Source organism: Nostoc sp. DedVER02, from assembly GCF_034530675.2.
Lineage (GTDB): Bacteria > Cyanobacteriota > Cyanobacteriia > Cyanobacteriales > Nostocaceae > Nostoc.
On the sequence record NZ_JAVRCP020000007.1, the window covers coordinates 161660 to 212913 of the forward strand.

Below are 51254 nucleotides of genomic sequence, written 5' to 3' on the forward strand. Positions count from 1 at the left end.
TGCGATCGCCTAGCAGTATTTCGCTTTAGTTCCGACTGGAGTGTGGAGTTTATTGCCGAATCCGTAAAAAATCAATGGCCGTCTTTAGCTGGTTCCGATATCAAAACGATTTGGATGGACGACCATTTACAAGAAACTCAGGGCGGACGCTATCGCCATCATGAAACCTTTGTTGTCAATGATATTTACACTGTCGGTCATGTTCAGTGCTACCTAGAGATATTAGAAAAAATCCAGGCCAAGGCTTACGCGATCGCTCCGATCTTTATTGGCAGCAAACTCTGGGGCTTTTTAGGAGCATACCAAAATACTGGCCCTCGACACTGGCAATCCAAGGATGTGCAAATTTTGCGAAAACTAGCCGTGCAAATGGGTATAGGCTTGCAGCAGATTGAGTATGTCGAACAGCTTAAGAAGAAGAATGCAGAATTAGCGCGAACCGCAGAAGGGGAACGAGCGTTAACACGGCTGTCAGAAAAAATCCGCCAAGTTCAAGAGCTAGATACAATTTTCCGCAATGCCTTACCAGAATTGCGATCGCACTTGGAATGCGATCGGCTAGCAGTGTATCGTTTCAATCCAAATTGGGGTGGGGAGTTTATTGCCGAATCCGTAAGTCGGGAATGGGTGGCTTTGGTTGGCCCCGATATCAGGACTGTATGGGAAGACGAACACCTACAACAAACCCAAGGTGGACGCTATCGCCACAACGAGACGTTTGTTATAAATGACATTTACACTTCTGGTCATGCCCAGTGCCACATAAAAATTTTAGAGCAATTCCAGATGAGAGCTTATATCATCACCCCGATTATTGCCGGCAACAAGCTCTGGGGTTTGTTAGGAGCATATCAGAATGACGGGCCGCGGCACTGGCAAGATAATGAAATCAACTTGGTAACAAAAATCGGTACACAGTTTGGGGTTGCAGTCCAGCAATCGCAATACTTACAACAAACCCTAAGCAAGAACGAGGAACTGATCAAACTGGCAGAACGGGAAGTAGCAAACGCCCGATTTTCCTATCGCTTGCCAAGTCGGTTAACAGAGATGGCCCAAAGTCATGGTAATGTTCTGGAATTTGTCCAGTTTGCAACCCTTGAACTTCGTCAGCTACTCAAAGCAGATCGAGTTGGAGTTTACCGTTTTGAGCCTGATTGGTCTGGAGAATTTGTAGTTGAGTCAGTGAGTGGTGATTGGCCTAAGCTTGTAGGAACAAGTCTTGCCAAAGTTAGAGATACCTATCTCCAGTACAACAAAGGAGGGCGTTATGTCCGCAAAGAAAGTTTACGGGTTGACGATATATATAATGTTGGTCATGACGAATGCCACATCCAATTGTTAGAAATGTGGGGAACTAAAGCCTACATGATTGCTCCGATTTTTCAAGAAGATCGGCTCTGGGGACTGATGGGAGTTTATCAAAATAGCGCACCGCGCCAGTGGGAGCAATCCGAGGAAGATGTTCTCAACCAAGCCAGCGTCCAGATTGGTATTGCCCTGAATCTTGCAGAGTACCTGAAACAGGTGCGTACTCAAGAGCAGCAACTAGCAGAAGCAGCAGAGCGCGAACGCACCGCCCGGGAAAAACTGCAACAAGGAGCAATACGTGTTCTCATGGCTTTGGAACCATCCTTCAGAGGCGATCTCACCGTTCGCGCTCCCCTATCTGAAGATGAAATTGGGACGATCGCTGATGGTTACAACACTACCATCCAAAGCTTGCGAGATTTAGTGCGACAAGTCCAGATTGCTGCCAGCAGGGTGAGTGAGACTTCCAGCAATAACACTACCTCAGTAGTAAAACTATCTGACCAAGCTCAACAGCAAGCAGAACGCCTCGAACGCGCTCTGGAACAATTACAAATGATGGTAACTTCCACCCAGGTAGTCGCTGCTGATGCCCAAAGAGTAGGACAGGCGGTTCAAGAAGCTAATAGAACTGTCCAAGCTGGCGATTCCCTGATGGAAAAAACCGTAGATGGGATTTTGGAGATTCGAGAAACGGTATCTGAAACAGCGAAGAAGATTAAGCGCCTCGGTGAAGCTTCTCAAAAAATCTCCAAAGTAGTGAGTTTGATTGAAAACTTTGCCACTCAAACTAACTTGCTGGCACTCAATGCTGCGATTGAGGCTACTCGTGCCGGAGAGTATGGCAAAGGCTTTGCAGTGGTTGCAGATGAAGTTCGTTCCCTGGCTTATCAGTCGGCTAGTGCTACCACAGAAATTGAGCGACTTGTGCAAGAAATTCAAAGTGGAACCAACGAAGTTACCGAAGCAATGGAAATAGGGATTACCCAAGTTGTCCAAGGCTCGAACTTGATCGATGAGACTCGTCATTCCCTGAGTGCGATCGTGGCAGCTACCAACGAAATTGGTGGACTGGTGCAAGGAATTACTCAAGCAGTTTCCACTCAAAGTCAGCAATCTCAGATATTGACAGAAGCGATGATGGATGTTTCTGCGATCGCCCACAAGACTTCAGAAAGTGCAATGCACATTTCCGAGTCCTTTGAGGAACTACGGATGACTTCACAACAACTAGAAACCAGCGTTAGCCAGTTCAAAGTTGACTAATCTCCTAAAACTGCTATGAACCCCGATCCCAGTAATCATCAGCATCTAGAGCAGGCTTTTCTGGCTGAAGCAGCAGATTTGTTGCAAACCATTGAGCAGAATCTTATCGGTTTACTCGATGAAAAAACAATAGACAAAGTTCACGCCTTGATGCGAAGCGCCCATACTCTCAAAGGAAGTGCTGCCAGTATTGGACAGGAAACCATCGGGACAATTGCCCATCATTTGGAAGATGTATTCCAGGCGTTATATGCTCCAGAACTGGAAATCGATCCCGAATTGGGTGGTTTGCTTCTAGATGCTTATGAGTGCCTGCGAACTCCATTGAGTGCAACCTTGATGGGCTTAACTTGCAATGAGGCAGAAATACTCGATCGAACTGCCTCAATCTTCGCCCAACTCCAACATAAACTAGGCGACTTTTTTGGTCGTGAGGCTCCGCTTCCCAGTTCGGAAGAACTTGGCTTTGATGTGGTAGAGTCAATCTTTTCTGGGAGTGTACTCCAGGATTTGCAACAGTTAGAAGCTGACATTCAAAGCCAAGATCCGCAACAAATTCAAACAACACTCAATTCCCAAGCAGAATTTTTCGTCGAACTCGCAGCATCTTATGGCTTATCTGGATTGGGAGAAATTGCCCAGGCAACCCTAAACGCGCTCAAAGCGCATCCAGACAAAGTACTACAAATCGCTCAGGTGGCTTTAGAAAATTTTAAAGCGGCTCAAGCAGCAGTACTTGCTGGCGATCGCACTCAAGGCGGAGAGATATCTCCACAATTGCAAGAATGGGCAGAATTAACTACTCCTGTCCCAGAACCGCAACAGCAATTGAAACTAGCTATCCAACCTACAGAAACGGCTACAACTGAAAACAAGGAACCTGGCCACCCCAGTGCTATGGAATCGGAATCGGTTTGGTCATTTTTCCCAAATCGAACTGATAACTCCGTACCGAAAGCACCGGAGGTACTGGAACCAATTTCTAAAGATTCGGTAGTAGCCCCCTCTGCCATAGATCGGATTTTACAGTCAATCTGGATCGGAGATCCAGAGATATCCCGCCAATATTCATACTCAAATCCGCCAGCCTCTCCACCACCAGCACCAAGCCTCCAAGCTCAGTCATCGGCATCACTTCCCAGTATCCGAGTAGCGATCGAACAACTCGATCGCCTCAGCCACACGATTGGGGAATTGCTAATCAACGAAAACCAACAAAATCTGCAATCTAACCACATCCACAAAGCTGCTCAAGAAACTCTAGTACAGTTTTTGTACTGTCAACAACAACTTAGTAAAGTTTCTACTTGGTCAGATCGACATTTGTTGCTTCCCCAGCGCAAACAGCGACACATCCATATATCTCCACGCTCAGTTATCCCTGCCGAGGCACAATCTAAATTTGATGCCTTAGAAATGGATACCTATAGCGAGTTGCACATTTTCCTGCAAAATCTTACAGAAGACATGGTGCAATTAGGAGAAAAGATTGAGGCTTTTAATGCCTTAGTTCAGCAATCTCGCTTCAGTCTCGGAAAGCGTAAGCAACTGCTTTCAGGAGCGCAGGAAGATTTGTTGCAAGCGAGAATGGTTCCACTGGGAACAGTGTTAAATCGATTTCCCCGGCTGCTGCAACAGATGGTAGCAACTTATCATAAGCCCGTTGAACTCAAGCTTGGCGGTACGAAGGTACTGGTGGATAAAGCCATTTCTGAGCAGTTGTACGATCCCTTGCTGCACATGATTCGCAATGCCTTCGATCACGGCATCGAACCGATAGAAACCCGCCGCCAGCAGGGTAAACCAGAAACCGGAACAATTACAATTCAAGCCTATCATCAAGGCAACCGCACGACTATTGAGGTGCGGGATGATGGTCGAGGCTTTAGCTGGGAATGCATTCGTCAGCGAGCTATAGAAAAACACCTGCTGACTCCCGAACAAGCTGCCTATGCCTCGGAAACCCAACTGTCAGAGTTATTATTTGAACCAGGCTTTTCTACCGCCAGCCAGGTTGGTGAGTTATCTGGCCGTGGTATCGGCTTAGATGTCGTTCGCACTCAATTACAAGCTTTACAAGGTTCGATTGTGGTGCGATCGCTTTCAGGGCAGGGAACAACCTTCATCCTGCAATTACCCCTGAGCTTGACAACAGCACGCTTGCTCGTTTGTCAATCTCAAGGTATTACTTATGCCTTGCTGTCTGAAGGAATTAGCCAGGTTCTATTACCGCAGCCAGAGCAGATTCAAACCCAACAATCTTTACACGGGCAAGGTATCCAAAAATTCTGGCAGTGGGGAGAAGGGCAAAGTCAGCAACTAGTTCCTATCCGCCCACTTGCCAATTTGCTGGATTACAAATATCCTTTATTCACCCAAGACCACAATTTAACCCTTAGTCCTTTTCCAGTCAAACAACGAAACACCGTCGAACCTCTGCTGTTGTTGGAAACAGAGCATCAATACCTGTGTTTGCAAGTCGATCAGATTTTAGTGGAGCAGGAATTAGTAATTAAATCCCTCGGTAGCGTCGTGACTTTACCTAGTTACATCCAAGGCTACAGTGTGTTGGGAAATGGTAGCCTCACCTTAACCATTGACCCATTGGAGTTAGTTCGGCAAACCTGGGAGACAGATATGATGCCGGCTTCCCCGACATCAATTGCAACTAAACTATTGCCCGCGTCCGAGCCTGTTCTTGCTCACCAAGTACAATCCCAGCTAACACCACAGCAACAGCCAATGGAAGTTAATACAGCCGTTGCTCAACCTAACCGACTGACGGTGTTAGTGGTAGAAGATTCGGTTGTACAAAGGCAAAGTTTGGTGCAGACGCTCCAGAAAGCCGATTATCAAGTGTTACAAGCAGGCGATGGTCGAGAGGCGATCGCGCAAATGGTTCAACACAGGGATGTTGATTTAGTGATTTGTGACATTGAAATGCCCAGTATGAATGGATTTGAGTTTTTAGAACACCATCGCCAAGACGAGCGTTTGTCAGGCATTCCAGTGGTGATGCTGACTACTCGTAGCGGACAGAAGCACCGCCAATTAGCTTTAGCTCTAGGAGCCAAAGCTTACCTGACCAAACCCTATTCAGAACAGAACTTCCTAGCCGCGATCGCCGAACTAGTTCATAGCCCTTAACTAAGATAGGGGTAAAGGGGAAAGGGGAAGGGGGAAAGGGAAGGAATGGAAAGGAAAAAAATTGAAACTTTTGAGGATTTAAAAGTATGGCAAAAAGGTATTGACTTAGTTAAGCAAATATACTTAAGGACTAAGGAAGGTGAACTGAGTAAAGACTTTGGTTTAAGAGATCAGTTAAGACGTGCATCCGTATCAATACCTACAAATATTGCAGAAGGATTTGAACGATATTCTCGCAAAGAATACTTAAACTTTCTAACATATTGCTAAAGGGTCTGCCGGTGAAGTTCGCAGTCTTTTAAGAGTAGCGTTAGAAGTGGGCTATCTAGACCAACCAACTTATACACAACTTTCTAGTCAAGCTATGGAGTTGAGCCGTATGCTATCTAATCAAATTCAATCTATAAATCAGTCAATGCCCTTCGGACAGGGAAAAGGTTAAAGGGGAAAGGGGAAAGGGAACCCCATAACTAAAGTTAGGGGTTTGAAGTAAGGATGGCTCAATTCTCGCGCAAGAGTCTGGAATTGAATCTTTTTCCCCTCCATAAATAAAGTTTAGGGGCTTGCACCCTTCCCCCTTTACCCCTTCCCCTTTACCCTTTACCCTTTACCCCTTCCCCTTTCCCCTTTACCCTTTACCCTTGCTATGCTCAACACTCCCTTTCCGTTTAAGCGATTATCTGGTGCTGTGAGCGATCGCGACTCCCTACGAGTCGTTGTTTTTGCGATCGCAGATTATTTATTTGCTCTGCCAGTTGGTGCAGTTCTCAAGGTGATTGCTTGTCCTCCTATTAGCAGTACGGTTGAAAGTGGTATCGGGATGGTTGATTTGGGAGGGCAAACGATCGCGATTGTGGACTTGCGCCAGAAGTTTATTCCACAAGTACAACCTCAACAGGCGCACCAAGTTCTCTCTGCGGTTGACACTTCAGGGCGCTTTTTACTTCTGACTCAAACGCGGACTGGGGAAATTTGTGGCATTCCTGTGGACAAGCCCCCTGCTTTAATCGATATTCCTTTGGAAGCTGTGCGTTTGGTGCCGTGGTCTTACCGGCAAGTGGCGGAGTTAAACTTTATTAGCCACATGGCTGTCTTGTCTGTAGCACCAAACGAGGAACCACTCAAAGTACTTCTTCTAGGCATGAGCCAGATATTGGCTGATAGGTTGGGGTTGCCCGGAACAACTCAGTCATTGGCTCCTGGGCTGACATCAGGCGAACAACGGCAAAGATTTCTGCGTTTTTCCTTGGGGAATCAAGGAAGTGGATTACTACCATTCCACTCAGTACTGGACATTATTCATGTCGCTAGTCAAGAAATTTCCTTAGCCCCGGCCTTACCAAGTTGGATTTTAGGTTTCTATAATTGGCAAGGACAGATGCTGCGGCTGGTTGACTTAGAACATTTGCTTGGTTATGCGCCGCTTTTGAAGCAGCAGCCACGACCAGAAAAGCCGATGGTTCTGGTTCTTGAACTGCAAAATCAGGTAGTCGGGTTTTTGGTGGCTCGTGTCTACGATGTAGAGTGGCAGAATTTACAGCAAACACAATCAGCACCAACTGACTTTTCGCCAAACAAACTGCTAAATTTTGTTCGAGGTATTCTGCCAGGCGATCGCTGGATTTTAGACACCAGAGCGATCGCCCAGACATTGCAATGGCAAACCCACTGATTTAACTTGATGCTGCCAAGGAGTTTTCTGTGACGATCGCAACCTTAGACCCTAATTCTGAAACCCAGCCTGTTGACAATCAAATCCAAATAGAAGAAATTTTGGCTAACGTGGCTGTCCTCAAAGCAGTCTTTCTATCTGCTAAGGGGCCAAAGGTCGCTCAATTACAGCAGAAAGTGAGTCAAATTGAAGCTTTTATCCAAGCTTTGGCTAAAAATTCGCCCATTGACAATGACGACAATGTGCAAAGGGCTTTTCAACTCCAGCGAGAACAACTTGCGGCGATCGATCGCCAAATGCAGCAAGCAAAAGGTCAAACTGCACTTTTGGAGGTTACAGTCAGTGCCCTTCGAGATATTCTCAACGCCGATCGCGTCCTGATTTATCGTTTTGAGGAAGATTATCGCAGTAGGGCGATCGCTGAAGCTACACAAGCAGGTTGGACATCCCTACTAAACCAATCCCTACCGATAAATTTGTTTGTTACTACCGATATTGGTAACGGACAACATTTGCAGAGCAACCTAACTGAAGTCTTAGAACTAACTCCGCGCCAACAACAATTTTGGCAACGCTTTCAGGTGCAAGCTAGTCTGTGTTTGCCCTTAATTGTCAAACAACAGCCTTGGGGTTTTTTAGTTATTCATCATTGCCTTGAATCCCGACAATGGCAGGAAACAGAGCGCAGTTTGCTGCAACAAGTAGGAATGATGTTGACAATTAACTTGCAGTGGGCTGAAATAGTAGCTCCACCGGTTCAACATCTGTCATCGCCTCCCGAAAAATCTGAATCCTTTGATCGGTCAGAGTTACTAGTGCCATTGGAGCAGGTGAGCCAAGCTGTACAAGAAGGAGCAAGAATCGCCGAGCTTGCCAGCGAACATTTAATGTGTATTCAAGATACTGTTGCTGTTACTAATAAACAGCTGCAATACCTTGGTGAATTTTGTCAGCAAGCTTCTGGCTTTGTTCGCCTTGTGGAAAGCTTGAGTGCCAAAATTCAAGTTTTGTCCTTGAATACAGCCATCGAAGCAACAAAAGCTAACGAGCAGGAACAAGGTTTGCTAGCTGCTGCCGAACAGGTGGAAATTCTCGCCCGTCAAGCCCGCGAAAACACGCTAAATATAGAGGAATGGTTTCAAGAACTCCAGGTGGCAGCAACAGACGTTGTTTCTGCTGTCGAACCGTGCGATCGCCAAATCAGCGCGGGGCTAGAGTCAATCGCGCAAATTCAGGAGCAATTTAGAGCGATCGCCCAGATCGCTGCTTGTGCCTTCCAACCAATGTCAAAGCCATAAGACCTCTTGCAAAAGTGCTTTTTGCAAGAGGTGGGAAAAGGGTAAAGGTTAAAGGGGAAAGTCAAAATACAGAACCTTTCCCCCCGCCCCTTATCCCCAGAGGGGGCCCCACCTTCCCCTTTCACCTTTTCCCGACTTCTGCAAGAAGTTTATAGAATTGTCACAAACCCCATAGAAACTGAGAGTTGTTTTCATGAGTACCGATTTTGTCCCCCAACCGCAGAGCGACGATCGCTTTCTAGAAGAAGCGATCGATTTGTTACTGTTCTTGGAGCAGGAGTTGCCTAACTATACAAAAGACAGTAACCCTGGTACAGCTTTGGCTCTCATGGAAGCTGCTCGCTCTCTGCATTCGATTGCCATAGCAGCCGAGCTAGATGCCATTGCCATAGTTGCGGCTGCATTAGGGGAGATTTTTCAGCTTTTGTATCAGTATCGGGCAACTATTAACGCCCCAATCGCCTCCCTATTGTCGGAAGGATTGGATTGCTTACAGATGCTGTTGATGGCATTTTTAACAGCCTCAAAAATAGAGGAAGTAGAAATTCTGGAGCGGATGTCTGCCATTGTTGCTCGTCTGCAAGGAGAGTTTGGCGATCGCCAACAAAGCACCATCCCCCAGGAAATAAACCTTGATATATCGGTACAACCGCAGCAACATCAACCAGTTATCCAGTTTAGCGATCGCTTAATCAAGGTAGAATCTTCTGCGATTCTACCAGAGCAAGTTATCAAGGAAAACCTGAACGAGGAACTAATAGGTGAAACTAGCCCCCAGTCTGATAGCCTTTGTCACGTAGATGTCGAGCAGTTTCCCGCCAAGGTAGGGGAACTAGCAAACCTTAAGGAGTATGAGGAAGGAGATTCTCATGCTTGGTTAGGGGATTTTTCCCAGCCTACTGAAGCACCTCTAGTTAAATCTTTTCCTCATCACCATACACTCTCTTTGCAAGAATCCATTCATACCATTCTTGCAACAAGTATTCCAGCCGCCACACCCATCAATATTAAGCATCTCGAACAACTAAACACGCTGATTGCAACATTATTAACTAACTATAATCAACAAGCTTGTCAGGAAGAACAACAGCAACATACCATCGGGCAATTGCTCCGACAAGTTAAAAGATTACAACATCTGCTGGATAATCTACAGGAATGGTCAGGACGTTTAGCAGCAATTTCAGATACCCTTTCTCCTTTAGCTGCTTCTCGCTCTCAGCAATTGTACAGTACTCTTCAATCTGTTTTGGCTGAAGCGTCTCAAGTGTCATCAACTGTTCATTCACTTAATAACAATCATCGCCAAATCAAACAAGAACTTATACAGCAAGAAAAGTTACTTAACCGTTCTGCCAATTTAGTCAAAACAGTTACAACTATTCCTTTAAAAGTAGCCTTAGAACCGTTGCATCGGCTTTGGTCTCAGTTACAAGCTCTACAAGATAAGTCTGCTACACTACATTTACAAATTAGCGATATCCAAGTCGATCGGGGATTTAGCGATCGCCTCCGTGCCCTTCTGTTGCATATAAGTTGCTATTTACTAGAGCAAAGTATAGAGTCTAGCCAAACACGCCAACAGTTAGGTAAAAATAGCAACGGTATTATCGAAATTCAAGTTTACCAGCAGGGAAATCAACTGATTATTGATGGCTGTGATGATGGCGCAGGACTTAACTTATCTCAAATCTATCAACAGGCTTTAGCCCAAGGACTCGCCCTGACAAAACCAGGGGATATCTTACAAGAACTGGTCATTGAACCAGAGGTTTCATCTGTTTTATGCGATCGCGCTGCCTTAGAGTTAGGAGCAGAATTAACTGAAGTTTGCAAGCAATTAACAGCTATTCAAGGAAGAATAGTATTGAAGTCTAAAGCTGGACATGGTACAGCCTTCTCGCTCCAAATTCCCCTCGATCAAAAAATTGCTCAACTGATCGTCTGTCAAGCTAACTCTAGAGTCTATGCATTTGTTGCCGATTCTGTAGAGCAGATTTGTCTATCCCAGTCCGAACAAATTATCCAAACTCAAGCGGGGCGGATGTTATTTTTGCAGTCTTCTGGCACCAGTGGCTTCCTTGGTTGCGCTGGTGAGGATTTAACAACAGAAATGCTTGTCCCTATCCATTTATTGACTGATGTGCTGATTTGTCCTAACGACCTTCCCACCCCAGTTAACACTTACAGTACAGATACACTAAATGCTTTCAAGCAGGATAAGCCGTTATTAATATTTCGTTACTTAGATAAACGATGTGCTTTAGAAGTAGATTGCATCATCACTAAGCAATCCTCTGCGATCCGTCCTCTGGGGGAAACAATCCTAGTTGCTGCCTACATCCAAGGAACTAGCGTTCTTGCCAATGGGCAACTTAGCCTGGTTTTGGATGGTTGCCTTCTCACAAAATCTCTAACTTGTGAAAATTAAATGCATCTTAGCTTAGTTGCTTGTCCTGAATAGCACGATTCTTCTAACCGAATAATTTATCGATATTTACAAGGATCTTGATTTGTTACAGTAAGTAACTAAAAATTTGTAATTTTGTAGCGCTTGCATAAAATAATATCCTGTAAAAAAAAAGATGCAATCAGTGCATGTATATATCCTGACTTCAATTTTGGCAACTACAATCAGGATTATATTTTTTTTGTTAACATTCACTGAAAATTAAGGTTAAGTAACTTTAAAGACAAAAATATGTAGCTAAAAGTAATCAAATGTAGTTAAGGATACAAATCATTGGTGCTTAGGAAGAAAAAGAAGTGGTGAAGAAAGTTGTAATGATTGGGGTTATGACCCTACTGTTTTTAGCAGGGCCGCTATTGGGCAGTGCTTTTGCCCAAACACCAGCTGCTGTACCTGCTGCTGATACTGGAGATACGGCATTTATGCTGATTTCAGCAGCCCTAGTGCTGTTAATGACACCAGGATTAGCGTTCTTTTACGGTGGATTTGTGCGATCGCGCAATATTTTAAACACATTGATGATGAGCTTTGTGTTAATGGCGATCGTGGGAGTTACCTGGATTCTCTGGGGTTATAGTCTTTCTTTTGCGCCAGGATTGCCATTCATCGGTGGATTGCAATGGTTTGGGTTAAACGGTGTCGGTTTAGAGACTCAAGGCTACTTACCGCATCTGCCTTATGAAGATGCGCTCAAAGCCGCAGACCCCAAATACGCTGATGTCGTCTCTTATGCCGGAACGATTCCCCACCAGGCATTCACGATTTATCAAGCTATGTTTGCCATTATTACCCCAGCCTTAATTTCTGGGGCGCTGGTTGAGCGAATGAGTTTCCGCGCCTATTCGCTGTTTGTACTGCTGTGGTCAACCTTTGTTTACGCCCCCCTAGCCCACATGGTATGGGCGAAAGGTGGATTTTTAGGTTTGGCTGGTGGATTAGGTGCCCTTGACTTTGCAGGTGGCACAGTAGTTCATATTAGCTCTGGGGTTTCTGCTCTGGTAGCAGCGATCGTCCTTGGGCCTCGGAAAACCCATCCCGATCGCCTTAGCCCACCACACAATGTTCCTTTCATTTTGCTGGGTGCTGGCTTGCTCTGGTTTGGCTGGTTCGGCTTCAACGCTGGGAGTGCCTTATCTGTTGCGAGTGGAACTTCTGGTAACTTAACAACAAATTTAGCAACAACAGCCTTTGTTGCCACCAATACGGCGGCGGCGGCGGCGGCTTTAATGTGGCTAATTTTGGAAGCAGTTTTACGGGGTAAACCCACAGCCGTGGGAGCAGCTACAGGAGCCGTTGCTGGTTTAGTAGGCATCACCCCCGCTGCCGGATTTGTGACACCACTATCAGCAATTTTAGTTGGTTTCATCACTGCCTTTGTTTGCTTCTATGCCGTGAGTTTCAAGCATAAGCTGCAAATTGACGATGCTTTAGATACTTATCCCGTGCATGGCGTTGGTGGTACGGTGGGGGCAATTTTAACAGCTATCTTTGCCACAACTCAAGTCAACGGCGGAGGTAAAGACGGAGTGCTGCGTGGTAATTTTGGTGAATTGGGAGTTGAACTAGTAGCAATCGCCATTGCCTATGCGATCGCAGGTGCTGGAACATGGATTATTCTCAAGGTTATCGATGCTACAGTCGGGTTGCGTGTCAAAGAAGAAGCCGAATTACAAGGTTTGGATATCAATGAACATGGTGAAGAAGGTTACAACTCAGAGTTTGGCGATCGTCCCACTTAGTAAAGAGCGCTGAGTTGGGAGTAGAGATGCGAAAAATCTGTGTCTGTACAAGAGTTAGGAGTTGGGATTGAAAGAAAAATCTAAAATGGGGCTGATTTGCGATCGCTAGCGTTAAAATTTGATTCAAATAATTGGTAAATTTCGCTAGTCGTGACTACTTCTGCAAAAACCTTCCCTATCTGGGCATTTTTCTCGCTGTTAACCAACGGCATCCTAATGTTGGCGGTCATTCTGCTAATCTGGCAACAGCAGAAATTGGCCGCTTTTTTTGGGATAGTAACATCCCCAGAACCAATCAACCTGAACAACTCATCCCAAATTGCTACACCTAATTTGGGTCGCCGTCACCAACTCACTTACCAGGAGTGGGTAGACATCCTCAAGCAAGAAGCCAAGGTCGCTGCTGACCAACGTCCTCCCCATTTAACCATCCTGGCGGGAGATTCTCTGAGTTTATGGTTTCCCCCTGAATTGCTACCCGAAGGTAAAAATTGGCTCAATCAAGGAATTTCTGGCGAAACCAGCAATGGACTCTTGAAAAGATTGAAAATATTTGACCGCACCCAGCCAGAGGTAATTTTTGTGATGATTGGTATTAATGACCTCATTCGCGGGGTGAACGACGAGGAAATTTTAGATAATCAGCGACAAATTATCAATTACCTCCGAAAGAGGCATCCCACCGCGCAAATTGTTGTCCAATCGATTTTGCCACATGGGGCACAGGAAGCAACCTGGAAAGGACGAGATAAACTTCTAGCTGTTACCAATACCCGCATTCGGGAGTTAAATCAGCAACTGCAAAGTATTTCTACCAAAAAAGGTGTCAAATATCTCGATTTATATCCCCTGTTTACCAACAAGGAAGGAAATCTCCGCCGCGAATTTAGTACTGATGGCTTACATTTAAGTCCTGAAGGCTATATAGTTTGGCGTTCTGCATTGCAGATTTATAGCGAAATCGAATTAAAATCACAGCGCCCTTCGGGAGAAAAAAGTTAAAGGACAAAAAGAAGTAATATCTTTGAATACAACTCTGTATAAATCGCGGCTTGGCGCGAGAAAATAAAAATAGTGGTTGAAGTAGACAAATCTAATGGATACAAAAGCTTTTAAGCGCAGCCTGCAACATTCAGAAAATTACAATCGTAAGGGCTTTGGTCATCAAGCAGAAGTTGCCACCCAGTTGCAATCTGAGTATCAGAGTAACTTGATTCAAGAAATCCGCGATCGCAATTACACCCTGCAACGGGGTGATGTGACAATCCGGCTAGCACAAGCCTTTGGTTTTTGCTGGGGTGTAGAACGGGCTGTGGCCATGGCCTACGAAACTCGTCAGCACTTCCCCACAGAACACATCTGGATTACTAACGAGATTATCCACAACCCTTCTGTAAATCAGCGAATGCAGGAGATGGAAGTAGAATTCATCCCCATTGAAGGAAAGAATAAAGACTTTTCTGTTGTTGGTATTGGTGATGTAGTCATATTGCCAGCTTTTGGGGCTAGCGTTCAAGAAATGCAGATTCTTCACGATAAAGGCTGCAAAATTGTTGATACAACTTGTCCTTGGGTTTCTAAAGTTTGGAATACAGTAGAAAAGCACAAAAAAATTGACTATACATCAATAATTCACGGTAAATATAAGCACGAAGAAACAGTCGCTACTAGTTCCTTTGCTGGCAAATATTTAATTGTGTTGAATTTGCAAGAAGCAAATTATGTTGCTGACTATATTCTCAATGGTGGAAACCGTGAAGAATTTCTGACAAAATTTGCTAAAGCTTGTTCAGCAGGATTTGACCCCGATCGCGATTTAGAAAGAGTTGGCATTGCTAATCAAACTACAATGCTTAAAGGCGAAACTGAGCAAATCGGCAAACTTTTTGAGCGGACTATGTTGCAGAAGTATGGCCCCACCGAGTTAACTCAGCATTTCCAAAGTTTCAATACCATCTGTGATGCTACTCAAGAACGTCAAGATGCAATGTTGGAATTGGTGGAACACAATTTAGATTTAATGGTAGTAATTGGTGGGTTTAATTCATCTAATACTACTCAATTGCAACAAATTGCTTTTGAGCGGGGAATTCCTTCTTATCACATTGATACTGTTGAACGGATTAAATCAGGAGATTCTATAGAACATCGACAATTAAATGGGCAATTAATAACTACAGAAAACTGGTTGCCAGATGGTGAAATTGTCGTGGGAATTACTTCTGGTGCTTCTACGCCAGATAAGGTTGTAGAAGATGTGATTGAGAAGATTTTTGCTGTGAAAGCGACAACAGCACTGGTTTAGGGATTTCCAACTAAAAAAATATCCCATTACTGTGTAGGCAGGGGGAGAAAGAGAAATATTATCTGAGTAAATTGGATAATTGATTTTCTGGAAGTCCCCTACCATTTAAGTACTTCCGTGGCTAGTTGTCCATACTATATTCTTTTGGCTCAGTGAGCAGCGATCGCGATTTAACTGTCTCATCAAATCTGCGAAATTTACTATTTGCCCTATTCTCAAATCTTGCAATCCCATACCGAGATTATCTTTTTTTAAACCAAACAGAGTCTCAGCCTGATTGTTAGCCATGAGCAGGTTTCCCCGACGATCTACTGCAAGTTGGGCAAATGAACTGGTTTGGAAGGCAGCTTCCCAGAAGTGGATAATTTGAGAAATTGCAGATTTGGGTACTTTCTCACAAGAAGTCCCGGAGCGAATCAGTAAATGTTCTTCTAAAGTGAGATTCCCTGCTTTGACAAAAATATAGTGCTTATTACTAATAGTTCTAAAAATTTGTGTATCGTTACTCAAGCTTGTCGGTTTTCCTAGCCAGAGAAAACCGTTATCATTTAAGGCAAAATGATAACGAAGCAGAATATTTGCTTGGATTTCAAAGTCAAATTTATCTAGATTACGGAACACAAGCAGATCAATTTTAGATATGGGCGGATTTTTAACCAGATCATGGCGACCAAAGATGATTGAACCACGCAATTTAACGTTAAAAGTATAACTTTGCTCAGTTTGTTCGCAGTAGTTATACAAAAGTTCGCCTGGAATATCTGCCAATTCTAAGTGACTATAAATACCTCGTCGCGCCTGTTGCAGTAAATCTTCATTTTTATCTGTGGCAAAAATTTGCACTCGTCGCAAATATTGCTCCATCCCCAGAGCTTCTGCTAACAACATACTTATTCTATAAACTTCCACTCCAGAAGCAGAGTCAACACTCCAAACTCGTATTCTTTCGTCTGATTGCTTACTTGAAATGATCTGAGGAATGATTTTGTTAGCTAAATAATTCCAGGAATTATCCTCACAAAATAACTCCAAAGATTTGCTCAAGAGCTTATTAACTATAACAGTCAATTCTTGGGAATAATTCTGTAAATATTGCAAGTATTCTTTAGAATTATCAATCTGTAATTGTTGCATTTGCTCTTGCAACCGATACATTAAATTCACTAGCTTAAAATCTTTAAAATTGTAACGTTGATTTTGGTAGAGATAATCCAATAAAGCTTCTAAATCTTGCTCACAATCTAATATGTTCATATTAGCCTCTTTCAGCTTTTTAATCATTACTCCAGCAAACAAGTCTAGCCAAAGCTCTATAACATTAACGGTAGCTTGACAGTAAAAGTAGCACCCTGACCAACACCAGGGCTATAAGCAACGATTGTACCTGACGGCAATTTCACCTGCTAAGGTAAACTTAAAGGCGTTGGAGAGCAAGTTGAGAACAATTTTCTCCCACATTTGGCGGTCTACGTACACAGGCTCACTCATCGGTGGGCAATCGACCACTAGCCGCAGCCCAGCCCGTTCAATGGCGGAACGAAATACACTGGCCAACTCTGTGGTGAACATTACTAAGTCGGTCGGTTCATAAACTGCTTCCATACGTCCGGCTTCAATGCGGGAGAAGTCGAGCAGGGTATTAACTAGTTTCAGCAAACGCAAGCTGTTGCGATGTGCGATTTCTAAGCGATCGCGTTGTTCTTGAGTTAGGGGATTTACCGAATCGCTCAAGGCATCTTGTAGGGGAGCCAGCAAGAGCGTTAGCGGTGTGCGGAATTCATGGCTGACGTTGCTAAAGAAGTTCGTTTTGGCGCGATCGAGTTCTGCCAGTGCCTCTGCGCGTTGCCGTTCTTGTTCTCGGGCAGATTGTTCTCGCACCCGCTGAATTTCTGATTCGCGCAAAGATTCTTCGGCGCGGGCGCGTTCGACTGCCGCCCAGGTGCGCTCTGCTACTTCCTCTAGCAGCCGCAAGTCGGCATCGATCCAGTGACGCGGTTCGCTGTGCGTGATTCCGAGCATAGCGGTCAGCCGTCCGCGTTTGATCAAGGCGACACCCACGCCCGTGCGGATTCTCGCCGCGCGATAGGACTCGCGGCTGTCTTGCAATCGTGGATCGGTTTCCGTGTCGTCGTAATAGATCGTCCGTCCGGCAATCAAATCATCATAAAATCCGAAGTCTTGCAGTCGCCACAGGGATGGCATGGAGATGCGTGAGTTCGTGCGTCCCTCCCGCGTCACAACGCGTTCACTGTCTGCATCGAACTCGTGATAGACCGCGCTATCAACCTCGAAATGATCCGCCACATGATCCATCGCGGTTCGCAGCACCTCGACCGGATCGGCAATCGGGCGGAATGCGTCGCTGAGGCTGAGTAGAAACGCCTGCTCTTGTTCTTGGCGTTTGCGCTCAGTAATATCGTCGTAGAACACCGTGAAACCGTCTGCTTTGCCAAAAGGAGTGACGTGAAACGCAAACCACTTCTGATTGTCTGGAACGAACTCTTCAAAGCGTTCCGGCTGTCCAGTTCTGAGGACGCGCTCAACATTCTCCAACCAGGTGCGGTAGTAGGTTGGAAAAACTTCGCTCGCTAACCGATCGAGGGCGCTGCTCCGGTCAAATCCTGTCTGTCTCTCATAGGCTGGGTTGAGTTCAAGATAACGGGCATCCACAGCGCGACCACTTTCGTCACGGACAAGCTCACCGATCGCCAGCCCCTCGTTCATCAACTCAAACAGCGATCGATATTTGGCTTCTGATTCACGCAATTTTGCTTCAGCGCGGGCGCGTTCGACGGCAGCCCAAATCCGTTCGGCGGTTTCTTGCGCTAGTTCCGTTTCCAATTCTGTCCAGTTCCTTGGCGTGGTTTGGGTAATACAGAAAGCTCCAGCAGGCTTGCCCTCTTTAATCACAGGTACATTGATAAAGGAAATCACCTGCATCTGACAACAGAGTTGCCTCAACGCCTCATCCAGTAAGTCCGTCGCATGGGCATCCTCAACCACCAAAGGACGACCCGCATCGATCGCTACTTTGAAGATGGGGAAGTCGCTGAGGGGATATACCCCCGCAACGGAGGGCAAACCTTCGCGGTAGGTATCTCGCCGAATGATGGCGTTGCCGTCAATGATTTCGCAGTAGTAACATCGGTCTGCCTCAAAGAAGTTCATGGTGATGCGCGTCACTGCTGCATGAATTTCAACGGCATCAAAGAGCGATCGCAACGCATCCGACAGCTTCACCCGGAAGGCATCGAGTTCGGCAGCGCGGCGCAACTGTGCTTCTGTGCGCTTGCGATCGGTGATGTCATTGAATACAACCGCAACTCGTCGAGTATCATCACGACCAACTTTAAATACATAAAAGTCGTACCAAATTTGGTCAGGTTCGGCGTATCCCTCTAGCCGTTCAGCTTGACCCGTTCGGGCAACGCGACCAAATATCTCGTACCAATATTCTTCAGAGTTTGGACTAATTTCTCTAAGTCGCTGCCCACAAAAACTTTGCCCCGTCATGCGGATGGCGGTTGGATTCTCATCGATATAGAAGAGGTCAATGGGCCAATCGTTTTTGTCAAAAATCACGTCACAAAGGAAATACCCTTCGTCCATTGAGTTGAACAGCGATCGATATTTTTCTTCCGACTCACGTAAGGCATCTTCTGTCCGTTTGCGATCGGTAATGTCATAGGAGACAACCAGCACCGCATAAACTTCCCCGTTGGTAGACCGCAACGGCGTACCCCGTGAGATGTAGAAGCGATCTTGGTCTGTATGTTCCACTTCAAACGGCTCACCCGCTAGTGCTTTACGGTAACGCACTTCATAACTCGCGGCTAAATCGGGCGGTAATGCCTCAAAAATCGTTTTCCCAATGAAATCTTCGGGCTTGAAACCCGCAGCAGTCAGTGCCTCCCCTTCGGCCAGCCGATAGCGCAAATCGGAGTCAACTACAAACGCGGCTCCCCCCGGTAGATTTTCAATCATCGCCCACAGGAGTGCATCTGCATTCTGCAATGGATCATTGATAGGGTGCTGATTATCTCTGTTGACTTGCATAATTTACGCTTTCTACACAGAGGCGTTTGAATCCAGTTTAGTTGCGTTTATTAAGGCAGCCGGATAGTAAAGGTTACGCCTTGTCCTTCCCCTTCGCTTGCTACTTCAATTGTACCGTGGTGTAATTCGATCAGGTGGTGGGCGATCGCCAACCCAATTTCTACTCCTCCCGGTGTATGGCGGTTGGGTACTTCTGCTTGAGTGAAGCGATCGAAGACTAACGGCAGAAAATCAGGACGGATGCCAATGCCTGTATCGCTGACGGTAATTTGCACACCAGCATCAAAGCATTCTAGCCCAATCGTGACTATTCCTCCGTCGGGTGTAAATTTAACGACTAGGAAATGCTAGAGGAAGGGCAGCACTAGTAGTCTGCCAACCCAAAAATGCGCTTGTGAGGGCTGGGGAAAGGGAAAAGGGTAAGGGATTTAAACCCTTTCCCCCTTCGCCCTTACCCTTTACCCCGCCAAGTTCCCTTGGCGTACTACTAGCTTGACTCTGAGGACTCTGAGGCGATCGCAAGAATGAAGCGGTGTTTAATGATCGGCTTGTTGTAAGCTCTGGTTTGGGCAACATAGCGTACCAATAGAGCCAAGCCTACGGTGTTTACGCCAATCTATATCCAATAATCTTGCATCTTGGCGATGATCTAATACACGGTTAAAGAAAATCGTTCTTCCATGTAATACACGTTAAAAATGGTTCTTTATCCCGTGTAATACATGGTTTAGTATTATCTTTCACAATTTGCTCTAAAAACCCAAGTTTCATCGGTTACTGACGGGAAGCGAACTAAATGATAGTCAAACAAAGCCCTTTTACCAAGTAATACAAGGTTGTCCCTAGCCCAAAGGTCTGGGGTTTATCTATTACCTTTTCTGATCAATTTATTTTTTCCAAACAACAAAATAACTGTATTAAATAATACAGCTAATTAAACAAAAATTTGATTTTTAGTCTGTTCCTCAGAACGATCGCCAAACTTTTCGGTCTACTGAATTTAGCTTATACACCACCAGAGTATCGTCGTAAAGGATATGCCACTGCCTGTGTCGCTGCATTAAGCCAAAAACAGCTAGACCAGGGATGCCGCCATTGTTTCCTCATAGCAGATTTAGCCAATCTCACAGCCAATCATATTTATCAAGCGATTGGCACGAATACTCATTCACCTCCAAGCAGTAAGCATAATAAAGCAATTGCTTCCAGGCTTGGGAAATAAATCAAATCAGAAATATTAATTTTTTCATCAGATATTAACCTTGTTTGCCATTGAGAGTACTTTAGATGCGTTCGCCCTGGGGTAGAAATCACCTGTTTAATAGTGCGTAGGCTTGCAAGAACCGCAGGCATCACAGTGAAATAACTGTTTTTATTGAGATTTTAGCTATATAACTGAGAATTAAACCCCAATCTCACTTTTTCGCGTTGCTCCCGTTAGACAGCTAGCCCTCAGTGTGAGTACAGTAACGACGGGAGCAGCGGTTTGCCAGCTATGAGTTCTATTTGATTTGTGGGGATTGTAATCGTGAAGGTTGTACCCATATTTACTTGACTATGTACCTGTATTTCACCACCATGCAGGTCAATACATCTCTTGACGATTGAAAGCCCTAACCCTGTTCCGGGAATATTCCCTACATTCTTAGCCCGATGAAAGGTCTTAAACAAGTGGTCTCGATCGTCATCGGGAATCCCAATACCTTTATCTTGAATTTTAAAGATCGTCTTTTCATTTTGACAAATCAGGTTGAAGTCAATTGTGCTTCCTGCAAACGAATACTTGACAGCATTCGACAACAAGTTAGTCAAAATAGATTGGAGTAACTTCTTGTCGAGTTGAGCATGACTTTTGCTAGCTGCGTCCCGTTCATCGGTAATAAACAGCGTAATCTGATGGTAAGGGGCACTGAGTTGTATTTCTTCCACTAGACTGTGGCAAAACTGCATAACATTGATTGGAGTTGGCATGAATTCGAGTTTCCCAGCTTCTACTCGGTTAATCATCAACACATCGTCTAGTAATTGGGTGATATGATTGATCGACTTTTGGACATGCTGAAACTGCTTCTGGCTTTGGGCTGCATTGAGGCGATCTCCATAATCTTCCAGGATACCAATAGAAGAAGATACGACCGCCAGAGGGGTGCGAAACTCGTGAGATGCCATTGAGATAAAGCGCGACTTTAATTCATTTAGTTCTCGTTCTTTCTCTAATGCTTTACGGACATCAGCTTCTGCTTGTTTTCGCTCGGTGACATCTCGACAAGTGATCACAATGCCCGCTACATTTGGCTCATCTAGGAGGTTTTTAGCGATCGCCTCAAAGTCATGCCAGGAACCATCCGCATGATGCAAACGAAATTCTACTATTGTTTTTTGAGATGGATTATCAAAGGCTCGACAAAGCAGAGTTTCTGCATAAAGGCCATCGTCTGGATGGACTAACTCAGGAAGATTTTTCGCAATCCAACTTTCTGGCTGATATCCCAGAATATGCGTCAAAGAAGGGCTAACATAAACGACTCGTCCACCCGCTCCTAAGGTGGCGATGATATTCGATGCATTTTGTAGCAACGAGCGAAATCGCTCTTCGCTTTGCTGTAATATCTCGGTTTTAGCCAGTTTAATCTCAGTTTGAATCAGTTGAGATTGTGTCTGCTGCAACTGTTTGAGAGCTTGTGCCAGATCTCGATTTGCTGCTTCTAACTGAGCCGGACTAGATAACGCTAGCGCCTTAGGAATCAGAGGAATGAGTTCCAAAGCTGTATACATTGAAACAAGCGCTGTCAAGGCTTTGACTAAACCTGACAACCAGTAAGTTGGATACCATAATGTCCAGATATCCATCAGGTGTCCGGTGCCACAAGCAATAATGAAAGCACCAAACATCAGAAATATCCAGTTAAATGGAATGTCGCGTCGTTTAGAGACAAAGTAGACAAGCAAGCAAGGAATAGAGAAGTAGGACAATGCAATTACACTATCAGAAAGTATATGCAGCCAGACCAATGCTGGTTTCCAAAGATAGCAATGTCCATGTGGAATAAAGCCGTTTGAATTCAAAAGGGGATGAAGTAAATTTAGCATCTTGAAGCCTCTTCTCAACTTCTTGAATGTGATTCAATTTTTGCCTAGCTCATCATCTTGAGAAGTGACTGGCATTGGCAATGCAATCCGAACAATAGTCTGTTTGCCAGGTATACTCTCGATGGTGAACTCTCCTCCATACAATTCAATTAAGCGCTTAGAAGTAATTAGCCCTAATCCAGCACCATTCTGTTCATACAACTTATGATTAAACTGTATATAAGCACCTACATTCGCAATTTGCTCAGAGGTCATACCACGACCGTAATCGATGACATAGAGCGAATAAAGGTTATTGCTAGGAACGCCAATGACACTGACTTTAGAACCAGACTGAGAAAATTTGAAAGCATTGTTAATCAATTCTTGGATAACTTTCTTGAGACTCGCAGATGAAATCTGTACAGCTTCATCTTGTAGATCGATCTCTAAATCTAGTGTTCGCTGTGCATTCTCGGCTTCCTGATATGCAGTCTCTTCAACCATCACTTTAAGAAAGGTATGAGGCGCATATTCTCGGATACCAGCAACTTTTTCTGCATCGGATATGGTTACTTCCAGTTTGGCATAGAGCAAAAAGTTTTGGGTCAAGCCATAAAGCCGTTTGCCAGATGTATAAACTGTCTCAATCATTTCTAATTTCTCAGTATCCGGTGTAAAGTCCCATTCTTCCATTAATAACTGTGGTAATGCAATAATACTTTGCAAAGGCGTATGCAGTTCATGGGGTAATGACACTGTAATCGTGTTACAAAGCTGCTGAAATTTCACCTGATTCTTTTGAGCAATGATCGTTTGCTTTTTGAACTGAACCTCAATTGCTCGTCGGAGTTCAGAGGGAGTGAAGGGTTTGGTTAGATAGTCATCTGCACCCAATTCCATTCCCTGCCGAAAGTCAATTCTATCGGCTTTGGCGGTGAGAAAAATAACGGGAATGCTTGCCATTTGAGGGTCTTGACGGAGCGATTCGATAAACTCATAGCCATTCAATTCAGGCATCATGACATCGCAAATAATCAAATCTGGCATTTCTTCTTTTGCTCTTTGTAAGCCAATCAAGCCATTTTCAGCCGCAGTTCGATAAAACCCTTCAAACCCCAAAATTGAGACAATATTCTCCCGAACTTGAGGTTCATCTTCCACAACTAGAATCTTTTTTATAGTAGATTGCACGATTATTTCTCCTTATGCTGCTAAAACAAGGTGTTTGATCGATTCGTTCTCAGTGTCATAACTCTTTCTGGTTTGCTTCAGGGGAAGCGTAACCGTGAAGGTTGTGCCGATTCCTACATGACTATCTACCTTGATTTCACCACCATGTATATCGACACATTTGCGGACGATCGCCAGCCCTAAACCAGTACCGGGAATGCGTCCTACATTCTTAGCGCGGTGAAACGACTCAAATAAAAGGGCTTGATCTTCAACGGGAATGCCAATGCCTCGATCTTGAATATGAAAGGCAATACTTTCTGATTGCAAAACCAATTTGAAGTAGATTGTGCTTCCTGGCTCGGAATACTTGACTGCATTCGTTAGCAAATTAGACAGAATTCTTTGGAGTAATTTCTCATCCAGTTGAGGGTTATTACGATTCTGATGCTGACGGATTTTATGTCGAAGCAGCGGATCTTTAGAGAGCGGAGCATAGGGATTAAAGATTAGCCTAGTAGCGCAGAGAGCTTGACTCGAATGCTTCGCCATTTTCAGAGCCAAAGACAAAGTTAGATAGAACCAGCTACGACTAACTGATTTACGCTCATCGATAATAGACAGATTAATTATGTGTTGAGGAGCGCTGATCTGGATTTCCTCCACTAAATTGTGACAAAATTGCAAGATATTAACGGGTGCTGGCTTAAACTCCAGCCCGTTAAGGTCTGCTTGGTTAATCATCAACACATCGTCTAGTAGTTGGGTGATACGATTGATCGACTTTTGGACATGCTGAAATTGCTTTTTGCTTTGGGCTGGATTGAGGCGGTATCCATAATCTTCTAGGATACCAATGGAAGACGACACAACTGCTAGGGGGGTACGAAACTCGTGAGAAGCCATTGAGATAAAGCGCGACTTCAATTCATTTAGTTCTCGCTCTTTCTCCAGTGCTTTACGCATATCGGCTTCTGCTTGTTTTCGCTCGGTGATATCTCGACAGGTAAGCACAATGCCCGCTACATTGGGGTCATCTAAAAGGTTTTTGACAATTACCTCAAAGTCTCGCCAGCAGCCATCTGCATGACGCAAACGGAATTCTGCCGTCACATCAAGGGCTGGATTGTCAAAGGTAGAGCCGAAGAGATTTTCAGCTATTAATTGGTCGTCAGGATGCACCAGTTTCGCAAGATTTTCTGCCATCCAATCCTCTGGACTGCATCCAAGGATGTTGGTGATAGAGGAACTGACATAGGTAATTTGTCCATTGCCTTCAAGTGTGGCAATGATATTAGAAACATTTTGGAACAGAGAGCGAAATCGTTCTTCGCTTTTTTCTATTTTCTCTAGTGCTTTAGCTTTCATTGCCAGTTTGATGCTGATTTGTTGGGTGACAAATGACGCAATTAAAGCCAGGATTAAAATGACTATTGTTGCAGCACCTATTGCAATAGCCAGACTAGATACATCTATTAGGTTGCGAGAACTCTCGATCGATGTCTCAGCCGTTGGATGAAAGCAGACAGCTTCCATTGCCGTATAGTGCATTCCGCAGATTGCAACCCCCATAATGACGCTACTACTGATTTTTCGCAATTTGTCAATTGGATTTGCTTCCCCTTTAATTCGGAATGTTAGCCAGAGAGCGATGATAGAAGCACATAGGGCAAAGAGGATCGAGGCAATAATAAACAGCAAATTATAGTGAGCCGTTCCCTCAAGTCTCATGGCTGCCATACCGGTGTAGTGCATTGCGCCAACTCCACTTCCCAGCACAATTCCACCTATGACTAGATTGAAGGTTGTCTCTCGGTAACTGGTAATAAACAATGCCCCTCCTGATGCAACGATCGCTAACATCAGGGACAAAAGCACAATGGGTAGATCGTAAAAAACTGGTGTAGGAAGCTGGTAAGCCAGCATGGCAATAAAGTGCATTGACCAAATTCCAATGCCCATTGCAGCCGCACCTCCAGCAAGCCAAAAAAGACGTGCTAGATTACGAACTGCCATGATTCGTCCTGCTAGGTTAAGTGCTGTATAAGCAGCAAAGACAGAAATGCAGAATGAAAGGATTACGAGGCGAATATCGTAGGTTGCCGTCATAGTTAAACCCTGAACAATGAGAGTGGAGTTGAATTTAAAACTCTACTCTTTAAAATTAGGCCCAGAGGATTGCTTGTAAAAGAGAGTAATCCCTTAATGTCTGATGGATTTTGCTTTTGCTGCCTTGTTTACCTAAGTGCATCAAGAGGAAGTTTTTACTAGCAATGGGGAAATTACTAGATGTTAAATACTGTTTTCGTAAAAGTACTGAGAAACTCAGCCAAAAGCAACCTGATAAATAAATTATTCTATACTGAAAACAGCTTGTAGCTTGACTTTTAAACCCAGTAAAAAATTAACAAGCAAAGTTTTCTTTGCCTAAGCAAACGTCAAGCAATTAGGTGTTTTCAGTATAAGTCAAGTCGCTTCGCTCCAATTAAAAATTAAAAATTATTAATTAAAAATTGTAATCAGTGGGGGCTTGAACACAAAATAGCGGTTTTTTTGCACTTTTCTACTTAGGCTAGACTGAATTGTTAGAGCAATCTCTGGGTGGTGTTCTGGTTTTACCCTGAATAACCCGATGTTTCTGATCCCACTATTGCGGCTGGAAAGGTTATGTTCTTGCCCCACTCATTTCTGCTAAAGCTTCCCCTAGAAAACACGATCGCACCGCCGCCCATCACAGTTACGCCAGATGTGCTGGTGACAGAGGCGATCGCACTTTTGAATTCCAATTGCAACTTTGATCCCGGTATGGGCGCTAACGACTGCATAGGCTGTTTAGCTGTAGTCAGTGAAAACCAACTGGTGGGACTGTTCAGCGAACGAGTGGTGACACGTTTGGTTGCCAGTGGGCGATCGCTTGCTGGAGTCACTTTAGCAGAGGTGATTGAACCACCAGCGATCGCCTTACGGCAATCTGAGTTAACGAATCCTGATGTTGCCCTGAGCCTTTTACAAAAACACCAGATTCAGCACTTGCCGATATTAGACGACAATGGGCAGTTACTAGGGCTGCTGACCTACGAAAGTTTATGCCGTTTGCTGCAACCTGTAGAACCCGATCGGCCAGATGAGGCATCAATCGCCGCTTTGAAACTTCAGACAGAGCGATCGCAGCTTTTAATGGCAGTCTCAACGCGGATTCGGGCTTCGCTGAGTTTGGCGGAAATACTCAATGCCACGGTGTCTGAAGTGCGGCAGTTTTTGGGCTGCGATCGCGTGTCGATCTATCACTTTTTAGAAAATGGGCAGTTCCAGGTAGTAGCAGAGTCCCTCGCCGCCGGTCAACGCTCCTTTGTCAGTGAAGAGATTTACGATCCTTGCTTTGCTCCAGATTGGGCAGATCGATATGGCCAAGGACGAGTGCGAGTAGTTGCTGATATCTATACGGCAGGGATGACCCCCTGCCATGTTGAGTTATTAGAGCGCTTGCAGATTAGAGCCAAAGTTCTCGTGCCGGCGATCGTTAACAACCAATTTTGGGGACTGGTTAGCGCTAGTGAATCGGCTGTGCCGCGTGATTGGCAACCGGCTGAGGTCACATTTTTAGAACAACTTGCCATTCAGGTGGCGATCGCCATTCAACACAGCGAAACGGCGACCCGATTCCAGCAACAAGGGCAAGAGCTTATCGCATTGCTAGATCGTTCCCCTGACGTGATTTTTCGGCTCGATCGAGACTTACACTACCTCTATCTCAACGCAGCAGTAGAGGTCGAGTTGGGCTACACGCCGGAAGCGCTGATTGGTCAACCACTGCTCGCTGCCACCCTTGCCCCAGAACATCTTGCTGAGTGGCAAACTCTCACTCAACAAGTAGCAGCAACCAGGCAAGAACAAACGATTGAATATCAACTTCGCCTTCAGTCGCGCTCCATCTGGTTTCAAACCCGTGTCGTTCCAGAATATAACATGGATGGAACCGTCACGTCCTTTTTGTGCGTGGCACGCAATATCACCCAAAAGAAGCAAGCTGAAGCTAGACAAGCCGCCTATATCAACGTCTTGCTAGAGTGGCAAAACCGCCATCATGCTGCCCAGCTAGCCACTAAACAAGTGCTGTATGAATGGGATACATCCTCCAATCGCATGATGTGGGGCATCAATGCCGATCAGGTGTTTGGCTATAGCGCCTCTGAAATGCCCCAGACATCAGCCGATTGGTTTGCTAACATTCATCCAGAGGATGAGAAACGGGTGCAAACGGCCGCCGCAGAGTATTTTGAACGTCAGGGACATCTCTACTTGCAATATCGGTGGCAACATCAGTCTGGGCATTACATCTGGATTGAAACTCAGGCACAGTTTTTTGCAGATGCTAACGGCAACTTAACTCAGATTATCGGGTATGTCACTGATATTAACGAGAGGAAAAGGTTAGAAGCCGAACGCACGCAGCTAGAAACTGCCCTCAGAGAAAGCGAAGCCCAACTCCGACAAATTTTTGACAACAGTCAAGATGTGTTTTTTCTCAAATCCCTCGATAGTAAGCAGATGATTTATACCAGCCCAGCCTGGGAATATCTTTACCAAACGCCGTTGCAGCAAACCTATGACAATCCTCAAGCTTGGCTCGATTTTATTCATCCAGACGATCGCGATGCCGTAGTCACGTTTAACCAGCAAGCTTGTCAAGGGAAAGAGGTTTGCTCCTTTGCCTATCGGATTATCCGTCCCGATAACTCCATTCGCTGGCTCTGGAACCGCAGCTTTCCGATTCGCAACGAAGCCGGAGAGATTTACCGTCTTGCTGGGGCCAACATCGATATTACTGAGCAAAAAAAACTGGAACTGGAATTAAGCGTAGTCAAAGAACGCTATCAACTCGCCATTCGGGGTATCGGCGAAGGAGTTTGGGATTGGGATATTGTCAGCGATCGCGTCATTGCCAGCGATCGTTATTGGGAAATTTTAGGCTACTCACCCCCAGCCAAAAACGCCTGCAAGTTTGCCTATGAGATGCTTAGAGAAGAGATCCATCCCGACGATTGCGATCTGATGCAATTAGCCTTAAAAGGCCACCTAGAAGACCATTTGCCCTATGAAGTAGAATTTCGCAGACGTAAGCAATCAGGTGAGTATATTTGGTGTCGTTCTCGTGGAGAGGCAATCCGGGATCAAACTGGCAAGCCGATTCGCATGGTGGGAGCGATCGCAGATATCACAGAACGCAAAGTAATGGCAACTGCTCTACAAGCTAGTGAAGAAACCTTGCGCCTGGTTGTCAATACAGTTCCGGGAGTGGTTTATACCTATTGCCGTTCTGTGGATGGAACGAAAAGTTTTCGATTTATTAGCCAAGGCATTATCAAGCTTTGCGATCGCACCCCAGAGGAAATCCTCAACGACTCCCAAGTGCTTTGGCATCTGATCGTTCCAGAGGATGCAGAGAGGGTGCGGGATTTGATTGACCAATCTGCTGCAATGCTCACTCCTTGGACGGCGGAGTTTCGCCTGATAACTGCTAGCGGGGTTTTAAAATGGGTTTCCGGTGATTCCATCCCCTCCCGACAAGTAGATGGTAGCATTGTTTGGCACGGCATTCTAATTGATATTAGCGATCGCAAGCACGCCGAAGCCAAACTGCGTCAACAGGAAGAATTTCTCCGTAGCATCTACACAGGAGCAGAACTGGCGATTTTTGTGATTGAGGTGAGCATAGATCAAGAATTTCGCTTCCTGGAATTCAACCCTGTGGCTGAACGATACGGCTCAGTTACCTGCGAAGAAATTCAGGGTAAAACGCCAGAGGAAGTATTTGGTGAGGCGGTCGGTTCAGCAATCCGGCAAAAGTATGACCTATGTCTAAAATCGGGTCAGAAGATCAGCTATGAAGAATATCTTCCTTTTCCAGAGGGTTCAATTTGGGCGCTCACCAACCTATTTCCAATCCGGAGCGAAGCGGGAAATATCCATCGCATCATTGGTACAGCTATTAATATCAACGATCGCAAACAGGCTGAAGCCGCTCTGCGAGCGAGTGAACAAACCTTAAGTCAGGTCATGAATAGCGTGCCTGGAGCGGTTTTTAAATATCGGCGGTCGGCGGATGCGGCAGATGGTTTTGTATTTATCAGCCAAGGCATTGTCGATCTGTATGAGCATACACCGGAGGAAATCCTCAACAATGGATCACTCGCCTGGGATATCGCCCTACCCGAAGATATGGAGCAGATGAGTGCTTCGAGCGACCGATCGGCAGCAACCCTCGAGCCGTGGGAAATGGAGTTTCGCATCCGAACTGCCAGCGGTGTCTTGAAGTGGATTTTAGGACATTCTATCCCCTCCCAAGAAGAGGATGGCAGTATTGTCTGGTGTGGCATTCTCACCGATATTAGCGATCGCAAACAAGCCGAGCTAGAACGCGAGCGCAGCGAAGCTCTGCTTCAGGCATTGATCGCCGCATCTCCAATTGGGCTAGCCCTGTTCGATCGGGAACTGCGCTACCTCTATGGCAACGAGGCATTAGCCAAAATCAATGGCCTGCCGTTAAGTGAGCATTTGGGACGCACCTTATGGGAAGTTTTGCCGGAAATGGCATCTCAGTTTGCTCCCATGCTGCTCCAGATTATAGAAACCCAAGTACCAATTATAAATATGGAGTTTAGCGGTGAGGTCAGTCCCGGTGTATTTCGCAGCGCCATCTCCAATCAGTATCCCGTTTGTTTACCCAATGGGGAAGTAATCGGCGTTGGCGTATCCGTGATGGACATCACCGAACTTGTCCAGGCACAACAACAACTGAGGGAAAGTGAAGCCCGGTTCCATACCCTGGCAGACAACATTTCTCAGTTTGCCTGGATAACTGACGAACATGGCTCGATTGAATGGTATAATCAGCGCTGGTTTGACTACACAGGCACCACACTGGCAGAAATGCAGGGCTGGGGATGGCAGCACGTACATCACCCCGATCATATCGAGCGGGTAGCGAAGAAAATTAGCCACTGCTTTGAAACAGGCGAAATCTGGGAAGATACCTTTCCCTTGCGTGGCCGAGACGGGCAGTACCGCTGGTTTCTCTCTCGTGCTATTCCCATCCGAGATGAACAGGGTAGGGTATTGCGGTGGTTTGGCACCAATACAGACATCAGTGAACAAAAACAAACCGAAGTTGCTCTGCAAACAAGCGAGCAAATACTGCGTCAACTTACTAATATGGTGCCTGGAGCCGTCTATAAATATCAGCGCTTGCCGGATGGGTCAAAGAGCTTGATCTTTATGAGCGAAGGTATTGTCGATTTGTATGAATATACGCCAGAGGAACTCCTCAAGGATATACAAATCGTGTGGGATATTATTTCGCCAGAAGATATAGAACAAATCGACGCTTCCATTGAGCGATCGGCTGCAACGCTCGAAGCATGGGAGATGGAGTTTCGCATCAGAACTCCTAGCGGCATCTTGAAGTGGATTTCAGGACATTCTATTCCCTCTCAGGAAGAAGATGGCAGTATTATTTGGTTTGGCATCCTCACAGATATTAGCGATCGCAAACAAGCCCAGCTAGCGCTTCAAGCAAGTGAACAGCGTTATCTAAACTTGGCTGAACTATCACCAGTTGGCATTTTCCACACCGATCCGAGCGGAGACTATAAATACGTTAATTCCCACTGGTGTCAACTAGCAGGGCTGTCCTTCAAAGAGGCAATGGACATAGGGTGGAAACGAGCATTGCACCCCGAAGACCGCGATTGGGTCTTGCTCAATTGGCAGAGAGCCACCCAATCGCAGACTCCCTTTTTAATGGAGTATCGCTTTCAGAGACCAGATGGAAAGGTGCATTGGCTGATCTGTCTGGCGATCGTTGAAACTGATACCTCTGGCAATGTAATTGGCTATATAGGAACTATCACTGACATCACTGAGCGCAAATACTCTGAACAAGCTCTGCAAGAAAGCGAACAACGCTACCGCAGCCTGGCAGAAGCAATGCCCCAGATGGTCTGGTTAGCAGATGAAACAGGTGCCGTTAACTACTTTAACCAACGCTGGTATGACTACACGGGGCAAAGTCAAGCTGAGGCAATGGGATTGGGCAAAGCAGCAGCGATTCATCCCGATGAGCGCGATCGCACCCTCCAGGAATGGGGAGAAGCGATCGCAACGGGCAAGTTATTTGAGATCGAATATCGTGTCCGTCATTATCAGGGACTATACAGCTGGTTTCTGGCGCGGGGGGTGCCAATCCAAAACCTAGCAGGAGAAATTACAGGTTGGGTCGGCACAATTACCGATATCGATGACTTTAAACGCGCAGAACTGGCACGGAAACAAAGCGAAGCCCGTTTCCGTGCTGTGTTTGAGCAGGCAGCAGTGGGAATTGTGGAAATGGATGTGGACGGTCGATTTTTGCAGGTTAATCGCCGTATTTGTGACCAATTCGGCTATACGGTAGCAGAATTGCTGGAGCTAAACTTCCAGAGCCTCATACCCAGATCAGATGTTTTAAAGTTCTATTTAAACTACTGGGAACAGCTTTTCGCCAAAAAGATTAATTCCTTTTCGCTGGAAAAATGTCTGCTTCACAAAAACGGAGAGTTACGCTGGTACAACATTACAGTGGCTTCAGTTTGTGATGCAGATAGAACTGTAAATTATTGCATTGGTGTAATTCAAGATATTCAGGATCGCAAACACGCACAGCTGGAACTACAAAAGCTTAACCAGGAGCTAGAAGCCAGAATTGCTCGACGCACAGCAGCATTGAGTGAGAGTGAGGTGCGCTATCGGTCTTTGTTTGAACAGGCAGCTGTCGGCATTAGCCAATGTCACCCATCAGGACGTTATATCCAAGTCAATCAACGCTTTTGTGAACTGACTGGCTATACTCAATCTGAGCTACTGGATATGTCTTGGCAAGACTTGATCCATCTAGAAGATTTAGAATTAATCCAAGGTGAGTTGGCTCATTTACATTACGGTGAGTTGGGATCAATAACCCTTGAAATCCGCTATATCCGCAAAGATCGTCGGCTACAATGGGTTAGTCTTACAGTATCGATGCTGTATAATGCTGCGGGTACATTCATTGGTGACTTAGCGGTGGTGGAAGACATTAGCGATCGCAAGCATATTGAGCAACAACTCCAAAACAGCGAAAAGCGCCTTAAAGAAATCATTTCTAAGACAGTTGATGGCATCCTGATTCTAAATTCCCAAGGACAGATTCTTTTCAGCAATCCGGCTGCCGATCGAATTTTCAATTGCCAAAAGGCAGACTACCAGGGTGCAGATTTAGGAATTTTCATCACGCTCCAAAAGACGTTTGAAATGGAGATTCCACATCCCACTGGCAGAGTGACTACAGTTGAAGTGCGCGTTGAGGAAATTACCTGGCAGGCTCATAAAGCTTTTCTAGCTGCGATCCGAGATATTAGCCACCGCAAGCAAACTGAGATCGATCTGCAAGCAAGCGAGCTTTCCTATCGCACCCTGGCTGAAAACCTACCGGGAATTGTCTACAAGCTGTATCCCGATCGACATAATACATTTGTCTTTTTTAACGATCGCTTAACGACGTTATTTCAGCTTGACCCGATAGATATCGTCAATCTAGGCACTCTCTGCCCAGTCAACTCGCTGATTGTGCCAGAAGACCGCGATCGCGTTATCGAAGTAATTCAAGCCGCGATCGTCAATCAACAGCCCTTTCAGGTCGAATATTGCATTCAGATCCCTGCAACCCAAGAAAAACGATATTTGCTTGAGCAAGGTAGCACCGTAACCGACAACATTGGGCAAGCGTTGCATATTGTTGGGATTATTTTTGATGTTACAGAAATCAAACAGACTGAGGAAAAACTTCGGAAGATTAATGAACGACTGACTATTGCCAATGCAGAACTCGCACGAGCGACCCGCCTTAAAGACGAATTTCTAGCAAACATGAGCCACGAACTTCGTACCCCTCTGAACTCCATCCTGGGACTGTCTGAAGTCTTGCAAGAAAGAACCTATGGCAATTTAACCGAGCAACAACACCACGCCTTAACCACAATTCAAACCAATGGTCAGCATTTATTAGAGCTAATTAATGACATTCTCGATCTGGCCAAAATAGAATCCGGCAAGTTAGATTTACAAATGAAACCCGTTTCCGTTCAGCAACTTTGTCGAAGCACAATTCTTTTTATCCAACAGCAAGCCTTCAAAAAGCAAATTAGTTTTACCCTTGAACTGTCTCCCGATCTGGCTTACATCGAGTTAGACGAACGACTCATCCGGCAGGTATTGATCAACCTACTCACCAATGCCGTCAAGTTTACACCCAACGGTGGTGCTGTCATATTAAAAGTGGAAGGCAATACAGCAGAACAAACATTGAGCTTCAGCGCGATCGATACTGGCATTGGGATTGCTCCAGAAAACATTGACAAGCTGTTTCAGCCTTTTGTTCAAATCGATAGCAATTTGTCTCGGCGTTATGCTGGTACGGGGTTAGGTTTAGCCTTAGTCCGACGCATTATCGAGCTACACAAAGGCTCCGTGACGGTTCGTAGCACTGTCGGTCAGGGCAGCGAATTTACAGTGGTGCTTCCCTGGAAACACGTCAACCCGCCCAACTCAGACAAGCCTCTCGATCGCACCACTGCTGTTGCCCAAATTGCTTCAGAATTCTTACCTGTAGAAACAATGAATATAGCAGAGAAACCTGTCGTTCTACTGGTAGACGATAACCTGGATAACATTGAGACGCTAAAAGCCTATTTAGAATTGAAAGGGTTTAATATTGTAGTTGCCCACAATGGTTTGCAAGCGATTAATCTCACCCAGACGCAGTCCTTCAACTTGATTTTGATGGATATTCAAATGCCAGAGATGAATGGGCTAGAAGCGATTCGCCAAATTCGATTGCAGGAGCAAGACAAGCACATTCCCATCCTGGCAGTAACGGCTTTAGCTATGTCGAGGGATAAAGAACAGTGTTTAGCTGCTGGAGCGAATGATTATTTGACCAAACCCATCAGTCCCATCCATCTCGTCAATGTGATGAAGAAATATCTCCAGTTGTCATAACTGAATATGGGTGTGTTTGACGGTTGTTCGGAGATAAGTGGATACTGTTGGAAAAAGTGTTACAAATGGATAAACAAAAGTGTTACAACTAGAAGCCGCAACTATAGATAAAGGTGTAAACTTACGTAATACTTAGAAATACAAGTATGTATTACATTCGCCAACAGTATCATGAGTGAATTTGAAATAGTCAATCAAGAACTGACGATTCTGTTAGTGGATGACGAACCCGATAACTTTGAAGTCATCAGCGGCATTCTGTACAATTCTGGCTATCGTTTGGGATATGCATCCAGTGGTGTTAGTGCCTTAGAACGACTACAAAAGAGTCAGCCTGATGTGATTTTGCTTGATGTGATGATGCCAGAGTTAGATGGCATTGAGGTGTGCTGTCGCATTAAGGCTAATCCAAATTGGAAGCATATTCCGATCGTTATGGTCACTGCATTGAATGCGAAAGAAGATTTAGCTCGTTGCCTTGAAGCTGGAGCCGATGATTTTCTGAGTAAGCCTGTAAGTGCAGTAGAGTTACGCGCCAGAATTGGCTCGATGCTCCGCATTAAGCAACAGTATGATGCCCTCAAAGCCTCTCTGCAACTGCGATCGGACATGGCAAATATGATTGTGCATGATTTGCGTAATCCTCTGACCACCATTCTTCTGTCCTGTGAAATGCTGGATCGAGCAAAGTTGCCCGATCAATATCAAACTCGGATCAATCGCATAAAAATAGCGGAACAACAGTTGCGATCGCTAACCGAAAGCCTACTACTAATGGCAAAACTAGAGTCAGGAAAAATGATCCTGAATCTTGAGGAAATTGACCTGAGTCGCCTTGTTAATACTTGTATCAGCGATATGCAGGCGATCGCAGGGCAGAAAATGATTCAGATGATTCCCGACCTCCCAGAACTCGAAAGACCCATTTGGGCCGATAAGCTTGTGATGCGTCGAGTTTTAGACAATTTATTGTTAAATGCGATTAAATTTTCTCCGTCAAAAAGTCAAGTCACGGTGCAAATCAATTATTTAGACGACCTGATAACCCAGATTCGAGTGATTGATATGGGTGTTGGAATCGCTGACGAGCTGAAGCAACGAGTCTTTGAAAAGTATGAAACTGGTACTCTGATGGAAGACATTCAGCAAGTTGGCTTAGGGTTAGCATTTTGTCAGATGGCGATCGAAGTTCATGGCGGCAGGATCTCAGTGGAAGATAATCAGCCCCAAGGGTCAGTCATCTTAATAGAAATCAGCAGCCTCCCTCCGGGAGCAAAACACCCTTACTTCAAGGGGCGACAAGCTCCCTAAAGTTCTTATTGTCAGATCCGCAGGGATTCAAAAGTTATGAAGAAATCCGAACATGGTTGAAAGCGGTAGAGGGAGTAGAAGCGTCATATAAAGTAGTACATGATACAGTGCTTTATCAAATGAAAGCGAAGTTAAAAGTACCACGAGCAGTAGGGGTAAAACATAGCCAAGAAGCAGAATCAGAACTATCTCTTTGAGTGGCTGCTCGAATTAAAATTTCAAAGATATTGTGTTGTTCACACTTACCTTGAGTCGGAATTGGAATATGTTCTGTTAAACAGTTAACTACTTCATTTAAGGTTTTACTATCAGTTAAAACTGGCTCTTTTAAACTCATAGCCAAACTAAATAATCCTCAATTTTGCTTCTTTATCTCCATACTTTACAAAAATTGCGTAACACAACACCAGAACTGTGTTTTGATGGGCACGTTATCCTTAACTTTTTCGGTGATTAATTAGTTTTACTTATTTAAAGTTTGTCAAGAAGTATTCAAAAAATTGTATCTTAAAATACGGTTTTTTGAGCAACAGTCGGTTTTATAGGTCTTGCTCTGTCCGCGATCGCAGAACTTTTAGGTCTACTGACATAATTCTGCATTATTTTGTAACCAAAACTTACTGTTTCCTTTCATACGCAAATAAGGTTTCCTGAAAAAGAGGAGTTATGAAAAGCACCTCATCCCGCAAGTAAGATGAGGTGCTTCGATTTTAATAAGTGACTATTTTGGTTTAATATTACACAGCATTGATGCTCAAATTAACTTTCACAATCATATCGTTGAAATCTCTGTCACCACCCTTTGCTAAATCTTCAAAGCCAAAAGTATTGTTTTCTAACAGACGAATATGATCTGTTTTGTCTGAGTTAGCACCCATAAATGCGAAGTAAACTGCTGGATTGTTATCAGCATTGCCATCAAGAATGGCATCGGGTCTACCATTAACAATAAGAAACGGTGCATACAGAGAATCAGGCGCGATATTCCCAGAGTAACTTGCTGTACCTTGGTTATTCCCTGTCAAATCTATACCTGCAATACGTCCACGAATAGCAGCTTCAGCATAACCAGCTTGCCCTGTGAGAATATCTGCTATACCATCGCCGTTAGTGTCGATACCACCATTTTCATCAGCCACTTGATAGAAACCGATAACATTGTCGTATGCAGCGTCTTTATTGACAACAAAATCAGCTTTTACCTGTTGTGTCACACCACGTAAATCAAGGAGTTCTCCTTGTTCCTTTCCTTGTAAACCTGCACCCATTGGCAAATCTTTATCTGTCGCCTGAATTGTTACCATCAAATCCTGGAATCCAGCATTGTTGCTAGCTTTCCAACACAAGGAGAAGTTATTATTATCCAAGCTTGTGATTTTGACATTTGTCGGATCGGAAATCAGTACATCTGTAACAGCAGCTTGTCCAGCCAAGATACTATCAGTAGTACTATTGCGTACCAAATAAAATTTTAGCTGTTCACCAGAGGTAAATTCCGCAAAACTAGCTAAATTAGGATTAAATCCAGTCGGATAATTTGTCAGTGAGGAGAGAATCACCTTGGATCGTTTCAAAGCTGCTTCAGTGTAACCAGCATCGCTAGGGGCAATACCTTGAATCTTCCCTTGTTCATCATCTACAGCAAATACTCCCAGTTCATAAATTTCATTAGAACTCTGTCCTGTGAGCTTGACTGATAGTGTTGCTTTTTCACTGTTACCTTTACCTTGGATAGTAAAGATATCGTTATTAGCATTCTTCGTCAGAGTTGGTATATCGTTGACACCACGATCGTTCAGATTATTAACTGCGATCGCCAACTCTTTCTCATAGATTGCTCCACTTGCATCAGTTGTCTGAACCCGGATGTTGTAACTAGATTTGGTTTCAAAATCGGGAGAACTGTTGATTTTTAACTTATCGCCAACAATTGTAAATGCAGAATTGTCGGTATCACCAGTTCCAGCGACTAAACTGTAGGTAAATGTATCGGTTGCATCTGGGTCTGTGGTGATAAATGTGCCAACTTCTGTTCCCGCAGGTACATTCTCGTCAACAGCTAGTTTACTGACTGTCAAACCTGTGGGAACTTCGTCAACCAAATAACGCACTACAGCAAAATCAGTACCATCAGTTCCGGCGATAATAATTTTGCCATCGGGCTGTTGAACAAGTCCATAGGCAATATCGAGAGTGAGTAAGCCTAAATCAGTACTGACCTTACCATCATTGTCGAAAGTAGTGTCGATTGAACCATCACTGTTGTAACGCACTAGAGCAAAGTCACTATTGCTCACTCCTGCAACAAGAATCTTGCCATCTGCTTGTACAGCTAGGCTGTAGGCAATTTCGTTGGGGAGGAGGCCGAAATCAGTAGTAACTTTACCATCGCTGCTGAAGGTGGTATCGAGTGAGCCATCACTGTTGTAACGTGCAAGAGCAAAGTCACCATTACTCTGTCCCGCCACGAGAATCTTGCCATCTGCTTGTACAGCAAGGCTATAGATACTATCGATAGTAAGTAAGCCAAAATCAGTACTGACCTTACCATCACTGCTGAAGGTGGTATCGAGTGAGCCATTGCTGTTGTAGCGCACTAAGGCAAAGTCACCATTACTCACTCCGGCAACGACAATCTTGCCATCTGCTTGTACGGCAGTGCTGTAGGCAACATCAACGGCAAGTAAGCCTAAATCAGTAGTAACCTTGCCATCACCGCTGAAGGTAGTATCAAGTGAGCCATCGCTGTTGTAACGTGCTAGGGCAAAGTCAGTGCCATCAGTTCCGGCGACGAGAATTTTGCCATCGGGTTGCACAGCAAGGCTATAACCGATGTCAGTGGTAAGTAAGCCGAAACCAGTAGTGACTTTGCCATCACTGCTGAAGGTAGTGTCGAGCGAGCCATCAGTGTTGTAACGCACCAAGGCAAAATCGGCGTTGCTGTCTCCTGCAACGATGATTTTTCCGTCACTTTGTAAGGCAACACTGCGGCCGATATCAATAGCGATGAAGCCTAAATCAGTAAAGACTTTGCCATCACCACTAAAGGTGGGGTCAGGAAGTACTATAGATAGTACGGAAGTATAAGCTGCCATCACTTCAGGCTGGAACGCTAGAAAAGGAACAATTACCCCCGTATTGACTTCTAGTTTCCAGTCACCACCTAATGCATCACTCCCCGTTAAATTATTGGACGCTACTACCACTGCACCTGTCAGCTTGCTCAGATGGCGGACAAATGCCATGCCTTGCTGTGTTTGAGCTACTTCACAACCGTAGAGTAGGATTTGTGCATCTGCACTCAACGCACTTGCCCAACCCATCAGTTGCGCTGTATAGCGGTTGAGTGTTTCATTGCTGAGTTGACTGTTGCCTAAATAGACTCGTCCTGGTGCGCCGTGAGAAACAATATGTAAACTATTAATTCCCCGATGGGATGCTAGCACTTGATCAATTTGCTCAATGCCATCGCGATCATTATCTATAACTACAACGGAAGTATTTGGTAAAATACCTGCTATTAAGGTTTGATAATTCTCTACCTGTGAGTCGATGAAGACTAGGCGATTAGCTGAAATTTTCTCATCAAGGTTTTTAGTAGCGATCATGGTAGGTATTTTGTCCAACATAAATTTATGACTTATAAAAGTTGATTTTTATTCTCAAAAAGTTTTTTAGCTTTACTTTTGAATAACTTAAAAGCCTTATTTATCAAAGCTTAAAGCCTCTTTTTTCAGTCCAGTTTAACCGTTTTGAGTATAATTTAATGCGTGTTTAATGGTTTTCCAGAAATGGCTGATGCACGAGATGAATTGAGTGTGAGTGCAATGCTTTCAACCTTTTTGTTTTTCAGTCACGCTCGTTTCTCTAATTTAATGACACCAAGTAACTTTGTAATTCGTAGCTCTACGCGTTTAATGAACTCGCTCATCCTGAATTCAGTAATCCTTTTAGCAATCAATGACCTTAAAAAAGGTGTCATCTGTAGCTCTACGCTTTTACTGAACTTACCCGTCTCGATCTCAGTAATTTTTCTAGGGTGCTATTAGTAGTCTCAGTAGAAATCGCAAGAGTGGGTGAAAAGATGAGCAATTACAGACGTTTTCTGATGGTTAAGCCACAGTAATTGATACTGAGTGTCTGGTATGCTTCAAGGGGTGACAGTCACCTCTAAACCCTGCCAGCTAAAGGTTTGGGAGGCGCAGACCCCTTGAATTTGGTTGCTTATTGAGAATGAACTGTATGGGGTAGCAGACCCATCTGTGGAGAGCGATTTCGTGGTAAAAAAGAACGGTTTCGTAATTTCAGTAGACCGAAAACTTTAGCGATCGCTGTAGGAAGAGTAGCTAACTAAATGTTTTTTGATGAAAATTAGTGATTTTAAATCTCAGTGTCAAAGGGCTGAGTTAACCTTATAACATAAGTAAAGCTAATAAATTAGCCAAGTGTAGGAGCAAATGCCGCATCAGAATATAGTTATGCGATTCTTATAGAGAATTTTGTCAAAGAGTTACGTGAGAATCAAGCTAGAGAAGTAAGGGACTTCCAAAGAATAAATTATTCCAATAAAAACAAAAAAGACTAAGAAAATTAGGCAAGCCAAAATAGGAAATATGACTCGCTTTGCCATACGTAGCATCCAGACAAGGCTAATTATCATTATTCTCTAAAGGATAGTTTTTTCAGTAAGTTGCTAAGGTTGCATATCGCGCTCTACTAAGTCGCACCAACGCCGCAATAACTGCCGTTTACCAAATGACAAATCACGGGTAATAGACATATACATAGTGCTTTCCCACATAGTATTGTGAATTACCCCGTTTTCCTTGTTATCGTCACCAAGTGTTGCCCTGATTTGCATAGTTGCACCTTCAATTCTCTGACGATTGTTCATAGGAATTACCTGTGACATGACAGGGTAGATCAAGTTATAAACCTTGAAAATATGGTTATACATAAAATCCCATGTCAGTTGGCGATCGGGTGTTTTAGCTAACTCATCATCAAAGGGCATAACTCTAACTGTGACGTAGTTGGAGAATGTAGTATCCAGTGTTTCAGGAATACATGGTGGCGATTCATCTTTACCAAACGGAATGAGAGCAATATTGCAACAACCCTCTTGGATTGGGTTTACTGGTAATGTAACTATTCCTTGTGCATCGGCTGTAACTACAGTTCCCGTATTGATGTTGACAAATGGAGATTGTGTGGAAGCACTTAACCGCTCTTGGGTACTGATGGGCGTTATTCCAGATCGGGAAGCCATTAACTTATTTACACTAGCCGCATTTTCCTGTTTTTCCTCTGAGCAGATAATGTATTTAAGAGAACTAGGAATTAAAAGTGGAGTGCTACCATTAGCATTACCATTATCGTACTGAGCCAACAGTAATTTTGTCCCAGCAGGGGCAAATTTACCTTTATACATAACTTGGATGACGCATTGTTTATTGGTGTCGCTCTGTTCAAGGTAAAATGCCCGATTATCGCTAAGTGCTGTGTAAACAGATTCTTCAAGTGCTGTCACGGGTTTACCAGTTGTATTCACGCGAAAGGCTAACTGGCCTTGTTCTACCAATTGTACTTGGCTGTCATTCAGTGGAATATCAATAATGCCTGCTTGAGATTCATAAGCTTGTTGATTGTATTGCGAGTAATTAAGGCTAGTAATTTCGGTAAACTCGCCTTTGTTATCTTCCACACCCACACTGACTGAACCAAAATCAGCTTTTTGGCCAGAACTATTCCATTCCGGGAAGGTGCTAATTAGATCAATGCTCAAGGTTTTTCTTGACTGATTGATTTCTGCAACTACAGGCCCTAATGGTATGGCTTTACTGCCGCTTACACAAATCACTGGATTTTTGGACTTTAAATAACGACCAGCAGGAGCAGTTGCAAGTTCGCCCTTTTTCCACACACCAATTGAACCGACTATCAAACTGTAAGCTGGATTATAAAATACCTCTCCTTTTAGATATAATTCACTCAATTCATCACGGGTGCGAGGCTGTTGTGGAATTTTATTGCGAATTCCATTTTGATAGTATAGGGTTCGATAAGCACAGAGTCGAATCATCAATCCTTGAGCATCATTTTGCTGCATTGCTTGCTGTAACGCTTGCAAAATTTGCGAATCTTTTTGACCGTTAAATTGAAGTTGATCGTAGGGAATAGAAGTTTGAAAAACTGCGCTGGCAATACCAGCAATGATCAAATCTCCAGATGTGTTGTAATTGCGATGAAAATCAATCCAATAGGAACACATTTGGCGCTCTCGTTGACCAGTAATGCCTATGTCATTATTCCCAATAACTAGTTGATTAAAAAATATTTGCGATGTCCAGCTAGCGTAGGGGTCAACATCAACTAAGCGTCCGTCTGTGGGATGGTTGTTAAAGATATTTCCGATAATTTGAACTGGTCTACCGACCAAATTATCTTCATAATTTGCAGCACTGCCATCGGGTAAAGTACCACCAACTATTTTGGTCTTACCAGCAACAAATTTTGAGCTATGATCGCCATAAAAATTCCAACTGTTGCCAATGGTGATGACCTTTTTGGTGAATTCATTTTCATTAGCACCATCTGTATTTGCCGTATTGTTACCTTGGTTATATAGATCAGAGAAGTTGTTAGGGGTGCTAGGATTCCAAGATATTTCTCCTGTGAAATACAAGCGGGGAAGAGAAAGTACACTCATAATTCAATTCCTTTTATTTGAGTGAGTTTGAAATGTTACTTAACAAGATTGATAATTAACAGAGAGACTTGAAGATTTTTGTTAATACTTCATGGTTGAGGTGCGATGATCTTATGGTGAAGTGGCGGTGCGATCGCGTTTTGCCAGACGTAATGACCAAACATAATCTAGTGGAACGAAATTAGTTTGTATTTGCGTTTCTAGCTCTGGGGTAAGTTTTCCGGTGTAGTAAGTTAAATTCCCATCTCTGTTGTCTACAAAGGATAAGTAAAACGGCCCTGTTGGTAGCTTAGAAACTGCTGCGATCGCATGACAAGTTATACAAGAAGATTTCTTCTGGAAATGGGTTTCAATTTGGGAGTTCGCTAAGAGTTCTGGATCGGTAAAGTTTATTTGAGTACCAACTAATTCGTAATTGGCATATTTTGTTCCTTGAAGTAACTTTTGATACTTCATATTCGTTTGTTGTGCCTGATTTGGAATGAGGTTTTCAATTGTTGCTGGTGTATATTCAGCGTTGTAGATATTCTCAAAGGTAGCCCATACCCAATCAGGTAAAACTTTGCTAGTTATGTGCATTCCAGTCATTGCAGCTTGCCCAACTTCGTAACCTAATGGTTTGCCGCTATTGTCTGTTTTTTGATAATAGGCATTGGCTGTGACGTAACGATTAGCTATCTCTGCACTTTTAGGATTAGCATTCAGCCACAACCAGGAAGTTTTTATTTCCATTGCATCCCAATTAAATTGAATACAATTTCGGGATGCTGGATTGCAATTTTTCGCAGATAGTTCTTGACCATTTTTATTGTAAAGACTTCGATTAAAAATGTAGTTGAACGTACTTTGATTCATCCCTAATTCATAGCGAATTGGTTCACCCTGATTATCTTCACTACTTTTGAAGACTAAACCAGAAACTTGCTGAATTAAACCTAGATTATGGAAGGGCTGATCGAGACGTAATCCCATGTCTTGAGCTTTTGCTAGTACCTCTGCTGGCACTTGGCGAACAGTTCCCCAAGGTTGGGGTTTTTTACCATTATCTAAATATACTTCTGAGCTTTCTTTCCAAGCCTCCCAAACTACAGGAGTACCATTTCCAATACATTCTGAGGTGTTAGGTGTAGAGGAATTTTTACCTTGGGAAGGCCAATTCAATAATGTGAATGCGTCCCAAGCAAAGGTTTCAGGAGAGTATTGAGCCATATATTTACTATGGTCGTAGTCTTGAAACCTTGTAATGTAGTCTTTAATAGGTATAGAACATTTAATATTTTGCCTTTGTAAAATGTTATTTGGTGACAACTCTGTGCTTTTATCCTGCACTAAACCATAAGCAGGGTCAGCCAAGAAAAGAGGGAAACACATGAGAATCACTGATAGACATTGCCAAATTAACTTTTGCAGTCGGGCTTGATTCATAATACAAATTCTCCAAATTATCATCGAATAAGTTCGTGACTTTAGAGGTTGTTTTAAAAGTGGTTCTAATTTTCGGCACTTTATTAATTTCCCCTTTTAAGCAGGATAATTTAGGCGGATATAGAACGTTTTGTTACCCACAACGGGACTTTTAAAACATCCTCTAAATAACTATTCTTCCTAATCTTTAGCTAGAGCGCAAATGAGCAAAAATTTTATCTATTTAGCGTCAAATGTATAAAGCCAAAATCAAGACCTTTTACTTATTGGTTTTGTTGTCTGAATGTTATTAGCATTTTATTGAAATGTTAGTTGCAGAATACTACATGCTATAGATAGAAGTATTTAAAGTTACACAATTATTTACAACATTAAGGCTATTAACTACTTCTTAACCTAAGTTTTGAGTAAGAAACCCACCCTGCAAAAGTGTCACTTTGGCGGGGTGGAGATTAAGAGGAGCTATTGCACTAGGTGGATTTCACGACTTGAAGTAGCTGGCGTGCGGGGTGTCAGGGACTTTTGCAAGAGGTTTAAGAAGAAGTAATTTTATTGGCTTGTTAGTGGTAATTAGCACTACGCACTGAGTAATAATTAATGTAAAGAAATAATGCTTTCTTACTTTAATCGCTCCGTTTGGCTCTCTTGATTACGTTGTAATACCATTTCACGAAATACCTGATACAAATAATTTATCTCTAATTCTTTCCCCCCTGCTTCCTATTTGTATCAACCTTAAAGGGAAATGGTATAAGAAGTTGGAGTGGAGGTAATATGGTTTGGTTAATGTTTTTTGATGGAAATTCTAGATTGTAAAGAGGCGATAAATCATCACAAAGAAGCGATAAATCGCCGTCTATACAAACAGACGCTTTAACCGAACACTTGCTCGAAGCAAAGCCATGCCGTTGGCGCAGCCCTTCTAAAGAACTTTAAGCATTGCTAAATTCTGAATTCTGACTTCTCTTTTAACTTCTAAGTTGCACAGGCATAGCTAGATAAGTCATTTTCAAACCACCCAATGGTGTAAAAATAACTGGAGTTAGGCTTTGATTTAAATGCATTTGAATTTCGGAAGATGGTAACTCTTTCAAGCCTTCCATCAAATATTTAATATTAAAAGCAATTTCTATATTTTCACCAGAAATCTGTGCCGGCATTGACTCTCTACCACTGCCTACATCTTGAGCTTCACAAGATAAGGTAATTTCTTGAGCTTCGCTATCAATACTAAGTTTTACAATATTATTCTTCTGATCCGCTAGCACCGCAATTCGTTCTAAAGTACTTACGAATTGTCGCCGTTCAATTGTCACTTGTCGTTCAAATTGCCGGGGAATTAATTGTCGATAAGCAGGATATTGCCCTTCTAATGTGCGACTAGTCAGGCGTTGATTTTGCCATGCAAATACAACTTGACCTTGATCAAAATATAAAGCTACAGGTTCATCTGATGTGGCGCTATGAGCTAGCATTCGTTGGAGTTCGCGTAATGCTCTCGCTGGTACTGTCACTTCTAGTTGACTAGTTCCCTCCAGAGGACGCTCGTTGCTAGTTTCTACAACTGCTAGGCGATGTCCATCGGTAGCTGCAAATTCTAGAGTATCTTGTTTAACTGTTAAATGGACTCCTGTCAGTACTTGCTTGGTTTCATCACCACTAGTAGCAAATAATGAACCCCGTAATCCTTCAATTAATGCGGCGGTGGTGAGATGGATTACTTCGGTATTTTCAATTACAGGTAGTTCGGGAAATTCTTCCGGCCCCATTGCTCGGACTTGATAATGTCCACTTTTGGGTGTAAGTGTGACTATTATACCTTCACCACTGGATGTTGCACCTGTAAGGGCTGATTCATCATCAAGAGTGATTTCGCCTTCTGGAAGACGAGAGGTGATATCTACAAGTAACTTAGCAGGAAGTGCGATCGCACCACTTTGCCATACCTCTGCGTTAAAGCTGGTGCGGATTCCCAAGCTGAGATCGAAGGCTGTTAAACTGACTTGGTTAGTTTCAGCATCCGCTTGTAACAGCACATTGGCAAGTACTGGATGAGTTGGTCGTGAAGGTACTGCACGACTAACGAGTGAGAGGTTGGTACTGAGGTCGCTTTGGGAGCAAACTAATTTCATAAGTCAGATTCAGCTGGTGAAAGATATGGTAACATCCTTCCTTATTGTTTATAGGCGATCGCTGACGAAGTTGCTTAAGGACAGCTTCAAAGGGCGATTTTATCTGAAAGAATAGACAAAGGCGATGTCTACGACAGGCTACGCCTACGCTCTTACGCTTCAAACTTGTAAAAACTCAAACCATTGCAGCTAATGTTGCGCGATCTATAAGAAACGCTTAAGTCTTTCTTGCAAACATATAAGCATTTGCTGCAAAGCATTCATACTTTGCAACAATTAATCCATCATGTATAAGAAACGCTTAAATCATTGCAACAATTGTCGCAATAAACTTATGAGCTTATTTATTACTTAAATTAAAAAATAAATCAACTATAGGTTTACAAGTGCAATTTCTACGATGGGCTATGCCTAAGCAACTGATTTTGTTATATTTTCTGATGACAATTAAAGATTTTTTTGTATAAAACAGTACTATGTTTTACTGAGAAAGATGAATTATGGCACGTCCTAAAAGAAACTCTAGCGTTTTAGAAAAAGCCGATCGCCGCATTGAAAGTTTACAATCTATCAGCGTAGAACTAGACTTTGGCGAAGGACTAAGTATACAAACTTACAATGCCACAATTAACGATCTACGGTCTAAGCTTGCTGCCTACAACACTGCTTTATCTTCCATTGATAAACTCACAGATGATGTGAAGAAGGCAGAACAAATTGTAATAACAATGTCAGAAAAAATGTTACTGGGAGTTGGCAGCCGTTACGGTAAAACCAGCCAAGAATACGAGATGGCGGGTGGTGCGCGAAGAGGTAATACTAAGAAAAAGCGAGGCACAGCAGACCAGGGCAAACTCACCAATCCTTTAGTAGTCGATTCTGTTAAGCTTTCTTCTGTAAATGGATCTATGAATGGGGCATCGGCTGCCAATATAAGTTAGCTAAAATCCAATAGGAAAACAATACCTACCAAACGGGAGATTCACAACATCGTCACTCTCCCGTTCAAGGAGTTATCGTGTTTCTGTTTGATATTAGGCAAGACTATCTGTGGAAAACTTGTGGAAAAACTTAATTACTTTTCCACAAGGTAATTATACTTAATTAAGTTTTGCTAGTAAAATATCAAGTTTTCCACAGTTTTTTCCACAATATAAGTTAAATTTAATCAATTTTTATTTGTTACTTAATATTTTTGTCTAATTATTCAGCTTTCAAAGCTAGCGATCGCACTGCTGGTTGTGGAAAACTTAAAATGCATCTTCAGGATGGTTTTTGAGAACGGCTAGTCATATTGATGCGATCGCTCAGTTGGCGGATTGTTTGTGCTAAAGTGCGATCGCTCTGGTGGAGTTGAGTAATTTTATCGCAACTATAGATTACCGTTGTATGGTCTTTACCACCAAACTCCTCCCCAATTCTCGGCAAACTCAGAGATGTGTGTTGCCGCATGAGATACATCCCTATTTGACGCGCCCAGCTAATCTCTCTCCGCCGGGAGTTACCTTTGAGGTCGTCTATTGAAACATCAAAATTATCCCCTACAACCTTTAAAATAGCTTCTGGGGTAGCTGCCATTTTTTCGTTAGGCGGTTCTAAAACTGGTGTGATGTTTTCCACCGTCATCGGTAAACCCCAAATAGAAATATAAGCCACCGCCCGAATTAAAGCTCCTTCTAATTCTCGAATATTAGAAGTATAGTTAGAAGCAATATATTCAATCACATCGCGGGGAAGACGAATATTTTCATCCTCGGCTTTTTTCTGCAAAATCGCCATCCTTGTTTCTAAATCTGGCTTTTGAATATCTGCGATTAACCCCATAGAAAAGCGAGAACAAAGACGTTCTTGTAAACTCGGAATCTGGTTAGGAGGGCGATCGGAAGCAATGACAACTTGTTTACCAGCTTCGTGTAAAGTATTAAAAGTGTAAAAAAATTCTTCTTGAGTATATTCTTTACCTTCAAGAAACTGAATATCATCAACTAATAGAACATCAGCCGCTCGGTAACGATCTCGAAAACTTTGCATACTATCCTTACGAATCGCTGTAATTAAATCATTAGTAAACTGCTCAGTAGAAACATAAAATATTTTACAATCAGGTGAAATTTTCCAGCGATAATGACCAATAGCTTGCATCAGATGAGTTTTACCTAAACCTACGCCACCGCATAAGAATAAAGGATTAAACTCCTTACCTGGAGATTCTGCAACTGCCAAAGAAGCAGCGTGAGCCATCCGATTGTTAGCACCAACTACAAATCGGGAAAAGACATATTTAGAGTTTAATTCAGTAGTTTTATGATTGTGATCGGAAGCAGCTTCAGAAATATTGCTAGGATTTGGTGATTCCCAAGAAACCTCTTGTTCACTAAAATGAGAAATTTCATCACCTTGAGCAACAGTAATGTAAATTCCTACAGGATGACCGAGAATATCTTGTACTACATGAGCAATAGTATTGATGTAATACTTCTGTAACCAATTACGAGCAAATGGGTTAGGAGTGCGGATAACCAAACAATTATTTTCTAATCGCTCCGCACTAGCAGTTTTAATCCAAGTTTCAAAGGTAGGCCGGGATAGCTCAAGCTGTAGGCGCTCTAGTACCTGACTCCACAGACTTTCTATGGGAATTTCCATTATCCACCACCCTTGCTGCTAATCGTCACAATAGAAGAGAAAGCATCAATTTAGCATCCAGACACGCTAGACCTAGAATAAGCTTTTAAGTTGTAATCATTTCGGGACATACCCGGTAGGCAAGATTCTAACATTCACTGACTGACAAGGGAGAAGCAACGACACATGAAGACAACAAACCATGATTTAGCGCCCAACAATCTTGATAGCAGGGGTTTTCCTAAGAGATTGTGGATACTCTTATATGGGGTGACAGTGGTGTTCCTGGGAAGCTGCTCTCTTGTACCTGCTAAGACTTTTGAGACTCGACAAGGTGAGACTCAAACTCAAACTCAACAGACAACAGAATCCAATCCAGTAAATGTCCCCCCACCAATTATTTCATCGTCTGGAGATCCTAATTTTGTGGTAAAAGTAGTACAAAATGTGGGGCCTGCGGTAGTTCGCATTGATTCTTCCCGAACCATCACTTCTCGCGTACCAGACGAATTTAACGATCCATTTTTCCGGCGGTTTTTTGGAGAGGGTGCGCCACAGGCTACACAAAGGGTAGAGCGGGGTAGCGGCTCTGGATTTATTATTAATTCTTCAGGGCAGATTTTGACCAATTCTCATGTGGTAGATGGTGCTGATAGAGTGACTGTCATACTCAAAGATGGCCGGACTTTTGACGGTAAAGTACTAGGTGAAGATCCAGTAACGGATGTTGCTGTGATCAAAATTGATGCTAATAATCTGCCAACCTTATCTGTAGGTAACTCTGATGCTTTACAACCAGGAGAAGCAGTAATAGCTATTGGCAACCCTTTAGGCTTGAATAACACCGTCACTTCTGGGATTATTAGTGCCACAGGTCGTTCTGGTAGAGATATCGGTGCTAGTGACAAGCGGGTTGATTACATCCAAACCGATGCTGCGATTAACCCTGGTAATTCTGGTGGGCCATTGCTTAATGCTCGTGGACAGGTAATAGCGATGAACACGGCTATTATCCGAGGCGCTCAAGGCTTGGGATTTGCTATCCCGATTAATACTGCACAAAAAATTGCCCAGGAATTAATTGCTACGGGTAAAGTCGATCATCCTTATTTGGGTGTGCAGATGGTAACACTGACACCAGAAATTAAAGAAAAAATAAAAAATGGAGCAGGCGATCGCTTAAATCTTACAACAGATGACGGCGTTTTGCTAGTTGAGATTGTGCCGCGATCGCCTGCTTCTGTGGCTGGGCTACGAGTCGGTGATGTGATTAAAAGCATTAATAACCAGCCTGTTACTAAAATTGATCAAGTACAAAAGCTAGTAGAAAATAGCAAAATCGGTACTACCTTACCAATAGAAGTGGAACGCAATGGGCAAATCGTTCAAGTAGGAGTCCGACCGGCTCCTTTACCTGCCAGACGTGAAGGATAATTTTTGTCATTTGTCATTTGCCATTTGAAAAATAATTGGCATACTTACTTTCTATTCCCAATGCCCAATCCCCAATTTCCAATTCCCAATTCCCAATTCCCAAAAGGAGTTTTATCATGACTGAATTAGCGCCAATCATTCAATTAGGCAATCCAACATTGCGCCAAAAAGCTGCTTGGGTTGAGAATATTCAAGATGAGGATATTCAAAAATTAATTAAAGACTTAATCGCCACCGTTGCTAAGGCTAGCGGTGTGGGAATTGCTGCACCTCAAGTAGCACAATCCTATCGTTTATTTATTGTGGCTTCTCGTCCCAATGCCAGGTATCCCAACGCGCCAGAAATGGAACCTACTGCTATGATTAATCCCCAAATCATTGCTCATTCAACTGAAGTTGTCAAAGATTGGGAAGGTTGTTTAAGTGTTCCAGGAATTAGGGGGTTAGTTCCTCGATATAAATCTATTGAAGTGGAATACACTGACTGTCAAGGCAATTTACAAAAGCAAGAATTAACCGATTTTATCGCTAGGATTTTTCAACACGAATACGATCATCTCGACGGCATCGTATTTGTTGATCGCCTAGAAAACACTCTCGATATGATTACTGAGCATGAATACCAACAACGAGTAGTTAACAAATAGACCTCTTGCATAAATCAAAAATAAAGAACCCCACCCCGCATTTGCTTACGCAAACGCTCCCCTCCCCGCAGGTCTACGGTGTACACACAAGTAGTCCTAGAGCGAGTTTCCAGCCAAAAAAGGTAGATTCAAACTGGTACAATCCGCGAATCAAAGTAGTAATTCCCGGAGGTTTCTGAGACTTATAACCAGACCAACCGCCAAGTCGAGCAATAATCCAAGTCGCCCAAGCAAGGGAGGAAGGAGGATAGGGATTTTGTTGGAGTCGAGTTTTTCCCTCTAACGTAGGTACCAGAGTAGACAAGCATTGCAGTTGCTCGTCGGTAAAAGTAACAGTTGCAGGCAAGTCAGGATTATCCCGTCCCTGAATCAGTTGTAAAATTCGCACTGCA

Annotated in this window: 28 protein-coding genes and 4 pseudogenes (1 of these 32 cut by a window edge); 16 read left to right on the forward strand and 16 right to left on the reverse strand. The window is 43.7% G+C overall.

What is annotated here, in order from left to right:
- The 10 genes from RMZ41_RS10755 to RMZ41_RS10800 form a co-directional block, all read left to right on the forward strand.
- Nucleotides 1-2577, forward strand: the final stretch of a protein-coding gene (locus RMZ41_RS10755) for a GAF domain-containing protein (RefSeq protein WP_322734386.1). Its footprint begins 2661 nt before the window's first position; only the last 2577 of its 5238 coding nucleotides appear in the window; its start codon lies beyond the left edge, outside the window; its stop codon occupies nt 2575-2577.
- Between the two features lie 15 nt (nt 2578-2592).
- Nucleotides 2593-5724 (forward strand): response regulator, encoded by a 3132-nt coding sequence (locus tag RMZ41_RS10760; RefSeq protein ID WP_322640352.1) that lies wholly within the window; start codon nt 2593-2595, stop codon nt 5722-5724.
- A gap of 45 nt (nt 5725-5769) precedes the next feature.
- The gene (locus RMZ41_RS10765; RefSeq protein WP_322640353.1) at nt 5770-5994 is read left to right on the forward strand and encodes a four helix bundle protein; all 225 of its coding nucleotides are present in this window, start codon (nt 5770-5772) and stop codon (nt 5992-5994) included.
- Between the two features lie 46 nt (nt 5995-6040).
- Nucleotides 6041-6166 carry a hypothetical protein gene (locus tag RMZ41_RS10770; RefSeq protein WP_409875105.1) on the forward strand — a complete coding sequence of 42 codons (126 nt, stop codon included), beginning with the start codon at nt 6041-6043 and terminating at the stop codon, nt 6164-6166.
- A 204-nt stretch (nt 6167-6370) separates the two neighbouring features.
- Complete coding sequence (locus RMZ41_RS10775; protein WP_322640354.1) at nt 6371-7396, forward strand: chemotaxis protein CheW; 1026 nt, start codon at nt 6371-6373, stop codon at nt 7394-7396.
- 29 nt (nt 7397-7425) lie between these two features.
- On the forward strand, nt 7426-8694 hold the full coding sequence (locus tag RMZ41_RS10780; RefSeq protein WP_322640355.1) for a GAF domain-containing protein: 1269 nt from the start codon (nt 7426-7428) through the stop codon (nt 8692-8694).
- Nucleotides 8695-8887: 193 nt separating this feature from the next.
- Complete coding sequence (locus RMZ41_RS10785; protein WP_322734385.1) at nt 8888-11125, forward strand: hypothetical protein; 2238 nt, start codon at nt 8888-8890, stop codon at nt 11123-11125.
- Between the two features lie 365 nt (nt 11126-11490).
- Entirely contained in the window at nt 11491-12903 is a 1413-nt protein-coding gene (locus RMZ41_RS10790) for an ammonium transporter (protein ID WP_409875108.1), read from the forward strand.
- A gap of 150 nt (nt 12904-13053) precedes the next feature.
- Nucleotides 13054-13905, forward strand: coding sequence for an SGNH/GDSL hydrolase family protein (locus RMZ41_RS10795; RefSeq protein ID WP_322640358.1), 852 nt, complete (start codon nt 13054-13056; stop codon nt 13903-13905).
- Nucleotides 13906-13999: 94 nt separating this feature from the next.
- Nucleotides 14000-15208, forward strand: a complete 1209-nt coding sequence (locus tag RMZ41_RS10800; RefSeq protein ID WP_322640359.1) for a 4-hydroxy-3-methylbut-2-enyl diphosphate reductase — start codon at nt 14000-14002, stop codon at nt 15206-15208.
- Nucleotides 15209-15313: 105 nt separating this feature from the next.
- Here RMZ41_RS10800 and RMZ41_RS10805 read toward each other — a convergent pair whose 3' ends face one another.
- The 5 genes and pseudogenes from RMZ41_RS10805 to RMZ41_RS10825 all read right to left on the reverse strand — a co-directional run bounded on the left by RMZ41_RS10805 (nt 15314) and on the right by RMZ41_RS10825 (nt 19840).
- Nucleotides 15314-16462: a CheR family methyltransferase gene (locus tag RMZ41_RS10805; RefSeq protein ID WP_322640360.1), complete on the reverse strand. Its 1149-nt coding sequence runs from the start codon at nt 16460-16462 to the stop codon at nt 15314-15316.
- A gap of 132 nt (nt 16463-16594) precedes the next feature.
- Nucleotides 16595-17623 (reverse strand): annotated as a pseudogene (locus RMZ41_RS10810) (histidine kinase dimerization/phospho-acceptor domain-containing protein); the annotation flags it as partial.
- Nucleotides 17606-19264 (reverse strand): annotated as a pseudogene (locus tag RMZ41_RS10815) (PAS domain-containing protein); the annotation flags it as partial. The pseudogenes RMZ41_RS10815 and RMZ41_RS10810, both read right to left, overlap by 18 nt.
- Before the next feature lie 50 nt (nt 19265-19314).
- Nucleotides 19315-19539, reverse strand: a complete 225-nt coding sequence (locus RMZ41_RS10820; protein ID WP_322734384.1) for an ATP-binding protein — start codon at nt 19537-19539, stop codon at nt 19315-19317.
- A gap of 55 nt (nt 19540-19594) precedes the next feature.
- Nucleotides 19595-19840, reverse strand: coding sequence for a hypothetical protein (locus tag RMZ41_RS10825; protein WP_322734383.1), 246 nt, complete (start codon nt 19838-19840; stop codon nt 19595-19597).
- Between the two features lie 370 nt (nt 19841-20210).
- Between RMZ41_RS10825 and RMZ41_RS10830 the strand changes: the two genes are divergently transcribed.
- Complete coding sequence (locus RMZ41_RS10830) at nt 20211-20486, forward strand: GNAT family N-acetyltransferase (RefSeq protein WP_322641251.1); 276 nt, start codon at nt 20211-20213, stop codon at nt 20484-20486.
- Between the two features lie 230 nt (nt 20487-20716).
- Here RMZ41_RS10830 and RMZ41_RS10835 read toward each other — a convergent pair whose 3' ends face one another.
- The 4 genes and pseudogenes from RMZ41_RS10835 to RMZ41_RS10850 all read right to left on the reverse strand — a co-directional run bounded on the left by RMZ41_RS10835 (nt 20717) and on the right by RMZ41_RS10850 (nt 25615).
- Entirely contained in the window at nt 20717-21931 is a 1215-nt protein-coding gene (locus RMZ41_RS10835; RefSeq protein WP_409875117.1) for an ATP-binding protein, read from the reverse strand.
- Nucleotides 21932-21958: 27 nt separating this feature from the next.
- Nucleotides 21959-22354 (reverse strand): annotated as a pseudogene (locus RMZ41_RS10840) (hybrid sensor histidine kinase/response regulator); the annotation flags it as partial.
- A 33-nt stretch (nt 22355-22387) separates the two neighbouring features.
- Nucleotides 22388-23527 carry a response regulator gene (locus RMZ41_RS10845; protein ID WP_322641253.1) on the reverse strand — a complete coding sequence of 380 codons (1140 nt, stop codon included), beginning with the start codon at nt 23525-23527 and terminating at the stop codon, nt 22388-22390.
- Between the two features lie 12 nt (nt 23528-23539).
- Nucleotides 23540-25615 (reverse strand): MHYT domain-containing protein, encoded by a 2076-nt coding sequence (locus RMZ41_RS10850; RefSeq protein WP_322641254.1) that lies wholly within the window; start codon nt 25613-25615, stop codon nt 23540-23542.
- Between the two features lie 558 nt (nt 25616-26173).
- On the opposite strand from RMZ41_RS10850, the gene RMZ41_RS10855 reads away from it, so the two are divergent.
- A complete protein-coding gene (locus RMZ41_RS10855) occupies nt 26174-34579 on the forward strand; it encodes a PAS domain S-box protein (RefSeq protein ID WP_322641255.1) in 8406 nt (2801 codons plus the stop codon).
- 171 nt (nt 34580-34750) lie between these two features.
- Nucleotides 34751-35890 carry a hybrid sensor histidine kinase/response regulator gene (locus RMZ41_RS10860; protein WP_322641256.1) on the forward strand — a complete coding sequence of 380 codons (1140 nt, stop codon included), beginning with the start codon at nt 34751-34753 and terminating at the stop codon, nt 35888-35890.
- A gap of 115 nt (nt 35891-36005) precedes the next feature.
- Here the strand turns inward: RMZ41_RS10860 and RMZ41_RS10865 are convergent, their stop codons facing one another.
- From RMZ41_RS10865 to dnaN, 5 genes are all read right to left on the reverse strand, one after another.
- A complete protein-coding gene (locus RMZ41_RS10865; protein WP_322641257.1) occupies nt 36006-36227 on the reverse strand; it encodes a hypothetical protein in 222 nt (73 codons plus the stop codon).
- A gap of 400 nt (nt 36228-36627) precedes the next feature.
- Nucleotides 36628-39519, reverse strand: coding sequence for a DUF4347 domain-containing protein (locus RMZ41_RS10870; protein ID WP_409875113.1), 2892 nt, complete (start codon nt 39517-39519; stop codon nt 36628-36630).
- 1064 nt (nt 39520-40583) lie between these two features.
- Entirely contained in the window at nt 40584-42599 is a 2016-nt protein-coding gene (locus RMZ41_RS10875; protein WP_322641259.1) for a hypothetical protein, read from the reverse strand.
- Nucleotides 42600-42710: 111 nt separating this feature from the next.
- A complete protein-coding gene (locus RMZ41_RS10880) occupies nt 42711-44024 on the reverse strand; it encodes a hypothetical protein (protein WP_322641260.1) in 1314 nt (437 codons plus the stop codon).
- 968 nt (nt 44025-44992) lie between these two features.
- Nucleotides 44993-46156, reverse strand: a complete 1164-nt coding sequence (gene dnaN, locus RMZ41_RS10885; protein WP_322641261.1) for a DNA polymerase III subunit beta — start codon at nt 46154-46156, stop codon at nt 44993-44995.
- A gap of 500 nt (nt 46157-46656) precedes the next feature.
- Here dnaN and RMZ41_RS10890 point away from each other — a divergent pair, with 500 nt between their 5' ends.
- Entirely contained in the window at nt 46657-47097 is a 441-nt protein-coding gene (locus RMZ41_RS10890; RefSeq protein WP_322641262.1) for a hypothetical protein, read from the forward strand.
- Nucleotides 47098-47419: 322 nt separating this feature from the next.
- Here RMZ41_RS10890 and dnaA read toward each other — a convergent pair whose 3' ends face one another.
- On the reverse strand, nt 47420-48802 hold the full coding sequence (dnaA, locus tag RMZ41_RS10895; RefSeq protein WP_322641263.1) for a chromosomal replication initiator protein DnaA: 1383 nt from the start codon (nt 48800-48802) through the stop codon (nt 47420-47422).
- 165 nt (nt 48803-48967) lie between these two features.
- Here dnaA and RMZ41_RS10900 point away from each other — a divergent pair, with 165 nt between their 5' ends.
- Complete coding sequence (locus RMZ41_RS10900; protein WP_322641264.1) at nt 48968-50215, forward strand: HhoA/HhoB/HtrA family serine endopeptidase; 1248 nt, start codon at nt 48968-48970, stop codon at nt 50213-50215.
- Nucleotides 50216-50331: 116 nt separating this feature from the next.
- A complete protein-coding gene (gene def / locus RMZ41_RS10905; protein WP_322641265.1) occupies nt 50332-50862 on the forward strand; it encodes a peptide deformylase in 531 nt (176 codons plus the stop codon).
- Nucleotides 50863-50935: 73 nt separating this feature from the next.
- Here def and RMZ41_RS10910 read toward each other — a convergent pair.
- Nucleotides 50936-51254: pseudogene (locus RMZ41_RS10910) on the reverse strand (IS4 family transposase); the annotation flags it as partial.

Coding starts and splice junctions, on each gene's coding strand:
- RMZ41_RS10760 (WP_322640352.1), top strand. CDS start 2,593: ATGAACCCCGATCCCAGTAATCATCAGCATCTAGAGCAGGCTTTTCTG.
- RMZ41_RS10765 (WP_322640353.1), top strand. CDS start 5,770: ATGGAAAGGAAAAAAATTGAAACTTTTGAGGATTTAAAAGTATGGCAA.
- RMZ41_RS10775 (WP_322640354.1), top strand. CDS start 6,371: ATGCTCAACACTCCCTTTCCGTTTAAGCGATTATCTGGTGCTGTGAGC.
- RMZ41_RS10785 (WP_322734385.1), top strand. CDS start 8,888: ATGAGTACCGATTTTGTCCCCCAACCGCAGAGCGACGATCGCTTTCTA.
- RMZ41_RS10790 (WP_409875108.1), top strand. CDS start 11,491: ATGACCCTACTGTTTTTAGCAGGGCCGCTATTGGGCAGTGCTTTTGCC.
- RMZ41_RS10800 (WP_322640359.1), top strand. CDS start 14,000: ATGGATACAAAAGCTTTTAAGCGCAGCCTGCAACATTCAGAAAATTAC.
- RMZ41_RS10805 (WP_322640360.1), bottom strand. CDS start 16,462: ATGAACATATTAGATTGTGAGCAAGATTTAGAAGCTTTATTGGATTAT.
- RMZ41_RS10825 (WP_322734383.1), bottom strand. CDS start 19,840: ATGTTGCCCAAACCAGAGCTTACAACAAGCCGATCATTAAACACCGCT.
- RMZ41_RS10850 (WP_322641254.1), bottom strand. CDS start 25,615: ATGACGGCAACCTACGATATTCGCCTCGTAATCCTTTCATTCTGCATT.
- RMZ41_RS10855 (WP_322641255.1), top strand. CDS start 26,174: ATGTTCTTGCCCCACTCATTTCTGCTAAAGCTTCCCCTAGAAAACACG.
- RMZ41_RS10860 (WP_322641256.1), top strand. CDS start 34,751: ATGAGTGAATTTGAAATAGTCAATCAAGAACTGACGATTCTGTTAGTG.
- RMZ41_RS10865 (WP_322641257.1), bottom strand. CDS start 36,227: ATGAGTTTAAAAGAGCCAGTTTTAACTGATAGTAAAACCTTAAATGAA.
- RMZ41_RS10870 (WP_409875113.1), bottom strand. CDS start 39,519: ATGTTGGACAAAATACCTACCATGATCGCTACTAAAAACCTTGATGAG.
- RMZ41_RS10875 (WP_322641259.1), bottom strand. CDS start 42,599: ATGAGTGTACTTTCTCTTCCCCGCTTGTATTTCACAGGAGAAATATCT.
- RMZ41_RS10880 (WP_322641260.1), bottom strand. CDS start 44,024: ATGAATCAAGCCCGACTGCAAAAGTTAATTTGGCAATGTCTATCAGTG.
- dnaN (WP_322641261.1), bottom strand. CDS start 46,156: ATGAAATTAGTTTGCTCCCAAAGCGACCTCAGTACCAACCTCTCACTC.
- RMZ41_RS10890 (WP_322641262.1), top strand. CDS start 46,657: ATGGCACGTCCTAAAAGAAACTCTAGCGTTTTAGAAAAAGCCGATCGC.
- dnaA (WP_322641263.1), bottom strand. CDS start 48,802: ATGGAAATTCCCATAGAAAGTCTGTGGAGTCAGGTACTAGAGCGCCTA.
- RMZ41_RS10900 (WP_322641264.1), top strand. CDS start 48,968: ATGAAGACAACAAACCATGATTTAGCGCCCAACAATCTTGATAGCAGG.
- def (WP_322641265.1), top strand. CDS start 50,332: ATGACTGAATTAGCGCCAATCATTCAATTAGGCAATCCAACATTGCGC.